Genomic DNA, 57,671 nt, shown 5'->3' with positions numbered 1-57,671 from the left:
CACCGCCACCCATGCTTGGGTCGACGCCGGCGTGACCATACTGGTCGAACGCTGCACGCTTGCTGGCGTCAGACAGCACTTCGTAGGCCTCGTTGGCCTCCTTGAACTTGTCTTCCGACTCTTTATCACCGGGGTTGCGGTCCGGGTGGAACTTCATCGCCAGACGACGATAGGCCTTCTTCAGGTCTGCTTCACTGGCGCCGCGCTCGACACCCAGGACCTCATAATAATCACGCTTGGACATAGGTCATTTGCACCTTGTTGGGCGTCAGGCATCCGCGCCGCGCCATCAGCACCTGCCTGCACACCACGAATGGCCCAGACAAATACTGTAAAAATTCTCGAATTCCAGATACGCCAACGCGGGAGCAAGCCCCCGCGCGGCGACATCCTACCAGCTCACCGACAAAGGCCGGTGAGCTGGCCGACAACATGCAACGATTACTTCTTGTCGTCGCCTTTGACTTCTTCGAACTCGGCGTCAACCACGTCATCGTGCTTGGCTTCCGGCTCGGCTTGCTGAGCGCCGCCCTGAGGCTGTTCGGCCGACTGCTCGGCGTACATCTTCTGGGCTACCGGTGCGGAGACCTTGGACAGCTCTTCGACTTTGGCGTCGATAGCAGCCTTGTCGTCGCCTTTGACAGCGGCTTCCAGGGCAACCACGGCCGCTTCGATGGCGGTTTTCTCTTCGGCAGTGACCTTGTCACCTGCGTCGACAACCATCTTGCGGGTCGAGTGAACCAGCGCGTCACCCTGGTTACGGGCAGCGGCCAGCTCTTCGAACTTGCGGTCTTCCTCGGCATTGGCCTCGGCGTCACGCACCATGCGCTCGACTTCTTCGTCCGACAGGCCGGAGTTGGCCTTGATCACGATCGACTGAGCCTTACCGGTGGCCTTGTCTTTCGCGCCGACGTGCAAGATGCCGTTGGCGTCGATGTCGAAGGTCACTTCGATCTGCGGAACACCACGCGGTGCTGGCGGGATGTCAGCCAGGTCGAACTTGCCCAGCGACTTGTTCTGCGCAGCTTGCTTACGCTCGCCCTGCAGCACGTGGATGGTCACTGCGCCCTGGTTGTCGTCGGCAGTCGAGAACACCTGCGACTTCTTGGTCGGGATGGTGGTGTTTTTCTCGATCAGCGCGGTCATCACGCCACCCATGGTTTCGATACCCAGGGTCAGCGGGCTGACGTCCAGCAGCAGTACGTCTTTTACGTCACCGGCCAGAACGGCACCCTGGATGGCAGCACCCATGGCAACGGCTTCGTCCGGGTTGACGTCTTTACGCGCTTCTTTACCGAAGAAGTCGGCAACGGCTTTCTGCACCATCGGCATACGGGTCTGGCCACCGACCAGGATCACGTCGTCGATCTTGCTGGCATCGATGCCGGCATCTTTAAGTGCGATGCGGCAAGGCTCGATGGTACGGTTGACCAGGTCTTCGACCAGCGACTCCAGCTTGGCGCGGGAGATCTTCACGTTCAGGTGCTTAGGACCAGTGGCATCTGCAGTGATGTACGGCAGGTTGACGTCGGTCGACTGAGCGGACGACAGCTCGATCTTGGCTTTTTCAGCAGCTTCTTTCAGACGCTGCAGGGCCAGTGGATCGTTCTTCAGGTCCATGCCCGATTCTTTCTTGAACTCGTCGACGAGGTAGTCGATCAGGCGCATGTCGAAGTCTTCACCACCCAGGAAGGTGTCGCCGTTGGTGGCCAGTACTTCGAACTGGTGCTCACCGTCGACTTCGGCGATTTCGATGACCGAAACGTCGAAGGTACCGCCACCCAGGTCATAAACGATGACGGTGTGGTCGCCCTTGGCTTTGTCCATGCCGTACGCCAGTGCAGCGGCGGTCGGTTCGTTGATGATGCGTTTTACGTCCAGGCCAGCGATGCGGCCGGCGTCTTTGGTGGCCTGACGCTGGCTGTCGTTGAAGTAGGCCGGAACGGTGATGACCGCTTCGGTAACTGGCTCGCCGAGGTAGTCTTCGGCGGTCTTCTTCATTTTTTTCAGGACTTCGGCGCTGATTTGCGGCGGAGCCATTTCCTTGCCAGCAGCCTCGACCCAGGCGTCACCGTTGTTCGCCTTGACGATCTTGTACGGCACCAGCTTGATGTCTTTCTGCACGACGTCTTCTTCGAAGCGGCGGCCAATCAGGCGCTTCACTGCGAACAGGGTGTTGTGCGGGTTGGTCACAGCCTGGCGCTTGGCCGACTGACCTACCAGGATTTCGCCATCGTTGGCGTAGGCCACGATCGAAGGGGTAGTACGCGCGCCTTCGGCGTTTTCGATGACCTTGACGTTACCGTTTTCCAGAATGGAGACGCACGAGTTGGTGGTCCCCAGGTCGATACCGATGATTTTACCCATGTTAACTCTCCCGAAACTAGAATTTGGTAGCAGCGACTACTTTTGGCCAACTGCAGTAATACTTGAAGGCTTGACACCTAGATGGGGATGCCCCGGTGGATTTCAAGCCTTCTCATCGATCGAAGGTTGCGCCGCGCTCGGCGCCTTGCTGACCACCACCATGGCGGGGCGCAGCAGGCGGCCGTTGAGCAGGTAGCCCTTCTGGAACACGTTGAGCACGCTGTTCGGCTCCACTTCGGCGCTTTCCTGCATGGCCATGGCCTGGTGATGATCGGCGTTGAACGGCTGGCCGTGCGGGTCGATGGCTTCGAGGTTGTAGCGCTTGAGGGTGTCCTGGAACATCTTCAGGGTCAGCTCGACACCTTCGCGAGTGTTCTTGACCTGTTCGTCAGCAGGGTCGAGATGGGTCAGGGCCATCTCAAGGCTGTCGATCACCGGCAGCAGGTCGCCCGAGAACTTCTCGAGGGCGAACTTGCGGGCCTTGTCGACTTCCTGCTCAGCGCGACGAATGCTGTTCTGCGCGTCAGCGGCGACACGCAGGGCTTGATCCTTGGCGGCGGCCAGCTGCTCCTCGAGCTCCTGAACGCGGGCGCCGTTATCCACTGCACCGGCCTCTTCGGGGTTAAGGTCTTGGTCTTTCAGCTGTTCGTCAGCCATGGGTCTCTCCTCCGCAATTTCTGTTGTACGAGCAAAGCTCGCCGTGTCTGCGGGCTATATGGGGCCGGAAAAACCAGCTTCAAGGGGCAAGGCGCTTTTCAGGGTGCAGGCAAATTCCACCAGCAGGCATTGGCAGGGCAGAAAAAAGTACTGTATAAATAACCAGACCCAACCCTCGGGAGCGGCCCCCATGCTGGTGCACCTGTCCATTCATAACTACGCCATCGTCGAACACCTCGACCTCGAACTCGCCCGCGGCATGTCCGTCATTACCGGCGAGACCGGCGCTGGCAAATCGATCATGCTCGACGCCCTCGGCCTTACCCTCGGCGACCGGGCCGACAGCGGCGTGGTGCGCCCTGGCGCCGACAAGGCCGACATCCTGGCCACTTTCGACCTGGTGGACATCCCCGAAGCTCACACCTGGCTGGCCGAGCGCGACCTGGCCAACGAAGGCCTGTGCATCCTGCGCCGGGTCATCACCGCCGAGGGCCGCAGCCGGGGCTATATCAATGGCACGCCCTGCCCGCTGGGCGACCTGAAGGCACTGGGCGAGCTGCTGATCGATATCCACAGCCAGCACGAACACCAGTCGCTGCTCAAAACCGACACCCACCGCCGCCTGCTCGACGAGTACGCCGGCGCCATCGACCTGGCCCGCCAGGTGCAACTGGCGGCCAAGCGCTGGAACCAGACCCGCCTTGAGCTGGAGCGCCTGACCAACTCCGGTGACGAGCAACGCGCCCGCCACCAGCTGCTCAGCTATCAACTGGAAGAGCTGGACAACCTGGGCCTGGGTGAAAACGAACTGGAGCAGTTGGAGCAGGAACACAAGAACCTGACCAACGCCGAAGCCCTGTTCGGGATCTGCCGCCAGGTCATCGACCAGTGCAGCGAGAGCGACTCGGGCAATGTGCTCGCCGCCCTCACTACCAGCCTCAACCGCCTGGGCGCCGCCAGCAACACGCCCAAGGCGCTGGGCGAGGCGTCCAACCTGATCGCCAGCGCGCAGATACAGATAGAAGAAGCGGTCGGCGAACTGAATCGCTTCCTAGATAACTTCGATGCCGACCCCATGCGCCTGCAGGTCCTGGAAGAGCGCCTCGACACCATCTATACCCTGGCGCGCAAACACCGCGTACACCCGACCGAACTGCCCCACCTGCAGCAGCAGTTGATGGAGGAGATCGAAGGGCTGAACGCCAGCGACGAGTCGATTGAGCGCCTGGGCGAAGAACTGGCCGCCTTTGCGCAGCATTACAAGGAACGGGCTATCGAGCTGAGCGCGTTGCGCCAGCAGGCTGCACAGCAGCTGGCGATTGCGGTCGAGCAGGAGATTCAGCGCCTGGGCATGCCCGGGGGGCGCTTCTGCATCGAACTCACGCCGAATGAAGGCAACGACCTCTCGCCACACGGGCTGGAGCAGATCGAGCTACTGGTCAGCGCCAACCCAGGGCAGCCGCTCAAGGGCTTGGCCAAAGTGGCCTCGGGCGGCGAGCTGTCACGCATCAGCCTGGCCATCCAGGTCATTACCGCGCAAACCTCGCGTATTCCTACGCTGGTATTCGACGAAGTCGATGTGGGTATTGGCGGCCCTACCGCCGAAATCGTCGGCCAGCTGCTGCGCCGGCTGGGTGAGCGCGGCCAGGTGCTGACCGTGACCCACCTGCCGCAGGTTGCGGCGCAGGGCCATCACCACTTGTTCGTGCACAAGGTGCGCAACAGCGACACCACCCACACTGCCGTGGCCAACCTGGGCAAGCGCGAGCGCGTCGAAGAAGTGGCGCGCATGCTGGGCGGCATCGACCTGACCAAAGAATCGTTGGCGCATGCGCGCAAGATGGTGGTCAGCGGCAAGGCCTGATGCTGCCCTCTCAGGCCTCATCGCCGGCAAGCCGGCTCCCACAGGTACCCCCACAGGGACTGAAACCTGCACAGGACCTGTAGGAGCGGGCTTGCCCGCGATGAGGCCGGCACAGCCCCACAACATTTTCTGCCCAAACAGAAAGCACAAAGGCGACCCCAGGGTCGCCTTTGCTATTCATAACGATCGAAATCGTTACTTTTTCTTGCGCACATAGAGGACCAGATTGTGGTCCACAAGCTCGTAGCCATGCTCGGCCACGATTTCCTTTTGGCGCCGCTCGATTTCGGAGTCCATGAACTCGATGACTTCGTTAGTCTCCATGTCGACCATATGGTCGTGGTGACCGCCGTCTGCCAGCTCGAACACCGCGTGACCGCCGTCGAAGTTGTGGCGTACCACCAGACCAGCAGCCTCGAACTGGGTCAGTACGCGATAGACGGTTGCCAGACCGACGTCCTCGCCAGCCTCCATCAGCGCCTTGTAGACATCCTCGGCGCTCATGTGACGTTGCTCGGTCGAATCGAGCATCTGAAGGATCTTGACTCGAGGCAGTGTCACCTTGAGACCGGCTTTGCGCAATTCGCTATTTTCAACCATGGTCAGCTTTCTCGCCGATGCTGCTTCGCAGCTTCTCTTAATACGGGTATGATCGGGGTTTACGTTGTCCAGCCAAGATAGTGGAAGTCGCCCACCGATGCAAAACAACACCAAGCACTTGCTAACCAGCCTCACCTTCGTGGGACTGCTCGCACTCGCCGGTTGCTCGTTTCCCGGGGTTTACAAAATCGACATCCAGCAGGGCAATGTCGTTACGCAAGACATGATAGACCAATTACGCCCCGGAATGACCCGTCGGCAAGTAAGGTTTATCATGGGCAACCCGCTGCTCCAGGATACGTTCAACACCAATCGCTGGGATTACCTGTACAGCTTGCAGCCTGGTGGCGGCAAACGCCAGCAGGAGCGCATGAGCATCTTCTTCAATGACAGCGACCAGCTGGTCAGCCTGTCCGGGGACTTCATGCCAGGCGTCAGCCGCGACCAGGAAATCCTCGGTGGCAGCAGCGACACCACGGTCAGCCCAGGCACGCAGCCAGAGCAGCAAGCGCCGCAGCCGGCAGAGAAGCCTGCCAAGCCGGGCTCGGTGGAAGAATCCATCCAGCGCGAGATCGACACCATCGAGACGACACCGGTGCCAACCCCCGCTCCACTGGATACTTCGCCGCAGTAAATGCAGGCGGCATGAAAAAGCCCGGGCGATGGTCCGGGCTTTTTTGTGGGCGCGGGGTAAACAGCAATCAGCTGTAGAGCTGTTTGGCTCGCTGGCAGAAGGCGTCCACCAGGGTATTGGCTGCCTGGTTGAACAGCGGCCCCAAGGTGGCCCGCACGATCGGCCCGGCATAGTCGAAGGACAGGTCCAGGCTGATCTTGCAGGCCTTCTCACCCAGCGGCTTGAAAACCCACACACCATGCAGCTGGGTAAACGGCCCTTCTTCCAGGTTCATCTCGATCGACTGCCCCGGCACAAGCACATTGCTGGTCACAAAATGCTGGCTCATGCCGCCTTTGGCCACTTCCAGCTTGGCGCGCATGTGCGTGTCACTGGCCTCGATCACGGTCGAAGCCGAGCACCAGGGCAGGAATTTCGGGTAGCTGGCCACATCGTTGACCAGATCGTAGAGCGCCTGGGCAGGGTACGGCAGCAGGGCGGAGCGTTGAATATGGGTAGTCATCCAGGCGTCACTTCCAAGGCTGGGTGGCGGTGCTTCGCAGCATGCCGAAAACAAGTTCTGTGCGTAAGACAGGGCCTGTATTGTCCGGTATTCATTGCAGTGGCTCAAGCTCGCCTAAATCCCGTAGCCGATCACGCGGTGAGTTGCCTATAATGCCGCCCCTATGGCTAAACAAAAGAAACATCCGACCGGGACCATCGCGCAAAACAAGAAGGCGCGACACGATTACTTCATCGAACACAAGTTCGAGGCCGGGCTGGTCCTGTCCGGTTGGGAAGTAAAAAGCCTGCGGGCCGGCAAGGCGCACCTGACCGACAGCTACGTGCTGCTCAAGGATGGCGAAGCCTGGCTGTTCGGCAGCCACATCACCCCGCTGACGACCGCCAGCACCCACGTCATCGCCGACCCCATCCGCTCGCGCAAGCTGCTGCTGAACAAGCGCGAGCTCGAGCGGGTGGAAGCGGCGGTGGCGCAGAAGGGCTACACCTGTGTGGCCCTGGCGCTGTACTGGAGCAAGCACCTGATCAAGTGCGAGATCGCGCTTGGCAAGGGCAAGAAGGAATTCGACAAGCGCGATACCGTGCGCGAACGCGATTCCAACCGCGAGCTGCAGCGGGCCGTGCGCAACAAGGGCAAGGAAGACTAAGGCTTTCTGTTGCTCATGCGGGCCTCTTCGCGGGGCAAGCCCGCTCCCACAGTGGCCGGGTCGAGCTCGAACATTGTGGGAGCGGGCTTGCCCCGCGAAGAGGCCGGTACTGCCACAACGATTCTCAGCGCCCGCTGCGCCGCTCTGCCCGCGCCACGCGCTGTGCTTCGTGCTGCGCCTCTTCCAGCACCTCCTGCACATACAGAATGTGCCGGCTGGACACCTCCCGCGCCGCCTCTGCCCTGCCCTCGACAATCGCCTGGTACAACTCGCGGTGCTGGCTGATCAGCATGTCCCGCGTTTCGGTACGCTGCTGGTACATGCCGCCGATGTTGGTTACCACGTTGCGCTTGAGCAGGTCGAACAACCCGCGAATGGTGTGCAGCAGCACGGCATTGTGGCTGGCTTCGGCAATCGCCAGGTGGAACCGCGCATCCGCTGCGCCCTCCTCCGCACGGGTGACCTCATCAGCCCGCGCATAGCAATCCTGCAACGTATCGAACGCGGCCTTCAGGCGTGCACGATCAGGCTCGGTGGCACGCTGCGCCGCGTAGTAGGCGCATGAAGCCTCCAGGGTATGGCGGAACTCCAGCAGGTCGCGCTGCGCCTCTGCACTGTGCTCAAGCAACTGCAGCAACGGGTCACTGAAGGTCGACCCAAGCGATTCGGCCACATAATTGCCGCCACCCTGACGGCTGACCAGCAGCCCCTTGGCCACCAGTTTCTGGATCGCCTCGCGCAGTGACGGGCGCGACACGCCGAACTGTTCGGCCAGGGCGCGCTCAGCCGGCAGCCGCTGGCCAGAGGTCAGCGTGCCTTCGAGAATCATCCCTTCCAACCGATCGACGATGTCGTCGGACAGGCGCCGTTGGCGGACCTGATCAAAAACCATCACACACTCTCCACAAACCCCCGGCAGTTTCAGGGGCCTCTATTCTCGCCGATCCAGGTCACGCCAGCACCCATCAGCCGACGATTTTCCCACGCCATCACACGCCCGCTCATCGGCACACGACCAAAGTTTTGCACGGGACAAATTGACACACCCGTAACCGCGCTTTTAACCTAGCGTCCAGACATTGTAAATTGGTATTACCAATTATCCAATGCCAGTGCTGACCAACAACAATTAGGGGTTACCCCATATGCAAACCTGGCAACAACTCTATTCCCCGCTTGGTAGTCTTGGCCTGTCCGCACTGGCGGCGGTCATCCCCATCGTGTTCTTCTTCCTCGCCCTCGCCGTGTTCCGCCTCAAAGGCCACGTCGCTGGCAGCATCACCCTTGGCCTGTCGATCCTGGTGGCGATCTTCGCCTTCCAGATGCCTGTCGACATGGCCCTCGCCGCTGCAGGTTACGGCTTCCTCTACGGCCTCTGGCCAATCGCATGGATCATCGTTGCCGCGGTGTTCCTGTACAAACTCACGGTCAAGAGCGGCCAGTTCGAAGTGATCCGCAGCTCGGTGCTGTCGATTACCGACGACCAGCGCCTGCAAGTGCTGCTGATCGGCTTCTGCTTCGGTGCCTTCCTCGAAGGTGCGGCAGGCTTCGGCGCCCCGGTAGCCATCACTGCCGCACTGCTGGTGGGCCTGGGCTTCAACCCCCTGTACGCAGCCGGCCTGTGCCTGATCGCCAACACCGCACCGGTCGCCTTCGGCGCCCTGGGCATCCCGATCATCGTCGCCGGCCAGGTGACTGGCATCGACGCCTTCCACATCGGCGCCATGACTGGCCGCCAGCTGCCGTTGCTGTCGCTGTTCGTGCCGTTCTGGCTGGTATTCATGATGGATGGCCTGCGCGGCGTGAAAGAAACCTGGCCCGCCGCCCTGGTCGCCGGCCTGAGCTTCGCCGTTACCCAGTACTTCACATCCAACTTCATCGGCCCGGAACTGCCAGACATCACCTCGGCCCTGGCCAGCCTGATCTGCCTCACCCTGTTCCTGAAAGTCTGGCAGCCAAAGCGCTCGTTCGCAGAAGCCAAGGCCAGCGTCGGCGCCGCCGTCGTGCAACCAACTGGCAGCCAGCCGAGCCCGTACAGCTTCGGTGAGATCTTCAAAGCCTGGTCGCCGTTCCTGATCCTCACCGTGCTGGTCACCATCTGGACGCTGAAACCGTTCAAGGCGGCCTTCGCCCCGGGCGGCGCGATGTACAACTTTGTGTTCAACTTCGCCATTCCGCACCTCGACCAGCTGGTGGTCAAGACCGCACCGATCGTCACCGCACCCACCGCGATGCCAGCGGTGTTCAAGCTCGACCCGATCTCCGCCACCGGCACCGCCATCTTCCTGTCTGCGCTGATCTCCATGGCGGTACTCAAGATCAACTTCAAAACTGGTCTGACCACTTTCAAGGAGACCTTCTGGGAGCTGCGCTGGCCGATCCTGTCGATCGGCATGGTGCTGGCGTTCGCTTTCGTCACCAACTACTCGGGCATGTCGTCGACCATGGCCCTGGTACTGGCCGGCACCGGCGCCGCGTTCCCGTTCTTCTCGCCGTTCCTCGGCTGGCTGGGCGTGTTCCTGACCGGCTCGGACACCTCGTCCAACGCCCTGTTCAGCTCGCTGCAAGCTACCACCGCACACCAGATCGGGGTCAACGACACCCTGCTGGTGGCCGCCAACACCAGCGGCGGCGTAACCGGCAAGATGATCTCGCCACAGTCGATCGCCGTGGCCTGCGCCGCCACCGGCCTGGTCGGCAAGGAATCCGACCTGTTCCGCTTCACCGTGAAGCACAGCCTGTTCTTCGCCACCATCGTCGGCCTGATCACCTTGGTGCAGGCCTATTGGCTGACCGGCATGCTGGTTCATCACTAAAGTGAAAGGGGCCGGGCGCCCATGCGCCCGGCATCTCCTTCAACCCACGCTGCGAGAATCCATGATCATTTCCGCCTCCACCGACTATCGCGCCGCGGCCCAACGCAAGCTGCCTCCGTTCCTCTTCCACTATGCCGACGGCGGTGCGTACGCCGAGCACACCCTGCGCCACAACGTCTCGGACCTGGCCGGCATCGCCCTGCGCCAGCGGGTGCTGAAGAACATGTCCGAACTCAGCCTCGAGACCCGGCTGTTCGACGAAACCCTGAGCATGCCCGTGGCCCTGGCCCCGGTCGGCCTCACTGGCATGTACGCCCGCCGCGGCGAAGTGCAGGCGGCCCGCGCGGCAGCCGCACATGGCATCCCGTTCACCATGTCCACCGTGTCGGTATGCCCGATCGAAGAAGTCGCCCCGGCCATCAACCGGCCGATGTGGTTCCAGCTGTACGTGCTCAAGGACCGCGGTTTCATGCGCAACGCCCTGGAGCGGGCCAAGGCCGCCGGGGTAAAAACCCTGGTGTTCACCGTGGATATGCCGGTGCCCGGCGCACGCTACCGCGACGCCCACTCCGGCATGAGCGGCGCCAACGGGCCGATGCGCCGTGTGCTGCAAGCCATGACCCACCCCGAGTGGGCCTGGGACGTTGGCGTGATGGGCCGCCCGCACGACCTGGGCAACATCTCCAAGTACCGCGGCAACCCCACTGGCCTGGCCGACTACATCGGCTGGCTGGGCAACAACTTCGACCCGTCGATCTCGTGGAAGGACCTGGAATGGATCCGCGAATTCTGGGACGGCCCGATGATCATCAAGGGCATCCTCGACGCCGACGACGCCCGTGACGCGGTCAAGTTCGGCGCCGACGGCATCGTCGTCTCCAACCATGGCGGGCGCCAGCTCGACGGCGTGCTGTCCAGCGCACGCGCCCTGCCGGCGATTGCCGACGCGGTGAAGGGCGACCTGAAGATCCTCGCCGACTCGGGCATCCGCAGCGGCCTCGACGTGGTGCGCATGATCGCCCTGGGCGCCGACACCGTGCTGATCGGCCGCGCCTTCCTCTGGGCCCTGGCCGTGCATGGCCAGGCCGGGGTGAAAAACCTGCTTGAACTGTTCGAGAAAGAGATGCGCGTGGCCATGGTGCTGACCGGCGCCAAGTCGATCAGCGAAATCAGCCGCGATTCGCTGGTCCGCGAACTGGGCGCCTGAGCACCAGCCAGTGCCGACACCTACAACAGCTGCCTGAATGACCGGGGCACACGGCGCGCCAGACGCCGTGGCCCCGCGAGGAGATTGCATGAGCCTGCCCGCCGCATTCCTGCGTGATGCCGAGCGCCTGATACCCGCCGAACGCCGTTTCGACGACCCTACCTCCACCCTGGCCTTCGGCACCGACGCCAGCTTTTATCGGCTGATCCCCAAGCTGGTGGTGCGCGTGGAGTCCGAGGACGAAGTGGTCGGGTTGCTGCACCTGGCCCAGCGCGAGCGCGTGCCGGTCACCTTCCGCGCCGCCGGCACCAGCTTGTCTGGCCAGGCCATCAGCGACTCGGTGCTGATCGTGCTGGGCGACAACTGGGGCGGCAAGGAAATCCGTGGCCAGGGCGAGCAGATCCGCCTGCAGCCCGGCGTCATCGGTGCCCAGGCCAACGCCTGGCTGGCCCCGTTCGGTCGCAAGATCGGCCCAGACCCGGCCTCGATCAACGCCTGCAAGATCGGCGGCATCGTCGCCAACAACGCCAGCGGCATGTGCTGCGGCACCGCGCAGAACACCTACCACACCCTGGCCGGCCTGCGCCTGGTGCTGGCTGACGGCACCCGCCTGGACAGCGAAGACCCGGCCAGCGTGGCGGCCTTCGAAAGCAGCCATGCCGACCTGCTCGCCGCCCTCGCCCGGCTGGGCCGCGAAACCCGCGCCAACACCGAACTGGCCGACCGCATTCGGCATAAATACCGGCTGAAGAACACCACCGGCCTGTCACTCAATGCACTGGTGGACTACGACCAGCCGCTGGATATCCTGCAGCACCTGCTGGTCGGTTCCGAAGGCACCTTGGGCTTTATCAGCGCGGTCACCTACGACACCGTGCCCGACCACCCGTACAAAGCCAGTGCGCTGCTGGTATTCCCCAGCGTCGAAAGCTGCTGCCGCGCGGTCACCGTGCTCAAGCGCCAGCCGGTTTCTGCCGTTGAACTGCTCGACCGCCGCAGCCTGCGCTCGGTGCAGAACATGCCCGGCATGCCGCTGTGGGTAAAAGGCTTGTCGGCCAACGCCTGCGCCCTGCTGATCGAGTCCCGCGCGGCCAGCCAGTCGCTGCTGCACGAACAGTTGCAACAGGTCATGGCATCCATCGGCGATTATCCCCTGGAGCAGAAGGTCGAATTCAGCGAAGACCCAGCGGTGTACAACCAGCTGTGGAAAATCCGCAAGGACACCTTCCCCGCCGTCGGCGCCGTGCGCCAGACCGGCACCACCGTCATCATCGAAGACGTGACCTTCCCCGTTGAACAATTGGCCGAAGGCGTCAACCGCCTGCTCCAGCTGTTCGACAAGCACCGCTACGACGAGGCGATCATTTTCGGCCACGCGCTGGAAGGCAACCTGCACTTCGTCTTCACCCAGGGCTTCAACAGTGCCGAAGAAGTCGCGCGCTACCAGGCCTTCATGGACGACGTGGCGCAGCTGGTGGCGGTGGAATTCGGCGGCTCGCTCAAGGCTGAACACGGCACCGGCCGCAACATGGCGCCGTTCGTGGAGCTGGAGTGGGGCCATGATGCCTACCAGCTGATGTGGGCGCTCAAGCGCCTGCTCGACCCCAACGGCATCCTCAACCCCGACGTGGTGCTGAGCGAAGACCCAACCATTCACCTCAAGCACCTGAAGCCGCTGCCAGCCGCCGATGAAATCGTCGACAAATGCATCGAGTGCGGCTTCTGCGAACCGGTGTGCCCGTCCAAGGGCCTGACCCTCAGCCCCCGCCAGCGCATCGTCATGTGGCGAGACATCCAGGCAAAAAAACGCGCCGGCATCGACACCCGCGAACTGCTGCAAACCTACCAGTACCAAGGCATCGACACCTGCGCCGCCACCGGCCTGTGCGCCCAGCGCTGCCCGGTCGGCATCAACACCGGCGAGCTGGTGAAGAAGTTGCGCGCCCAGGCGGCCGATCACGCAAAAACGGCCGACTGGCTGGCCGACCACTTCGCCACCGCGCTGGGTGGTGCCCGCCTGACCCTGACGGCCGCCAACACCGCCCGCAAGCTGCTGGGCGCCCCGCGCCTGGGCCGCCTGAGCGCGGCCTTGAGCAAGGCGAGTAAAGGCCACCTGCCGCAGTGGACCCCGGCCATGCCGCAACCGCTGCGCAGTATTGACTTCGGCCCCGCGAGCAACGACGCCCGCCCCCGCGTGGTGTACCTGGCCGCCTGCGTATCGCGGGTAATGGGCCCGGCCTTCGCCGACCGCGAACAAAGCTCACTGCTCGACAAGACCCGCGCCCTGCTGGAAAAAGCCGGTTACCAGGTGGTGTTCCCCGACAACGCCGACAGCCTCTGTTGCGGCCAGCCGTTCGCCTCCAAAGGTTACCCCGAGCAAGCCGAGCACAAGCGCCAGGAGTTGATCAACGCCCTGCTGCACGCCAGCCGCGGCGGCCTCGACCCGATCTACTGCGACACCAGCCCCTGCACCCTGCGCCTGGTACAGGACCTGGGCGACACCCGCCTCGACCTGTACGACCCGGTACGCTTCATCCGCACCCACCTGCTGGACAAACTGGAGTTCACCCCGCAGGAAGAGCCGGTAGCCGTGCACGTAACCTGCAGCACCCAGCACCTGGGCGAAAGCCAGGCCCTGATCGACCTGGCCCGCCGCTGCAGCAAGCAAGTGGTGATACCGGAAGGTATTCATTGCTGCGGGTTTGCCGGTGACAAAGGCTTTACCACCCCGGAGCTCAACGCCCACTCGCTGCGCACCCTCAAAGATGCGGTGCAATATTGCAACGAAGGCATATCCACCAGCCGCACCTGCGAGATCGGGCTATCCACCCACAGCGGCATCGACTATCACGGCCTCGTCTACCTGGTAGACCGCGTCACCCGCCCACGCACTATCTAACGTCTGCCGAGGTCCATTGTGGGAGCGGGCTCGCCCCGCGAATCGAGGGCAAAGCCCTCGCCCACGCCCTCCAGCCGTAAGACATCCCCTAACCCGGCCACCCGCCCGCACACCATCCAACGCCTGGCATGGTCCATTGTGGGAGCTGGCTTGCCTGCGATCGAGGGCAAAGCCCTCGCCTACGCCCTCCAGCCGTAAGACATCCCCTAACCCGGTCACCGGCCCGCGCACTACCCAACGTCTGGCATGGTCCATTGTAGGAGCTGGCTTGCCTGCGATCGAGGGCAAAGCCCTCGCCCACGCCCTCCAGCCGTAAGACATTCCCAAACCCAGTCACCCGCCCGCGCACTATCCAACGTCTGGCGAGGTCCATTTGTGGGAGCGGGCTTGCCCCGCGAATCGAGGGCAAAGCCCTCGCCCACGCCCTCCAGCCGTAAGACATTCCCAAACCCGGTCACCCGCCCGCGCACTATCCAACGTCTGGCATGGTCCATTGTGGGAGCTGGCTTGCCTGCGATCGAGGGCAAAGCCCTCGCCTACGCCCTCAAGCCGTAAAACATCCCCTAGCCTGGTCACCCGCCGGCCCATTATCCAACGTCTGGCATGGTCCATTGTGGGAGCTGGCTTGCCTGCGATCGAGGGCAAAGCCCTCGCCTACGCCCTCCAGCCGTAAGACATCCCCTAACCCGGTCACCCGCCCGCGCACTATCCAACGTCTGGCATGGTCCATTGTGGGAGCTGGCTTGCCTGCGATCGAGGGCAAAGCCCTCGCCTACGCCCTCCAGCCGTAAGACATTTCCTAACCTGCAACCAAATGCTTCTGAATGGAATGCTTTGGGAATTATCCTACGACCGCCGCTGCCGTTTCACTGTTGTTGCTCACAACCATCAGGGCTAATTTCCCTGAGTCGTTTTCGAACGATGGGGTGTGAGAACCCCGTAAACATGACAGCAGCCTCGTAATGGCGGCCCTGCGCGGGCAGACCTCGGTCTGGCCGGATTTCCCATGTTTACCGGTTTCTCACCCCGCGCATGGCTGCCACCCTAACCCTGTGAGAAGGTTCAAGCTGGCGGCCCCCGTTGAGCAACAAACTGGGAACTGACCATGAAGAAAATCGTACCCGACCCACCCCGCCTGCGCGTCATCGCAAACCCCTACTTCTCCATCCACAGCGACATGCCCACACCCGATGCACTCGCTCACGCCAGCGAACTGCTACGCGGCGTTGCCGAAACCATCGACGAACACTGCCGCACCCACGCCGGCGAACCCGGCCTGAACATGCTCAGCAACGCCGCCCACGCCTCCGAAACCTCCCGAGCGCTGATCGAGCACGCCTTGACCGACCTCTACAACGCGCAAAGGCAAAGGTGATCCCATGTATGACGAACTGAAAAAGATCACCACCGCAGGCAAGGAATCATTCGACCTGTTCCGCCTGCAACCCGGCGTCCCCTTCGACCACGCCTTCAGCCAGCTCTCAGTCCTGCTCGGTTGCATCCGCCACCTCACCACCGAAGCCGAAATGGAAAACGACCGCCAGGCCGGCAGCGCGGCGCGCATCCTCAGCGAAATGGCCAAGGCACTCATCGACGACATGGAACGCGGCCTGACCAAACCTCACTAAACGCCACCCCGCCCCCACAGGCCCAGCGCAATCCAGCCTGTGGGGGCAGGCTGGCCCCGCGAATCGAGGGCAAAACCCTCGCCCGCAACATCCCGCCACACACAGTCATGTCCCCTAGCCAGCACGCCGATTGAACCCACGCCAAACCCCAGCAGTCCACCCTTACAGGCCCACCTTCCAGAGGCCTTCAAGGAGACACCCATGAAAGGTACCGCGCTTTCGGCCCTCTTCGCGGCCGCTACCCTCCTGGCTTCCCCGGTGTTCGCTGCCGACGACCTCTGCACCAGCAACCTGCAGAAGATCGACGACAGCATGGCCACCGCCGGCGCCACATCAGAAGGCCTGGACAAGGCCCTGACCGAACAAGTCGACAAAGCCAAGGCCGCCCAGGCCTCCGGCGACACCAAAGAATGCATTGCCATCACCAGCAAAGTGCTCGAACGCCTCGAAAAAACCGAGAAAGGCAGCGGCTCTGCCGGCGGCAGCGGTGCCTGAACTGAAGCGGGCGGCGACCTGCTGTCGACGCCGCCCGCTTTAGCGCGTATACTCAGCCCACGTGCCGAAAGGTACGGTCAGCTAGAGCTGAGTGTGGGGCCGATTAGGATTCGACGCCGGTAGCGAAACTCTAGGTGCATGCCGAGTTGGTAACAGAACTCGTAAATCCACTGTTGCAACTTTCTATAGTTGCCAATGACGAAAACTACGAGGGTTACGCTCTCGCTGCGTAAGCAGCTGAGCCCGCTCTCCTGGTAGCTTCGGCTCCAGCAATCATCAGGGGATGCCTGTAAACCCGAAATGATTGTCATACAGAACAGGATCGTCGTGCAGCACGTTGGGGGCAAAGCGACTAAAACTTACCCAACTCATCCAAAGCACCCTGCCCGTCGGGCGGCTGCGGATTAAATCAGTAGACACGGCTAAGCATGTAGTACCGACAGCGGAGTACTGGCGGACGGGGGTTCAAATCCCCCCGGCTCCACCAAATCCTAAGAAGAAGACGCCCTCGGGCGTCTTTTTTTGTGTCTGCGATTCAGTGACCACGGGGCTTTTAGCGCTTTTGCGGGCTTTTAGATTCTCGCGAACGCCAGTATCAAACGCGTGCCGCTAACCCGGTGGTTCATCCCAAAGTGCGATTCGCGCCCGGAGGCTCGCACGGTCATTCGCCAGAATGATGGACGCCCTCTAAACAATCCGCCTAGTGCGGCTGCCCGCTAACTCTTTAGCCCTGCAGCAACGAACCTGCTCGGCCAACGTTTTGCGCCAACCGTTCGCCCGTCTCTTTTTCCAGAAAAGAGACGGGCGCTTCTAACACTGCTGCAGCCCTGATCGCACAAGGCTTTGCGGCAATCCCCCTCGTGACAATCGGCGTGACAAACGCCGATGTCACCAGCAACAGCACTGTAGATGATGGTGCCGCAGACCAGGGAATGGACTGCACCTGACTGACAGTCAGGCATGCCCCGGTCATCGCAGTACTGCTTGCACCTGGCTCAGGATCTCGCGGCGCTGGTCTCGTCAGCCAGTGCAGCCTCCACCCGCCCACCGCTATCGGTGCTTAGGAGGCCAGATCATGAGATGCCCTTGCTCCTGGTCGTGAGGAGCCGCCAGTCCCGCGTCAGTGGACACCCTCACAGGTCGCAGGGGCCTTGATCCCTGATAACACTCAGCATTCTTGGCGGGATGACGTGGGGGAGAGATCGGTAATTAATGGAGGACGGCTATGCAACTGCGCGAAGTACAAGGGCCACCACGCCCCTTGTTGGAACAGCAGATTACGCCCCTACCCTACCCGGTCGCGGCGCTGGGCGATCTTTTGGGGCCGGCCGTAGAACGCATGGCCGATGTGATCGGCGTGCCCTGCGCCATGGCCGCGCAATCTGTTTTAGCCACGGCAGCTTTGGCGAGCCAAGCGCACGGCAATGTCCACCTCGACGGCCGAATCTATCCGTTGTCGCTGTACTTGCTGACAGTGACTTGCTCGGGTGATCGCAAGAGCGCGGTGGACCAGATTGCGCTGCAAGCAGTACGCGACTGGGAGAGACAGCAGTGGATCGCCTACGGCGAACAACTCAAGGCGCACCGAGCTGCAATGAGCCTCACCGCGAAATCGCCAACCTCGAAAAAGTCAGCACAGCTAGCGCTGGACGCCCAACCTGAACCCGTCCAACCGAGACTCCTCAGTGCTGAGCCGACCATTGAAGGCCTGGTCAAAAGCCTCTGCCATGGTTTGCCGAGCATGGGGCTGTTCAGCGATGAAGGCGGGCAGTTTTTGGGCGGCAGTACCATGAACAAGGACAACATGATCAAGGCCATCACTCACTTGTCGACGTTATGGGACGGCAGCCCGATTGATCGGTCGCGCGCGATGGCTGGGGAAAATCTGCGTGCCTATGACCGCCGTCTTAGCATGCACTTGATGCTGCAACCCCGCCTGGCCGACCGCTTGCTGCAGGACGCTGATATCAAAGACCAAGGCATCTTGGGACGTTGCCTGATCAGTTGGCCCGAGCGTCTGGTTGGACAACGGCTGTACAAAGCCATCGACCTGACCCGAGATCCAAAGGTGCACCTGTACCAGCAGCGCATTGCCGCGCTGATGCAGAAGCCTTGGTCACGCCATAAAGACGGCGGCCTCAACCCTGCGGCCCTGGAGTTGAGCCCCCGCGCCCGTGAGGCCTGGATTGCCATTCACGACACCATTGAATGCGAGTCAGGGGAGTTCGGCGAGTTGGTCAACGTGCAAGCTGCTGCGGGCAAAGCCGCCGCGAACGTTCTACGCATGGCTGGTGTGATGGCGGTGGTTGAAGAATCGACTGTCTTGGAAGAAATGCACATTCAGCGCGCCTCTACGCTGATGGATTACTACTTGGCCGAGAACCAACGACTGACTGAACAGGAGCCTCTGAATAAACTTCGCGCAGAGGCCGACTGCCTGCTGCGCTGGTTGATAAAGAAGAACTGGCCACCGTTTCGCCTCCGCGACATCACACGCAACGGCCCTCGCTTTGCCCGTAAAAGCATGCGGCACACCTTCGAGTTATTGCTGCAGCTGGTTGCCCATAACTGGCTGGACAATGACGGGGACATATTCGAGGTGCGCCATGTTCCGACTCAATGACGCCGTGCGCCGCTATCGAGCGCAACATCGCTCGCCGACCGAGCTACGGTGTGTCGCCGCCACTGCCACCACTTTGTCGCCACATGCCAATCCCGATGCGGCGGGGGTTGTCGCCAGTGTCGCCGCTGTCGCCGTCCAACATCTGAGTCAACTGACCTCGCTCGGCTTATCGAGCAGTTGCAAGAAGAAGGGGCTTTGCTGCAACGCAGCGAAAATGCCGTCCTCATCCGCCCAGCGCACTGGGGACAGTTGGACACCATCGGCCCGCACTGGAAAGCCCTGTTGCTGCTCCTACAAACCAACGATCAAGGTGAAGATAATGGCGCTGGTCGGTCGGCGTGATGGTCGCAATTTTGGCTACGGTCGCCAACTGAGCTACGCCGGTCGGCAGGCTCTGGAAGATCTGTTTGCCGGAGGCCACTTCGCCACCGTCAAAGCACACGGTGATCGCTGGCAAGCTTTCGTGCGCTGGTGCCGATCGGAGGAAGGCCCCGGTTACAACGATGCACGCCAGATTGATCGACAGACGCTGGAGGACTACGTCGCATACCTGCGCCAGCAGATCCAGCGAGGCGAACTGTGCATCGCCACCGCGCAAAACCGCCTGAGCAGCGTTAACCGAACCCTCGCCGCGCTGCGCGGTGATCAGGACGTGAAAGTCATCAGCCCGAGCCAGACGCTGGGAAAGCACCGCTCCAACGTACGCACCCGTGCGCCGGACGGCCTAGATTATCAAGAAGTACAGCGAGTGGCGCTGTCACTGGTGGAACACCAGTACGAACGGGTGGCCGCTATCATTATGTTGGCCCGGACTACCGGTATGCGCCTGCGCGAAGCGATGCTGGCGGACCTGCCACGCTTGCACCGCGAAGCCGAGTCGCTTGTTCGGATCAATATCCAGGACGGTACCAAAGGTGGCCGCTCGGGAGCATCAGCACCGCGATGGATCATAGCCAATGAAGCGGTGAAGGCGGCGCTGCAGTTTTCTTTTCATGCGGCACCGACCGGCAGCCGCAACTTGCTGACCCAAAACGAAAGCTACGCCGCACTCCTGCGACAGACCGTGCTCCCCACCCGCGAAACACTGCATACACACGGGCTGAAGGGTTTTCATGAACTGCGCGCAGCCTACGCCTGCGAACGTTACGAGCAGCTCACGGGCCACGCCGCACCGGTCAATGGCGGCCACTGCTATCGCATTAACCATGACCTCGATCAACAGGCGCACCAACAAATCAGCCTAGAGCTCGGGCATAACCGGATCGACGTGGTGTCGGCCTACATTGGCGGGAGAACATGAGCAAACCCTTCGATATGACGCTGTTCCTGAGCGGCGTACTGACCGGTTCGAAGGCCACGCAGAAACGTTACCTACTCCAAGCACGAGTCATGCAAGCAGCCATTCAGCAAAGATGGAACCAAGATGATCCCTGGATGTGGCAAGCTAAATATTTACGCTGGTTCCTTACTCAGCACCTGAAGGGTCACTCGGACGCGACACGGTATTACTATCTACTTACTTCAAAACTGATATGGAGGAGGCTAGGAAAAAAATGACATGGCGCAGCTGCCCGTTTACAAGCAGAAGTCAAAATGACATCATTCAAAATTCTGGCCCTGAAAAATAGTGACATGAGACACCTGTTCAACTCCCATTTCACTCCCAAAGTATCGACATCATCGCGACTGCATTCATCCATTTCTACGACGCTGATCACCTCAGGCAAGGCCGATCCGCACTCTCTTTGAAAATTTCGCCTTCTGGCCGTCACAGAAAATTGGGTAACGAGAATGAATACAATTAAGAAAGCACTCAAGGCATAATGCAGTTGAAAACATCCAAAGACAAGTTAATCAAGTGGATTCACATAGTAGAAGCCGAAACACATTTACGTTTAGCTGCAATAATCACAGAATTATATTTCTCCAAGAAGCTATACGACGCACTTACCCTTGGACATTTCTCCGGAATTTCGGAGGGGTGGATTTACACGACACAACAAAGCACAAATAACGTTAGATATTGGATCAAATTAAGCAATGATATCAGCCCATCCAAGACTGACATTCGCTTTATAAACCACCTAGGAACGGCGGGGCACAGATTCTTTTATCTATCGTACGAAGTTTTCAACCCAGTCACTCCCGACAAACCACCTACTATCAAAGTTATTACAAGAGAAGCTTACTGCGATAAAAGCAATATCAATCTTGAGATGACCCCCGAATCTATAAAATTACAATCCCTAATAAGCAATCTAATAGAAAACTATCTATCAGGCCTGACTTTTACTATAGAAAAACCACTCAGCGCATCTGACTGGCTAGTAAATGTAGGCGAGGAAAAGCTTTTAAATATATTTGTTCAGCGCTGCTTGCTGAACTCCCTAGGGAAGCTTAAGCCGCTAGATCTTGATGCGATCGCCCTAGATGAGGGCGGCGAAAACCTAATATTCCTAGAATTCAAAAAGAAATATCCCACAGCAGGAAGCAACAGACCTAAAAGCCCGAAAAAAAAACCGGACGACTACTACGCATTCGCAAACACCATACTTACAGATGCTCTTTCCATAAAGAACCTGAACACCAAAGAAAAATTCTCCAAAGCATTTAACAATAGAGGATTTTCATATAGGCGGATTGCGGGCTACGGCTTGGACTTGCCGCACTTTGAAACAATTCTCTTATGTGAACGAGCGCACATTGAATATCGGTATGTCATTTGGAATGAAGGTAATATTGAAAATAAACAGGATAGGCGTTTGGAGGAAAGCCTCTCAGAACTTAGAGAAGTGCTGGGATACGATTTGCACCCCAAATCAAAACCTAAATGGTGGATTCGATCACTGAAGCCAGCTGATGTGGATGGACTGACTTACACGTTCGGATATGACTCAGGATCTTATTCCAAAAAAGCTCGTATGCAGGTTGTTTTTGATGCAGAAAAAAAACAATAATAAATCGAAATTACCCCTAAAAAAGCTCTATGCAACCTGTTACTTTAACAGAATCATTTAATAGAGCTGATATCCTCTCTAGAAGCGGGCTTAATTTACTACTGAGCGGCTTAAGCCCGCACTCCCACACGATAATCACGCACCACCCCATCTCTAACAACCGGTTTGTATCGCGCGCATCTCGGAGCTGATTCACACTTATTTTTTCGGCCCAGAAGTCTGTGCGAGTGGCAGGCAGCTTGAAATACTTGCATGAATGTCCGTGCCAAAAGCAGCCATGGACAAAAATTACAGTTTTATATTTTGGAAGGACTAAATCTGGACGACCCGGAAGTCCACATCCGCCAAGTCTGTAGCGGAAACCAGAAGCATGCAGTCCCCTGCGGATCAGCAGCTCTGGTTTCGTGTCTTTACTCCGAATAGCCCGCATATTTCGCGCGCGGACTTCCGGAGTATGTACATCGGCCATTACGCGTCCATGGCCTGCTTAGCTTTCATAATTCTTGACTTCATCAACTTAGCAACAGAAGCGAAAACAGGAACAACAACTGAGTTTCCAAATTGTTTATATGCTTGAGTGTCGGACACAGGGATACGGAAGCCATGCTCACCGGGTTTGTCATAACCCATCAACCGAGCGCATTCTCGCGGAGTAAGCCTGCGGGGGCGATTTGCCATATTTTCCAGGTCGAAAAAATCAACTTCATGGTTAAATCCACGATCCACTAGAATCTCAGAGCCATCTTTGTAGTACCGGGCAGAAAGCGTCCTGGTTACTGCATCCCTGTTAACCAGACCATAGCCAAAGCCGTTCCCTTTTGCTTTGTGCTTAATGGAGTAATTGAAAAGGTACTCCCACAGTTTAGGAGTCAAAATGTATTTATCCTCAACTGTGTCGTCCAAAATATCTCCAAGAGTGGGGCGAGTCTTAGGATATAGTTTTTCAACATCCTTCAGAGTGAAGTTGTCATGGACATTGAGATCTTTTCTGAACCCCGCCAGGACAATCCGCTCACGGTGCTGAGGGGTAAAATGCTGACCATCGACGATTTTCGGATCTCGGGTGCCGTCATACTCTGCATCGGCAACCCTGTATCCAAGCTCATCAAGTGCTTCTATGATTATACGAAAAGTACGACCTTTATCATGGCTTTTCAGATTTTTTACATTCTCGAGCACGAAGGCCGCGGGGCGCTTTACTTCAAGTATTTTTGCCACATCGAAGAACAGCGTGCCCTGCGTCTTGCACTCAAATCCATGGGCACGTCCCAACGAATTTTTCTTTGAAACTCCTGCAATCGAAAAAGGTTGGCAAGGGAAACCAGCCAGCAGTACGTCGTGATCGGGAATGTGCTGCTGAATGCTAATAATTACTTCCTGCTCAGTCGCGAGTGGATTGTCGCTGAGAGTAACCTTCCGGATGTCATCGTTAAATGAATGCGTTCTTGGGTCGGAGTAATGGTTGGCCTTATAGGTACGTACAGCCTGATCATTCCATTCACTGGTAAAGACACAGCGACCACCGGCTTGTTCAAAGCCGCGGCGAATACCGCCAATCCCCGCGAAGAGATCAATGAAATCAAAATCGTAATTGGGGTGGTTCGGTGGAGGAGATGGTAGCAGCTGCCGAAGCGCCTCAAACTCACGATGGCTAAGGCTGGGAGAAGCCTTGCCATTGAGCCAGCGATTGATTGTCTCCCGGCACCAATTTCCGGGGCTGACTTGGTTCAAAAACTCGGCAATTGCTTTTTGATCGTAGCTTTCGAGGAGAATTCGGATTAGCCCGAGGTCTTCGTTTTCATGGTTCATTGGCCGAATCTCTGGGTCAAATGAGTGACGATTTGTCACGCATTATGCCCAAAACCGAGTTGGGAAGCTACCAAAGGATCTCACAAAGCCCAATCGCTTCGGTATGGCCCACTTCCAAGCAGCTCCCCCCTAGGTGCGCTGGATTGCAGCGCTTGGAAGCTCACGCTTTCCGACCTGTAGCCATTGCTGTCGGGATCAACGTTTGACTGTGTCCCTGACGAAGCCTATGTACTCAGATAAATTCATTATCCATCCTTGCTGTGCTGCTGTGTAGCTGCCCCTAACGGCCTCAGGCACTACTAGCTGGACATGGTGATGCTGCATCTCGTCGGTTTGGTGGCTGCTGATTGCTGGCTCTAGGGTAAAGAGGTGCTTTCTGAGTATACGATCTGCTTCCGCCAGTACCTGTCTCCATCGATCTTTGCAGGTTGATTTTGATGCAAGCATGACCAGGCTTTCATCCGGGTAGGCCGGATTGTGATATGCCTGCCCCCCAGGGAACAAGAAGTCCGCAGTTGATTTTTTCTCTGTTACAACTTGCCTACCAAAGAGCAACTTGTTACCGCTGAAAACCGCCGCAAGATGATGTTCCAGTGCGTATCCCACTCTGGATTTACGCCTGTTCTGCACACTCAAGGAAACGCTGATAAAGTGGTCAACATCTCTGAAGCCAGAATCGAGTTGCTGCTGAACGATGCTGCGCTCGAATGTCCTGAACAGCATCTCTTCATGCACCATCCATCCCATCAGCGCCGCGTCTGAATCCTGAGCCAAGTCAAACTGCTCCGGACAAGTCTCTCTCGCAAAATGACTAAACTCGGCAGTGGTCGGAAAGGTTTCACCGAAGCGACCAATAATACTGTCAAGCCAGTTGTCATTGTCTTGGCGAGACTCGACTCCCAGTTCCGCTAGTATCAATTCTTCAATGAGGCTAACTTGACGCTGCGCCCCGACATCATGAACCTTGAAGCGCGAATCATTGACCACGTCGATGTCAAAAAGCCACCTTAGCTGTCTCTCAGCAGTGGAGCCTGCAGACGCAACGATGACCATGACCGACCGATCAGGCTTGACTGCCACTATGCAGAAGTCGCCCTCGGTCATACGGGCGGTGACAATATTTTCCGGGTAGTAAAGGCGCAGCTCAGCACTGCGATTAGGATTGTGCCGTCGAGCGTCGTACCAAGAAAGGGTTCCCAAGGCACGAAGAGGCTCTTCCGAATCGTCGCAGAAGTAGAAAAAGGAACCCGCAAGCACCATAGTATTGTGGCCCGGGTGTCCTAAAATCTGACTAAAAGCATTAGAGCCGATCTCATGCTGATTTGAGTTACGGGTAGCATCCACCTTGGAAAAGTACTTTGCGGCAACACCCGTGAAATGCTGGTTTAAACGCTCCATGAGATTCCTTTCTAGATTACAAAATGCCAGCAGCATACCAAGCTGCGTCGCAGCGCGCAGGCACCTGAGGCAAAACTGAGTAGCTAAAGTCGCAATTTGAGTGCAGAGCAAACTCAGCTAATGCTGAGGGAAGAAGTGCCCCCCTTATTCACCTCGACAATCCAGACAAAACGCGGATACTGAGCGCGCGGAAGCGGCATGGTCTCAACGCTCCTGAAACTCCTCCCTGACAGGGGATAGAAGGGAAAGTCAGGGCCTGTCCAGGGTCCTGACTTTCCAAGATAAATCAGAATAAATACCCTTTCATCAGATCGGACATAAATCCGTGATGTGGCGCCTCCGGAGTTCCGATAACCATGGCGCGATCCAGCCCGCTGTTGACAGTTTCGCAGGCGGTTTCCGGCAACAGCAAACAAGCATGACAGGCTGCTTTGTTGACCCGCCGCGAGCCCGTACCGCCTAGATTCTCCGAGCATACAGGGTCGGCGGAACACCAAGACGCCTTTGAAAGGGCTCTGAGCACCATAGGCTCGAAGAGCTCAGGCCGCCCGATGCGAACCAATCCGCCAAGACTCCCCTCCGAGTCCCCAGCTGCCGTGTAGATGAGGAAGGCAGCCATCGGTGCTCCTGGATCGGTTGAAACGAAGATGCGTTCTTTCAGTGCAGCTGACGAGTATCCACACTCGAACACCATCTGATTGATCAGGATGTGCGCCAAGGAATGAACCAGAAGGTATCTGGCTGCCCATTTCGGCCCCAAGTTGTTTCTCTGCAGCGGCGGCATTAGATTCGTTTCATTCGCCATGCGCTCTACAAACGTTTGGTCCAGTCGGTCTGTCAGCCATTTTTCGTTATTCGCGAGCCATTCGAGGACGGCATCCTCATTCAGCTCGACAAAGATACCCTCACCATAGTTCTTGATAGCTGGCAGCCACTGAGAAGACGGCTCTGGCGGACTCAGGAAAAGCTGATTCATGGCCGTTAACGGCATGTCCCTGAGCGGCTCTCTCTCCCGTATCAGTCGTTCAAAACCACAGAAAACCCGGGTTTCGCGTAGTCGCTCGACCAGATTGATCCGCCCAAACCAAGGTTGCAGTCCATCTGGGATCTTGCTGGGGATTACTCTTAGTTCGTCGTCAATTCCTGGTCCAACTTCATTCCGCAAAACGTTGTACTCGGCCCGACGAAATGTCAGCGACTCAGACTCTGACATAACCGGCCGGGGACCTTCTCCTGCCAGTGAAGTGCCCTGACAGAGAGAGTCCATAGCCTTCATAATCAGCTCGTCATCCGGGAGGCGAGAGTAATGAGGCCTCAGAATGTTGTGTAGCATGTCCAAGGCTTGCGATAGATGACTCAGATTGAGTAGGACCTTGATGCCGCTGAGATCCGCTTCGTTTTTACGCAGGATCTTCTGAATCTCGGAAACATTTTGCTCGCTGGTCATGTCAGGCAGGTAGATCGAGGACAGGATCTTGCCAAAATAGATGTTCGACTGGTTGATCAGCACTGCCACCGGAGGCTCATCGCAGGGTTGCGGTGCCCTGCCCAACCACGGTCGCTCTCCGCTGCAGCCAATTCCGGCAGACTTAAGCCCGGACTCTTTGATTTTCCCGCTTTCCTGGTGTCGTTCCATACTCATCGAGCCGGCCAGCGTTTTCCATTTTTTACAGACCGAGCAGGAAACCTTTACGGACCGCAGGTCCGGCCCCCCGGAATCACTAAGAACCAGTCCGGTATCCCCCAGGCAGGTACATCCGCACCAAGCTTTCCATGGAAAATCCGAAATATGCCCATGGCTGCAGACACTGATGAAGCGTACCGGCCGCCATTGAGCTTTTTCGCCTTTTTCGAGCGGGGCAAGTTTCCGGGTGTCAAGGTTGAAACGCCGCATCTTTCGACTAAGGCGGTCGACATACCAAGTAGGAAAACGGTGAGTCTGGACCTCCAAACCGGAGATACCAGGATTCTGCTCGTCAAAACAAAACTCCGGCGGCTGGCGGAATTGAGGGACCTGGAGAAGAGCGGAAAGCCTGGGTTCGTCAATCACATGCTTACGCATGGCGGCCTCATCAACCTTCCAGTTACCTCGCTCGTCCCTCTGTTTGTGCCAGAAATCCAAACCACAGAAGATGTTCGGAATGCCATTCTTGTCGGTATAAATGCTTCCCGGACCAAAAGGGGCAATCAGTTGTCCCAGCCGAATCTCACTGGCCATGTTCTGTCTGCTCCTCCACGAAATAGTTGTTGCTGATCGCTGCCCGGGCCGTACCATCGACATTGCGCATACTACTGAGAACCCGTACTCCTTTGCGTTTCTGTTCTTGAGTCGCAAACTCACCAGACCACAGCATCAGGTACTCCCCGTCCTTTCTTTGCGGGTACGACCACCACTCCTGTGGATTGGTCTGCCATTTTTTACGAAGATCAAGGTGAACCTTACGCATGGCGCCGCACACACGGTCCAATTCATCTGGCTGTCCATGCATGATCGTCTCGCAACGGTCAAGCAGCAGTTCAAGGGCCTCATCCAAATAACCGGCATAGTCACCAAAAGCCTCGCCAGGTGATTTGGCGTCATGACACTGCCTAGCCCACAACAGAAGAACACCTGCTAGGGCTCGCTCTACTGCCTCAACCGAAAATGGTGTGGCAGAGGTCGGTTCGACCCGCTCATAAAGACGGCGGTGATAACTGTGAAACTGCTCGAAATGCGAACGATCACGGCTCTTCCCCGGATTGAACATGCTCAGAATCAGACCGGGCCGATCCATCCAGCGCCGGCCGACACGCCCAGTCACCTGAATGTACTGGGCGGTTGACTTAGGCTGACCGACGACGGCCATCAATGCCAGCCGGTCGATATCAACCCCAACCTCAATGATGTTGGACGCCAAGCAGACATCAAGACAGCCCTTAGCATTCCAGTCCAATGCCAGCCGATCCATCAACTCCACCAGTTGTGCCTGGCTTTGTCGACTCGTCAACTCCTCAACGGTATTAAGGTAGCGTTGCGGGCTGCCCTTGAGCCCATAACGCTTCGAGTAGTCCTTAATGCGGGCTGCGATATCTGAGTGGAAAAGCGTCTGCGCGCCACCCAGCTCACGAAGGCTGTTGTAAAAAGCCAGCAAGGTCCACCACGCATCTTTCTTACCGTCCTCAAACATCCAGGCGCGAAACAACACTGCCGAAAACGCCCGGACCTGCGCAGTCAAGAAGGAGCGGTAACCGCTGGCATGAATACCAAGGTAGAGGCGCCCTTGCTTCAGCTGCCCGTCGCTGTCCTTAGCGTAACGTCCGAAAAAGGAGTCTCCCATCTCTAGTCCGGGGTTGGGGAACAGCTGCAGTTTCTCACGTGCATAGACAGAACGTACCTGCCCCGTTGCGCCGCGAATAGTAGCCGTCGAAGCAATGATCTTGGGCCTGATCAAATGCCGACCTTCCTCCGCGGTACAATGCTGCTCGATCACACCCTCATACAGGCCGTAGATCGTACCCAGCGGCCCGGAAATCAGGTGAAATTCATCTTGGATGATTAACCCTGGGGGGTGTCTTAGACGGGTAACCTGTCCCTCCCCTTCATGATGGAAGCCAAAGAGCGCACCGGTTTCCGGCTTCCAAGCCATCATTGCGAACTTGTCTGCCGTACCGATGAACATGGACGGCGGATCCTTATAGATGGATTCGTCTACTACCTCGACGGGAAGCCTGTCACGCTCCCCACCATATTCACAGCCAACGTCGGAGCATTTCAGATACGGCTGCTTTCCGGAAACTGCCAGCCCCGCCAGATTGCTGCCGGTGGCTTTGTTTCGACGGCCGGTTGCGACCTGCCCCAATCGACCGATTGCGCTACGGCACCAGGGACATTCGGTCAGGACTAGCGGGTTCCCTGTCACATCACCGCGATCATACTTACGAATGGCTGCACTGGCGTCGGCCCAAGTATTAGGCGAGCCGCTACCTCCAATCCATAACCCCAGTGAGAAGCTTTTTTCACCTAGCTGGCGGCGGGTTGAATCCATTTTCCGGCGAACTCTGATTTGCTCCATCGCGCAAATCAGGCTGGCAGCACGCTGAAATTGCTGGGTGGTCAGCATGCGCAAGGTATAGCGCATGAATACATTGGTACCGTCACGACGAAGTTTCTCTTCGTCGTGTGAATTCAAGCGCTGATGAAACATGTAGAAAGCTGCGACAGCGAGATATGCCTCGGTCTTACCTCCCCCCGTGGGAAACCAGATCAAATCTACGATGTCTCGGTCGTCAGAACGACGATCAACTAGACCGGCGATACTCATCAACAAAAAGGCGGACTGAAATGCACGCCATTTGCCAATATGAGACTTCTCGGAGCCCTCATTCCACACCTCCCACGGAGTGCGCGGTTGTCCTTCCGGGACATTCTCGGCGACCACAAAATCGTCGCAGCGGATCAGGGCGCGGCGAGCGATCTGTTTGGTAGCTACCTGCTGAAGCAGCATTGCCTGATTGGTCAGACGGAACGCCTCGAGGGCAGTTTGGTCACGCTTCAAGATGGCAATGCCATTTCTGATGCGCTCGAGACACTGCCGACAGCCATCAAGATGGCATATGGCCGCATCTTGCACTTGGGGAGGCAGCTCCATGCTGTCCGCCTGGCGGGCATCAATCCAGGCGGCGTACTCATCCGCGAGACTGTCCAGCGTTTTCCAGCCCTGACTGCCTTGAGAAAAGGGGGTGAGCTCAGCCAGTTCGCGCATTGACAGGGTGACAGGATTTCCTTCCCTGTCCGTGATCTCGGGCGTCATGCTTGGTAATTCCACGGCTGGCATCACATCAGCGAAAACTGCCTCCGGTGTATCCCCATCAACACATTCCCATCCCGCCGCACATCCATGTCCGATAGCCCACGTCGCTTGGTCACGATAGAGCAAAGCAAGTGTCTGCTCATCGTCATCAAGCTGCGTAAACGGCCTGACACCTTCAGGGTAACGGCTGAAAGCAGCCCCACTCTGTACGCGCACCTCAAAGTACGCCTGAAACAGCACGCTCCGGATCTGCTCTGCTTTACCTTGAGTTACTTGGGCATCCATCTGATTGCGCAGCACGCAGGTGATGATCCACTTGCCATGCATGCGGCGTGGAAACACCTGAATCTGCAGTGCCAGCCCACCTGTTAAGACAAGGTTTCTGGTTTCGGACTGCCCGGATTTAAGGCTGGCCAGTATAAAACATTCGCGCGTGTCCTCTGTCGTAGCCGGCACACGTCGCCAAGCCTCGGTCCGGAGCTCAACGCCCTCATTAGTGGTGACTTTGGTACAGGGCTCGTACTGCCCGTTGACGGGGAATGCGTCCGCCTCTGGCAACTGCCATAAGAGTTTTTTCATCGGCGGCAGCGACACTACAAATTCGCCCTCTCCTTCCTCGAGGCAAAAGCTGATACCCATGACCGACGGCTGGGACATATCGTCGCTACCGACCTCGAAATCATCGTCATCCGCCTCGGCGCCGCTGCCTTCAGCAGCCGCATCGCCAGTCGCGAACACAGCGGACAACGTAGACTCTTCCGAATCGGAGACCACTGCCTGCACAGTTTCGTCAGATGCGTCCTCGTCCAGTTCACCGTCGTTCTTTTGCCCGGTGGATGCCCCAGCCCCCATAGGTTCGTCAATCACCATCCCACGCACACAGTTACGCGGGTGCAATAGACCCGCGCCATAACGCTGCATGGGCGTTTCGCCATGGTAGTGAACAATTTCCTGCAGAACGTCGGTACCCTTGCATTGGTAGTGCAAGGTCCCATCGGTATCCCCAGTCAGCCGGAAGCAGCCCTGTGCATCAAGGGCAACCGTAGTGTTAGTTCGACTCGCGTCCAGGGAACGTGCAGGCCCCACCAGCTCACCGCGCAGAAATTCAATTTCCGCTGATCGTTCTTTATTCATTTTTTTTCTCAGCACGGGTGATCCATTCTGCTAGCTGTGAGGCGCCAGAAGCATGGCAAAAAAGATGGAGCCGCTCTTGGGCCCGGGTAATTCCCGTATAGAAGAGGCTCCGATCGAAGCCACTATTGGAAGGAATTACATCGGTAATGATGATGACTTTGTTCTCAAGCCCCTTGTAGGCGGGAACAGTAGACCAGCGGATACCCTTCACGCCTGTACTCCCGGCAATTGCGAAGGAGCGGCTGCACGTATTTCGAAGCAGTGGCAACACCGATTGCTGTTCTGCCCCGAAAGAGAGCACCGTGATGTCTTCCTCGCGAAATCCGCTGTTCAAAGCCGAATCCAAGCACATCATGATTTTGCGGACCTGATCATCTGCGTCCTGATACAGCTCCAGGTTCCATGTATGCAGACCACCGCCCTGACGCAGGTACCCTGAATATGTACTCTGGTCAGCCTTGGAAAGCTTCATCGCGATCTGAGCAATGTCCTTGTAGTTCCGGCAATTTTCCGTAAGTACCCAGCGGGCTGAAGAACGCCGCACGGCAGCAAGGGGAGCCTCAAGCTCTCTGGCACCAGTCATGACTTGGTTGCGAAAATCGCCCAGCATCAGGAAGCTACCGCCATCTAGGCCACCGTCTAATAGCAAACAGATACAGTCCAGCAGGTCCGGACGCCCAAGTATGTCCTGCGCCTCGTCGATAACGAGATAATCAAACCGCGCATCATGCGCACACGAGGGGTCAGTAAGGCGATCTTGAATCTCCAGTGGCACGCCGGACCAGAAATTATTGCTTGTATCGTTCGGCACACTAATACCAGTGAGGGATATCAGCACGCTCAGGGCAGAACCTCCGACCAAAAGCGGGTTCTGGTCGTCCTCAAACTGCCTAGCGGCCCATTGACCGATCAACCTATTGAAGCAGAGGTAGCCCACACGGAGACCTTGGGCGGCTTTGATCCGGGCAACGCCGAGACCAATCAGCGACTTACCGGTTCCTGCTCCACCTTCTACAAGCACCCGACGGTTGTAACCTGTCAAACGAAGCACCGGTTGCTGCTGCTCGCGCAGCAGTTTCTCGAGCTCCTCCTCGCGGTGACGAATTTCAGCGCTCTTTTCCGGCCGGCGTGTACGGATGGGAAAACAAAACCTGACGAAATCCTCAACTTGCTGCCCCGATAACGGCGCCTTAAGCGGGGTAATCGTCGGATCTGCATCAATAATCCGCTGGACCATATTTTTCAGCGACTCACATAGCGAATCCCCTGTTTTACAGGCCTCAAACAGCACGCGGTCCATCACTTCGTAGGGCTTAACAGACATGTTTGGCGACATAGCAAAATCCGCCTGAGGGAAAATACAGCAGTGAACCACTGGAACTTGAGAAAAGATCGTTAAGCGATCTACCAGACGGCGGCGCAAGGCATAACGCGCATCTTGTGCCTGGCGGAATGGTGATTTGGTGATGGTCTCGGGGTACCAGCGGTCGCCGTCGAAGCCTATCTCCCGATGCGACTTAACCTCTACACAAAGAATGCCGACGTCAGGCATCAGAATCACAAAGTCGAGCTCGGTGCGCCTGTTATGGTTACTCGGTGCTAAGTCCAGCGAGTGGATGACGGTCCAGCCATACTGGGCACTTTCGAGTTTGCGATACAGCGTCACCTCGCCGGGCGGGGAGGACTCATCGATAAATCTAGGAATCATGCGCACAGATAATCGTCTCCATAACCTGTACGGTACTGTTCAGCAATCGGCAACCTCAGCAGTTTTCCCAGCTGCTCTGCCGGCGCTGAAAAATCTGATGAGATACTGAGTACAGGTTTAAATGCCACGCTGCCAGTCAGTCCGCTTTCCGGCTGAAGCAGGTGACGATAGACATCGTCCAGTGAAATCATGCCGCGGATTGATGCCAATTCCTTGCTCAGCTCCGCGACCAGTTGTTCGTTTACTATGGCGTTTTCCAAGGCTCCGTGTTGTATCGCAGAAACCCGTGTGGCCTCGATCTCCGCCCATGCCCGACGCCAGCCCAAAACAGTCCTGCCATCAACAGACATTGACGGAATCAGCTCCGGATCAAGCACCTTGGTAAGCAGTGCCTCGAAATGCTTCTTGCGCAGTGGCGCACGAATCACCGTACCATTCATTACTGTCCACTTTTGTACCGCACGGGACAGATCCCGAAGGTTAATGCCAGCTTGCTGCATTTTCTGAATACACACGCGGGGGTGTCGCCTCCATAGGTCAGACAGCGCATTTTTCCAGAGGGCAGCCAGCGGCGCCTTGGCGGCATCGACGCTCACCTCACCGAGATCAGCATCAGCATCGTGGACCAGCAGGTAATCGCCGGCTGCTACGTCGCTGACGTGTCGGTAGCCAATGATCTCAGTGTCGGCGTCGGTGCAACTAGGACTGAACACCAGCAAGCGGGAACCGGAACGCAGCAGCACACCATACTCATCGGGGAACTCAACAAGCACACATCCATACAGGGCTTTTTTCACAAGAACCTTCTGATCAATGATCGCAAGATCGTCCACCGGCTCTTTTCCTGTCAGACCATCCCATTCTCCAAGACTTCCGGTAACCGTGGTCCGGACCGAGCGCATGGTGGTCAGATAATTGTAAGTAGGCAGTACCGGATCATCGGCAAACCCTTCCTCATCCGACAGCCCAGCCCATACAAGGCGAACTAGCCGGCGATATGACGGCGAAGTGATCAGTGCCTCCGGCGCATTGCCGAAGCCACGTGTCCGCAACGGTCCAAAACGGATCAATACTTCAGCAGGCGGACTATTTCGATACTCTGCTAATGTGCTGACGAATACTCCATCCTCAAGATCGCTCAGCCCCTCGAGAAGCTCGCGAAAAAGATCACGTTCCTTTGGGTGGCACCAGATCCTGATACCGCCCTCCGAGTATTCACAGGCAAGTTCTACGAATAGCCGGACGAACTCCGTGTTAAGCACGGACCCCTCCTCGGTGTAGCGAGCGATCAGATCTTTCAGCAACTCGATGGTTTGCGCGACCTGCGCCCCCCATAGCCGGCGGTTCCGCTCCTCATCGGCAAGGCCGCAGCGCAGGAACAAGCCAATATCTGGTACCAAAGGTGATGTCAGCCATTTCAACATCTCGAATCGGAGCATCAGCGCCGACTCGTTCTGGTACTCATCTCCTTCCGGTTGATAAATCGCGATATACAGTGCCTGCATATGGTGGCGGATTTTAGAAAAAAGCGGAGAGTTTCCGATGTAGACTTCCTGAAGCGGTGGATTTTTTTCGATGAATTGCAAGCATGCAGTTGTCGATACAGGCATACTCACAGCCTCTGTTGAAATACGCGCAGCAGCATTCCGGCTGGCATCTCGCCCAACAGGAAATTGCTGCTGTCGATGTCGGCGTAGTAGCGAATCATATTGTTCAGCCACTCCTTTAATTGGAAGATGGCCGCGACAGAAGCGTCGCGGTTGCAAACGCCGATGATGTCACTGGCAGGAAACAATTTTTCCGCGCAGAGCAGCGCCGATATACCATCGGCCACCACTAGCCAAGCTGCGTGTTCGGCTTCGTCCTCATGTGCACGTTCATTGAGGAAGCGCAAACGCCGAATATAATTCCGTTCGCCATGGTGGAGAGTCAGTAAATCTCCCAGCGGAAGCAAGCGGTTTGCTGACGCGAAACCCGACGCATAAAACTTCTGCATATAATTGGAGTCACGTGCGGCTCCTTGGCCAACCAAGACCAGACCGTCATAGGACCGGTGCAGGTTTTCACCCAAGATAGGCCCGGAGCAATTTGGGAGATCGATATACTCAAAGTGCTCCAACGCTTTACCGTCCGGAGGCAACTGCGGCAAGGCGCAATTGCGCAACTGCCAGTCAATCGCCTGCCCCCGCATAATGTAGCGGCTGCAAGCCCCGTGTGGGTTAGGGATTTTTCTACCCTTTTGCCTGACGACAGTCCGGTGCTTTGCCTGTTCAAGAACAATAGCATCCGAGTCACTATTGTAGGCAGCAAAACGCCAGAGGGTGTCGTCAAGGACGTTACGCACATCCCACGCGGGCACGTCGGAAGAGCTCTCGTAACGCAGTCGGGCAGCAACACGCTCCCGACATACCCGTAGCAACAGATCGAAGTGCGTATCTATGTGATTTGCTGCTGTTCGCTCAAGATCGCTCCGTAAGGCGCCGAGAGCGATGATACCAGCAGCCTCCGACTCGCACGGCATCGACAACAGGCCGATGCGTCGCGCCTTACTGTCTCCTGATCGCCACCGGTAACCCAAGCCAAGTGCAGCAGCTACCCATGCAGGCACCGCGTCATAAAACGTACCCATTTCAAAGTATTGCATCCAAGCAATCCTAACCGCTCACAAGCATCCAAAGCCGCAGCGTATTCATAAGCACTATCCAACCATGTGCTGCGAGAGTACATCAGCCTGCATGAGCCTGACTAGCCAACCCTGAACGCCGGCGGGAAAGTCGGGAAGGCGTATTGACCGGACAGATACGATTGACCTCCTCGACAAGATGGCGACTGCACAGCATAAAACGACCAAAGCCCCTAAATTTTTTGGCGTGGCAAGAGTCCGAATGAAGGCTAACGGGGTAAGGTATCGGCCCCCGCCACCAATCTCTGCCTCCCTGCTCAAACCGACCCCGCAGTATTCCAAGTGGTATTCCAAAAAGATTTATTACTCATAATTTTGTATCTTTTACAATAAGATAGGTAGCCATTTCAGCCTCCCCCGGCCCACCAAACACGTTAAAGGCACCTGGTAACCCAGGTGCCTTTTTTATCCCCGAGCGCTTTGCAATGCCGCCGTCCCCTGCTCCGGGATCGGCCGCCCCAGCAGTACTCCCACCACCACCGCAAACACCAGCGCCACCACCCCCGCCGTCACCAACACCGCCTCAAATCCCCCAGCAAACGCTTCCCGCGCCAACGGCGCCACCACCTCGCGTAACCCCGGCTCAAGCAACGACAACGCAGCCTGCAAATCCCCCGCCGCAACCCGAGTAGCCATCCCACTGACCTTCCCCAACTGCTCCGGCGCCACCCCTGCCAAGGCGTCCCGCAACAACTGCCCACTGCGCGCCGCCAGCACCCCACCCAACACGCCTATAGCAATCACGATCACCCCAAACCGGGTAGTCGTACTCAACCCCGAAGCCATCCCGGTCCGCTCGCGCGGCACACACGCCATGATGTTCTTCTGCGTATCGCCATTCAGCAACCCAGCCCCCGCCCCCAGCACGATGCTGGCGAGTGCGAAGGCCAGGTAGCCGCCCTGCCCCACCGCCCAGGCACACAACAGATTCCCCACTCCCACCAACACCAGCCCCAGGGCAAACACCTGCGCCGGGCTCCAGCGGCCTGCCAGGCGCATGCCGACCCGGGGCATCAGCAGCATGGCGACTGCAAACGGCAACATGCCCGCCCCTGCCGCCAGCGCGGACAATTGCAGCCCGTTCTGCAGGTACAGCGGCAACAGCGTCATCATCACCTGCGCGCAGGCGGCGTAGGCGAACATGCCGAGCAGGGCGCCGATGAAGCGGGCGCTGCGCATCAGTTGCAGGTCGATCATGGGCCGTGGCTGGCTGCGTTCGACCATGATGAACAGGCTGAACAGGAACGCGCTGATCAGCAAGCGGCCGAGGGTGTCTACGCTGGTCCAACCGACTTGGTTGGCATCGATCATCGCCCAGATCAGGCAGCCGAGGCTGCCGGCGAAGGTCAGGCTGCCCATGGGGTCGAGCCGGGCGGCGTCGCTGTCGCGGGATTCTTCGACGCTGCGTAGCACCATGAGGGCGAGCACGGCCACCAGCGGCAGGTTGATGTAGAAGATCCAGCGCCAGCCGAGGGTGCTGGCGATTACGCCGCCGAGCAGTGGCGCGAAGGTGATGGTCGCGCCCATGCAGGCGCCCCAGAAGGCCCAGGCGCGCATGCGTGCTTGGGGTTCGTGGAAGCGGTGGCCGATGGCGGCCAGTGCTGCGGTCAGCAGCATGGCGGCGCCGATGCCTTTGGCGGCACGGGCGAGGTCGAGGAACAGCAGGCTTGGGGCGGCGCCGCAGGCAAGGGAGGCGGCACCGAACACGGCCAGGCCGAGCAGCAGCATGCGCTGGCGGCCGAAGCGGTCGGCCAGGCTGCCCGCGGGCAGCAGGCAAGCGGCGAAGGCCAGTAGGTAGGCACTGACGACCCATTCGATATCGGCGAACGAACCGGACAGGTCGCGGGCGATGCTGGGCAGGCTGACGGCGACGATGTTGGTGTCGAGGATGATCAGGGCGCAGACCAGGGAGGCGGTCAGTAGCGTGAAACGCGCAGAGGGCATGGTGGGGCTCCAAAAGGCAGGGCGGGTTGCCTTGGGGAACGGTTGTCGCCTTTGAGATCGCCGGGGCCGCTACGCGCCCCATCGCCGGCAAGCCAGCTCCCACAGTAATGCGCCGATCTTCCACACGCTGCTGTAAAGGTAGGCGCTGGCTTGCCGGCGATGGGGCACGCAGCGGCCCCCGGCAATCTCAAAGGCAAGCTATGCCGCCAAGACACCCGCCTTTTGATGATGGCTTCACCTTAACGCCGCCACCCCAAAAGATTGTTAGCTCCAGCGGCCGGCATCATTAGCTTGCAGGTAACAGCACGAGTGAAACCGCTAACGCCGCCAGCCAGTTCCCTTGTGGTGCACAGCCCTGTACAAGTGTTTCAAGAAGCGAACTCACAGGTCATCCGCCCCATGGAAATCCGTCATTTCCGCTACTTCCTCTGCGTCGCCCGGCACGGCCATTTCACCCGTGCCGCCGAGCAGCTGGGCATCGCCCCGCCGACCCTCAGCCGGCAGATCCAGGACATGGAACGCGAGCTGGGTGTGCGGCTGTTCGAGCGCAATCAGCGCGAGGTCAACCTGACGGCGGCCGGGCAGGCGCTGTTGATTGAGGCCGACCAGGCGGTGCGGCAGTTCGATGCCGCGCAATTGGGGGCGCAACGTGCGGGGCGGGGTGAAAGTGGCAGCATCGAATTGGGTTACGTTGCGTCGGCGGCCTACTCCGGCATGCTGCAGCGTCAGGTAACCGGCTTCAGCGCTGCCCACCCCGGCGTGCGCCTGAACATTCGGGAACTGCCCATGGCCGAGCTACCGGGCATGGTGCGTGATGGGCTGCTCGACCTGGCCTACGTGCGCTCACCGATGGAGTTGCCAGAAGAACTCGAAGCCATCGCCTTGCATCAGGAAGGTTTCGTGCTCGCCCTGCCTGCCAGTTCGCGGATCAACGAACTGCCGCAGATTCCGGCGGCGCGCCTGGCCAACGAGACCTTCATTTTGCCAGAGCAGATTTCCGGCACGCTGGAGGCCGCGGCGCAGGGTGGCTTCGTCCCAAGGCTGGGGCCGCAACCTGGCAGCCTGGTGGCGGTGATTACCTTGGTCTCGCTGGGGCAAGGGATTGCGGTGGTGCCAGAGTCGGTGGTGCAGCGCATCAGCCTGCCACAGGTGAACTACCGGCGGATCGCTGACAGTGCGGCCAGCTCGTGGTTGAGCCTGCTCCACCGGCGCTTCGAGAAAGCGCCAGCGGTGAACAGGTACATCGAGATTATGAGTCTGGGCATTTGAGCGGCAACTTCACGGGCCATCTACCGTGGCTGCGCCCAGCGTGTAGAACTCATGCAGTTTGGCTTGCAGCAAAGCCTTGTCCGGCAAACGCGTCTGGTACTCAGCAATCAATGCCGGCGACAAGCTGCGGTTGAGTGAGTACTCAACCACCTCATCCTCCTTGCTGGCACACAGCAGTACACCGATAGCCGGGTTTTCGTGAGGCTTGCGCTCGTTGCGGTCCAAGGCCTCCAGATAGAAATCGAGCTTGCCCAGGTACTCGGGTTCGAAACGACCGACTTTGAGCTCAATGGCGACAAGGCAGTTAAGGCCCCGGTGGAAAAACAGTAGGTCCAAGGCGAAATCGCGGCTGCCGACCTGCAAAGGATACTGGGAGCCGACGAAGCAGAAATCCCGGCCCAGCTCGACCAGAAATTCTTTGAGACGTTGCATCAGCCCGCGATGCAGGTCAGCTTCGGCGTGGTCTCCTGGCAACCCGAGGAACTCAACCATGTAGGTATCACGGAAAACATCCATGGCCGCTGGATAATTCTGTCTCAACGGCGCCGAGACTTTTACTGGACTCGAAACGCTACGCTCGAATCGCGAGGCCTTCAGCTGCCGCTCCAGCTCTCGGCTAGACCATTTTTCATGAATGGCCATGGTTAGATAAAACTCACGCTCACGTGGGAGCTTGCACTGGCTGAGAATGATCACATTGTGCGTCCACGGCAATTGTCTCAGCAGTGCCGAGACTTTTTCGTCGTGCCGATAAGCCTCATAGAATTGACGCATCCGGAACAAGTTCGCCCGAGTGAAGCCCCTCAACCCCGGCTGCGTCCGAGCCAAGTGTTGCGCCAACTGGTTCACAACTGAATCCCCCCATTCAGCCAGCTCCAGCTTGTGACTGATATAGCTACCCACCTGCCAATACAGGTCTATCAATTGGGTGTTCACCGCTTGTACTGCACGCTGCCTGGCACTCTGGATCAACGTCAGTATTTCTTCGAAGCGGTCTTCCTCTGCCGCATGAGGGGACATTGGCGCTTGTAGGTTTTGATTGTTTGCGCGCATGAATCGATTCCCTGTACAAAAATCAGGGTGAAGTCTAACGCCCGCAGGCCATGCTCCAGGGGCCAATAGCCCTAGTGAACTGTTTCAAAAAGCAAAGGGCACCCATCCTAGGTGCCCTGCCCTTATTACCAGGTAAACCAATCACCCCACCGACCGCGCCGCCACGGCCTGCGCATGCCCCCGCGAGGTCACGATGCCGAGGAACGAGATCACGATCGCCAGCCCAAGCGTCGAACTCACCTCCGCCCGGTGCTCTGGCGTGTACATCATCACCGCCAGCGCGCCAGCGATGAAAATGATCACCGCCCAGGTCAGCCACGGGAACAGCCACATGCGGAATTTCAGCTGGGCGTTCTCGCGCTCCAGGCGGCGGCGCATGCGCAGCTGGGAGATGGCGATGACCATGTACACCAGCAAGGCGATGGCGCCGGAGCTTGCCAGCAGGAACTCGAACACGCCCTTGGGTGCGAAGTAGTTGAGCACTGCGATGGCAGCGCCGATCAGCGTGCTGCCGAACACCGCAGCGCGTGGCACGCCGACCTTGGAGGTGTGCTTCAGGAAGGCCGGGGCGTCGCCGCGCTTGGCCAGCGAATACATCATGCGCGAGGCGATGTAGATCGATGAGTTCATGCAGCTGGTCACCGCCACCAGCACCACCAGGTCGACCAGGAAGCCGGCGTTGGGGATGTTCATGATTTCCAGTGCACGCTGGTACGAGCCCACCACTGCCAGCTGCGGGTCGTTCCACGGCACGATCGAGATGATCACGAAGATCGACAGGATGTAGAAGGTGCTGATGCGCCAGATCACCGAGCGGGTAGCCTTGGCGATGTTGCGCGAGGGGTCGCTGGATTCCGATGCGGCAATGGTCACGGCCTCGGTGCCGATGAAGCTGAACATCACGGTGATGAACGCACCGATCACGGCAGACCAGCCGTTCGGCGCAAAGCCGCCGTACTCCTTCATCAACCCGCTCAGGCCGCTGACCTCGCGGTCGGGCAGCCAGCCCATCAGGGCGGCGAAGCCGGCGCCGATGAAGCAGAGAATGGCCGTGACCTTGAGGATGGCGAACCAGAACTCGAACTCACCGTACTTGGCCACGCTGAACAGGTTGGTGCCGGCCAGCAGCAATACCGACGCCAGGGCGAAGATCCAGCTGTCCACCTGCGGGAACCAGGCGTTAAGCACATGCCCTGCGGCCAGCGCTTCGATCGGGATCACCAGCACCCAGAACCACCAGTACAGCCAGCCGATGGTGTAGCCGGCCCAGCGGCCAATGGCCTGGTCGGCGTAGGTGGAGAACGAGCCGGTGTCGGGATGCGCCACGGCCATTTCGCCGAGCATGCGCATCACCAGCACTACCAAGGTGCCGGCCACGAAGTAAGAAACAATGGTGGCTGGCCCGGCCGCCGCAATGGCGTGCCCGGAGCCGACGAATAGTCCGGCACCGATGATGCCCGCGATGGACAGCATCGTTACATGACGTGGCTTGAAACCTTGTGCAAGGTTGCCATCAGATCCCACGGTGTTCATTGATGTTGTTCTCTTTTTGCTGACACAAGGAAGGACGGGCAGGCGTAGGCGAAAATATCTCCTTTGAAATCAATAAGTCGACACCTTGTATGCGCACTGTTGTTGATCTCTGGCACGCGTCACAGCACAGGGTGTCCGTGCAGTTCGGGTTTCATTTAAGCCCCGTGAGGCTGTGGGAAATTACACGAGAACGCCTCGGAACTGTTCGATCACGACAGCGCATTTCCATAAACGCCAGATGTCGTGAATGGCGTATCCAAATGCGCCTGCTGGCCAATTGAAGGTTCCGTTTTTCATCTGGATATGCGTTGTGCCGGCTGGCCTCTTCGCGGGGCAAGCCCGCTCCCACATAGGTATTGCACTGCTTCCAAGGGCAGTGGTGTACCTGTGATCCCACAGGTACTGCACTGCTCTCAGGGGCAGTGGTGTACCTGTGATCCCACAGGTACTGCACTGCTCTCAGGGGCAGTGGTGTACCTGTGATCCCACAGGTACTGCACTGCTCTCAGGGGCAGTGGTGTACCTGTAATCCCACAGGTACTGCACTGCTCTCAGGGGCAGTGGTGTAACTGTGGGAGCGGGCTTGCCCCGCGAAAGGGCCGGCACTGTCAAAAGCGATTTCCAGCCCCCACAAAAAAGCCCCGGTCTCCCGGGGCCTCTGTTGCCAAGGCGTCTGCCTACGCCTGCCCGGTACGCTCGAAGCGCCTGGCCAGCAACAGGTAAGCGAGGATCCCCAGCACGCCATGGGCGGCCACGAACCAGAGTGCGTTGTGGAACGAGCCGGTGCTGGCCACCACGTAGCCGATCACCAGCGGGGTGATGATGCCGGCGATGTTGCCGATGCCGTTGAACACGCCCCCGCACAGGCCGACCATTTTCTTCGGCGCCACGTCCGAGAGCACCGCCCAGCCCACCGCCGCCAGGCCTTTGCCGAAGAAGGCCAGGGTCATCATGGCGATCACGGCGGCGTTGCTGTCGACATAGTTGGCCAGCACCAGGGTGGTGGATAACGCCATGCCGATCACGAAGGGGGTCTTGCGCGCCCTGGACGGGTGCACGCCACGGCGGATCAACCAGTCGGAGACGAAGCCGCCGAGAATGCCACCAGTAAAGCCGCAGATGGCGGGCAGCGCCGCGACCCAGCCGGCTTCCATGATGGTCATGCCACGGCCCTTGATCAGGTAGATCGGGAACCAGGTGATGAAGAAGTAGGTGAGCGCGGTGATGCAGTACTGGCCCAGGTACACCGCCCATAGGTTGCGGCTGGTGAACAGCAGCGCGAGTTCGGCGCGGGTCGGCTTGCTCTTGGCCGTCTTGCGTTCTTTTTCCAGGTCGACCAGTGCGCCGCCCTCGCGCATGTAGTCGAGTTCTTCACGGCTCAGCCCGGGTGCACTGTGCGGTTCGTGGTAAAGGCGGAACCACACCACGCTCAACACTAACCCAAGCACGCCCATCCAGATGAACACCTGCTCCCAGCTCAGGGTGTGGGTCATCCACGCCATCAGCGGCGCGAACACGACCACCGCCATGTACTGCGCCGAGTTGAACATCGCCGACGCGGTGCCGCGCTCGCGGGTGGGGAACCAGCAGCTGACGATGCGCGAGTTGGCCGGGAAGGCAGGCGACTCCACCAGGCCGAGCATGAAGCGCATGGAGAACAGCGCAACCGCCGCCGACACGCCTGCCAGGCCCATCCAGCCGACCGTGCCCTGCAGCAACGTGAACAATGACCAGAGGATCAGGCTGATGCCGTACACGCGCCGCGCACCGAAGCGGTCCAGCAGCCAGCCACCTGGCACCTGGCCGAGGGCGTAGGCCCAGGCGAACGCGGAGAAGATCATGCCTAGCATGACCGGGTCGAGGCCGAGGTCGTTGAGTACCTCGGTGCCGGTGATCGACAGGGTGGCGCGGTCGGCGTAGTTGATCACGGTGATGACGAAGATCAGCGCCAGCACCAGGAAGCGATGGCGGCCGATCGCGGCCACCGCCTGCGGTGCGGCTACGGCGGATTTGCTGTTCATGTGAACCCTCTTGCTTCTCGGTGGAAGCGATTGTTCTTGTGGAAAGAAGGTGTGGCCTTGGGGTGTCGCAACTGGCCCTATCGCCGGCAAGCCGGCTCCCACAGTAGTTGCAGCGCCCTGGGGTACAGCGCGGTGCCTGTGCCAGGCGTTACGCGCAGTTAGGTGGCACCTCGCCGCGGAAACAGGCCGCCAGGTTGGCCAGCACCATGCGGCCCATTTCCAGCCGGGTCTGCAGGGTGGCGCTGCCACGGTGCGGCTGCAGGCTCACGTTGTTGAGGTCACGCAAAGCTGGCGGCACATGCGGCTCATCGACAAACACATCCAGCCCGGCACCGGCAATCCGCTGTTCGCGCAACGCCTCCACCAGCGCGTGCTCATCCACCAACTTGCCGCGCGCCACGTTGATCAGGTAACCCTCCGGGCCCAGCGCATCGAGCACCTCAGCGGTCACCAGCACCTTGCCGCCATCGGCAGAGGCCGCCACCACCAGCACATCCACCGAGCGCGCCAGCTCGACCAGGTCGGCGACAAAGCGGTAGCCGCAGCCTGGCTGTTCACGGCGCCCGTTGTAGGCAATGCGCATGTCGAAGGCGGCCGCGCGGCGGGCAATGGCCTGGCCCACCTGCCCCAGGCCGACGATACCCAGTTCGATGCCGCTGGCCTTGCGCGCCAGCGGCAGGTTGACCGTGCCCCACAGGCCGTCGCGCACCAGCCGTTCGCCCTCGCCCAGGCGGCGCAAGGTGCTGAGGATCAAGCCCATCGCCATATCGGCCACATCGGCGGTGAGCACACCGGGGGTGGTGGTCACGTGAATGCCGCGTTTCGCCGCGTGCTGCAGGTCGACAGCGTCGGTGCCGATGCCACTGATGGCGATGATTTCCAGCGCGGGCAGTTGATCCATCAAGGCATTGGCCAGGCCCTTGGCGCCGCCGGTAACGACCCCACGAATGCGCGGCCCGCACTCCTCCAGCAGCTGTTGCGGGTTGTCATGCTGGTACAGGCGATGCACTTGATAGGCGCTGACCAACTGCGCATCGATGGCATCGGGGACGGGTTGAGTCAGCAACAGTTCGACGGTGTGCTCGTTCATCGTTCGCATCCGGCAGTTCAAGGTCATGAGTCGATCCTAGGCCGGCATTCGATACAGGTCTAATATAGATCCTGGATCGAATAATTCAGGAATTGAATCATGGAGCTGCACCAGTTGCGCTGTTTCGTGGCCGTCGCCGAGGAGCTGCACTTCGGCCGCGCCGCTACCCGCCTGCACATGACCCAGCCACCGCTGAGCCGGCAGATCCAGTTGCTGGAGCATTCGCTCGGGGTGCTGCTGCTTGAACGCAACAACCGCCAGGCGCGGCTCACCCTGGCCGGGCAGAACTTTCTGGAAGACGCGCGGCGTATTCTGCAAATCGCCGAGTCGGCCAGCCAGTCGGCGCGGCGCATTGCCCATGGCGAGGCCGGCCGGCTGACGCTGGGCTTCACCGCGGTCGGTGCGTACAGCATGATCCCGCGCCTGCTGGTGCACGCGGGCCAGACTGTGCCCGACATCGAATTGGTGCTCAGCGAGCGGATCTCCGCCACCCAGGTGCATGACCTGGAGGCAGGCCTGATCGATGTCGGCCTGGTGCGCCAGGTGCTGCCCAGCGGGCGTGTGGAATACCTGCCGATCTATCGCGAGCCCTTCGTCGCCGCCCTGCCCGCCCAGCATCCGCTGGCGACGCGCGAGCGCCTCAGGCCGAGCGACTTCGATGGGCAGCCATTCGTGATGTATAGCGCTAGCGAAGGGCGTTACTTCCATGACCGCCTTGCTAATCTGTTTGCCCGGCACGAGGTGCAGCCGCGTTACCTGCATCAACTTGGACAGACGCATTCGATTCTGGGGTTGGTGAATGTCGGGCTGGGGTGTGCGGTGGTGCCTGCTTCGGCGCAGGCGTTGCGGTTGGAGCAGGTGGTGTTCAGGCCGCTGGTGGGGACGGACCAGCAGGCGGAGATTTTTTTGGCGTATTGCCGGGATAATCCGAACCCGGTGTTGGGAGCGTTTGTGGCAATGGCGCGGGCGTTTTTCGAGGCAGGGTGAAGGGGGCTGCTGTGCAGCCCAATCGCCGGCAAGCCGGCTCCTACAGGTCCCTCGCAGCCTTCAGAGCTGTGGTGTGCCCCATCGCCGGCAAGCCGGCTCCTACAGGTACCTCGCAGCCCGCTGAGCTGTGGTGTGCCCAATCGCCGGCAAGCCGGCTTCTACAGGTACAACACTGCTCTCAGAGCGGCGGCGGACTTGTGGGAGCCGGCTTGCCGGCGATGAGGCCTTGAGCCTCACCGCACCAGGCAAGGCCGTTTGTTATCGAACGTCCACCCAGGGATCAAGAACTGCATCGCCACGCCATCATCCCGCGCCCCCAGCCCCATGCTGCGGTAGCACTCATGGGCCTTGGCCAGTTGGTCTTCATCCAGTTCCACACCCAGCCCCGGGCGCTCGGGCACGCGCACATGGCCGTCGAGGATGCGCAGCGGGTCACGGGTCAGGCGCTGGCCGTCCTGCCAGATCCAGTGGGTGTCGATGGCAGTGATCTCGCCCGGCGCCGCCGCTGCCACCTGGGTGAACATCGCCAGGGAAATATCGAAGTGGTTGTTCGAGTGCGAACCCCAGGTCAGCCCCCAGTCGTTGCACATCTGCGCCACCCGCACCGAGCCCTGCAAGGTCCAGAAGTGTGGGTCGGCCAGGGGGATGTCCACCGACTGCAGCTGGATCGCATGCCCCATCTGCCGCCAGTCGGTGGCAATCATGTTGGTGGCGGTCGGCAGCCCGGTGGCGCGGCGGAACTCGGCCATCACCTCGCGCCCGGAATAGCCGTTCTCGGCGCCGCATGGGTCTTCTGCGTAAGCCAGCACATCGTGCTTGTCGCGGCACAGCGCGATGGCCTCTTTCAATGACCAGGCGCCATTGGGGTCGAGGGTGATGCGCGCTTCAGGGAAGCGTTCGGCCAGGGCCGTCACGGCTTCCATCTCCTCTTCGCCACGCAGCACGCCACCCTTGAGCTTGAAGTCGCTGAAGCCGTAACGCTGCTTGGCCGCCTCAGCCAGGCGCACCACCGCTTCTGGGGTCAGGGCCTTTTCGTGGCGCACACGGAACCAGTCGTCATCGGCATCGGCCTCGTTGCGGTAGGCCAGGTCGGTCTGCTGGCGGTCGCCGATGTAGAACAGGTAGCCGAGCATCTTCACCGCATCGCGTTGCTGCCCTTCGCCGAGCAGCGCCGCCATCGGCACGTTGAGGTGCTGGCCGAGCAGGTCCAGCAGCGCTGATTCGATGGCGGTCACCGCGTGCACGGTGATCCGCAGGTCGAAGGTCTGCAGGCCACGGCCACCCGCATCGCGGTTGGCGAAGGCCTGGCGCATGGCATTGAGCACGCGCTGGTAGTGGCCGATCGGCTGGCCGACCACCAGGCTGCGGGCGTCTTCGAGGGTCTGGCGGATCTTCTCGCCACCGGGCACTTCACCCAGGCCGGTATTGCCGGCGCTGTCGCGCAGCACCACGATGTTGCGGGTGAAGAATGGGCCATGGGCACCACTGAGGTTGAGCAGCATGCTGTCATGGCCGGCCACCGGGATCACGCGCAGGTCGGTGACCACAGGGGTGCTGGTGTGAAGGGCGGGCGTGGTCTGCATATTCATGGTTGTCATCTCGCAGTCATCAGTGGGTCTGGCCCAGGGCCGAGGGCGCCTTGAGCTCATTGGAAGGGGCGCCCTTGGGGCGAAGGCGGACGAAGAACACTGCAATGGCCGCCAGCACCGAGGTCACGGCCAGGCCGTACAGCCCGCCCTGGATCGACCCGGTCTGCTGCTCCAGCAGGCCGAAGGTAGTGGGGGCGACGAAGCCGCCAAGGTTGCCGACCGAGTTGATCAGGGCGATTACCGCCGCGGCGATGCGCGCATCCAGGTAGCCCTGGGGGATCGGCCAGAACAGCGACGAGGCCGACTTGAAGCCGATGGCGGCAAAACACACCGCAACAAAAGCGAACACCGGCCCGCCCGTGGTCGACATGAACATGCCGATGGCCGCGATCACCAGCGCACCGGCCACCCATGCCTGCTGGAACTTCCAGCGTGCCGAGCCGGCGGCGAAGGCGTACATGGCCAGGATCGAGATCAACCAGGGGATCGAGTTGAAGAACCCGACCTGCAAATCGCTCAGGTCGCCCATGCGCTTGATGATGCTCGGCAGCCAGAAGGTCGCGGCGTAGATGGTCAGCTGGATGCAGAAGTAGATCAGGCAGAACAGCACGATCTGGCGGTCCTTGAGCAGGCTCCAGGACGACACCTTGAGCGTACCAACCGCCTCGCGCTCACGCTGCTCGCGGTCGATGGTTGCCACCAGCGCATCTTGCTCGGCCTTGCTCAGCCACTTGGCGTCATGCGGTTTGGAGTCCAGCCAGAAGAACACGAAGAAGCACAGGGTGACCGACGCCATGCCTTCGATGAACAGCATCCACTGCCAACCGTGCATGCCCAGGCCCTGGATCTGCATCAGCGCGCCAGCCAAGGGGCCGGAGATCAGCGAAGCCAGCGCCGAGCCGCTGAGGAAGATGGCAATCGCCTTGCCCCGCTCGGCCGCAGGCAGCCAGCGGGTGAAGTAGTAGATCACCCCAGGGAAGAAGCCGGCTTCGGCAACGCCGAGCAGAAAGCGCAGAACGTAGAACTGGGTTTCGGTCTGCACAAAGGCCATGGCCGTGGCCACCAGCCCCCAGGTGAACATGATGCGGGTAAGCCACAGGCGCGCACCGACGCGTTGCAACAGCATGTTGGAGGGCACTTCGAACAGCGCGTAGCCGATGAAGAACAGCCCGGCGCCAAACCCATAGGCCGCGGCACTGATGCCCAGGTCGCTTTCCAGGTGCGGGCGGACGAAGCCGATGTTGACGCGGTCAAGGTAGTTGACGATGAACATGATGACGAACAGCGGCAGGACGTGGCGCTTGACCTTGGCCACGGCGCTGGCCAGCACGTCGCCGCCAGCCCGGGCAGACGGATCGAGGGTGTCGTTCACAGGTGGATCTCCCACTAATTGTTTTTGTGCGGGTCGAGGGGTCTTGCATGACAGTGGGCCAGAGCATAGGCGTGCGGCGGTTGTACGACAAGATGCCAGTTAGCGCTCAAAAGGCAAAATACAAGCTGATAAAACGCATAAATGCTGCGAATTAGCACCGAAATCGTTTGTTGCCTTTACGCCATGCAACGAAAAAAGCAGCAGAAATTATTTTTATCCGCTAGCTTGTCGTACAAGTTGAATCACCTGTCGGATGAAGTCTCATGTCCCAGCCGCCACGCAAATACGGCCACAGCCGCGCCCACGACCTGGTCTCCAGCCTGACCCAGCAAATCCTGCTGGGGACCTTCAAACCAGGCGACAAACTGCCGTCGGAAAACACCCTCGTGCGCGAACACGGCGTCAGCCGCACCGTGGTGCGCGAAGCCTTGTCGAAGTTGCAGGCCTCAGGCCTGGTGGAGCCGCGCCACGGTATCGGCACGTTCGTGATGGCGCGCCCAGCGCAGGCCGGCCTGCGGGTAGGTGTGGAGAATGCCGCCAGCGTGCGCGACCTGCTGGAGCTGCGCATCGGCCTGGAAGGCCAGGCCGCGGCCCTGGCCGCCACCCGGCGCAATGACGAGCAACTGCTGCGTATGCGCCGGGCATTGGACGATTACCAGGACCTGGCCGCCGCGGGTGACAGTTGCATCGAAGCGGACCGGCGCTTCCACCTGCTGATCGCCGAGGCCACGGGCAATTTGTATTTCAGCGAGATGATGGCGCAGTTGGGCAATGGCCTGATCCCGCGCAACCGCATGGCCATCGCCGAACGAGCCGGGGCTAAGCTTGCCCGGCATGCGTACCTGGCCAACCTCGAGCATGAGGCAATCCTCAACGCCATCCGCCGGCAAGACCCGGATGCAGCCCGGGCGGCGATCTGCTTGCACCTGTCCAACAGCCGGGACCGGCTGCTGCCGGATTAGGCCGCTGGCAAGCGGCTGTCTTGTGTTGCCTGGGCGGGCCTCATCGCTGGCAAGCCAGCTCCCACAGGTAGTGCATAGGGCTTGAGCCGATGCGGTCTTCTGTGGGAGCGGCCTCGCCGGGGCGCCGGACCGGTCGGATAGGGCTGCAAAGCAGCCCCAACAATGCCGGGCCGCTTCAATGACCGTGTCAACACAAGCCCATCACCAGGTCAGGCAGATCTTGCCGAAATGCCGGTTGCTCTCTTGATAACGGAACGCTTCGACGATCTGCTCCAGCTCGAAGTGTTTATCCACCACCGGCCGCAGCCCGTTGGCATCGATTGCCCGGACCATCGCCTGCTGCTGCGCACGGCTGCCCACCAGCACCCCTTGCAGGCGGATCTGCCGCACCAGTGCCTGCACCAACGGCAGCTGCCCCGCAACGCCGGTGAGGATGCCGATCAACGACAAATGCCCACCGATTTTTGCTGCGATCATCGACTGCTCCAACGTCGCCGGCCCGCCTACTTCGATCACATGATCGACGCCACGGTTGCCGGTGAGCTCACGCACCTTATCGCCCCAGGCCGGGGTGGTCTTGTAGTTGATCAGGTGGTCGGCACCCAGGGCCTTCAGCCGTTCGAGCTTGGCGTCGCTGGACGAGGTGGCGATGACCGTGGCGCCCGCCAGCTTGGCGAACTGCAGGGCAAAGATCGACACGCCGCCGGTGCCTTGCACCAGCACGGTGTCACCGGGTTTGAGGTGGTCGTCGCTCATCAGCGCGCGCCAGGCAGTAAGGCCGGCGGTGGTGAGTGTAGCGGCCTCGGCATGGCTGTAGCCTTTGGGCGCCAAGGTAAAAGAGGTGGCGCGGGCGGTCACTTGCTCACGGGCATAGCCATCGATGCCATCGCCCGGCACGCTGGCGAAGCCTTCGACCAGCGCCTGGCCGTCGAGCCAGTCAGGGAAGAAGGTGCTGACCACGTTGTCGCCGACCTTGAACTCGCTCACGCCGGCGCCGACCGCAGTTACTTCGCCAGCGCCATCGGCCATGGGAATACGCCGCTCGCTCGGGCCCCACATGCCGCTGACCACGGCGAAGTCATGGTAGTTGAGGGAGCTGGCGTGCAAGCGCACGGTGATCTCGCCGGCCTGGGGCGCGGCGGCGTCGTGGGTGCCGACTTCGACCTTGTCGTAGCCGCCGCCGGGTTGGACGTAGATGGCTTTATGGGTCATGGCGGGTTCTCCATTTGGGAAAAGACTGGGGTTGAGCATAGACAGTGCGGGCCTCATCGCGGGCAAGCCCGCTCCTACAGATGCTGCGTTGCCCGCGATGAGGCCCGCACTGACTCAAGAAAATTCAGCCCAACAACGCCCGCAAAGCCCGGCAATCTGCGGCATGCCAGTCCACAAGCTCCGGCCACGGGTTGTCCGGCAGGTTCACCAGCACCGTACGCGCCCCCGCCGCTCGCCCGCAATCCAGATCAAAACGGTAGTCGCCCACCATCACCAGTTCGCTCGGCGCCACGCCCCAGGAGCTGGCGATCTTCAGCAAGCCGTCCGGGTTGGGCTTTGGCGCTGCCTCGTCACGGCCAAGGATATGCTCGACGGCGAAGCAGTCCGCCAGGCCGATCGCTTCCAGCGTGACATGCGCCAGCTCACGCGCGTTGCGGGTGAGAATGCCCAGCCGGCAACCCCGCCCCGCCAGCTCGCGCACCAACTCCACCGCACCTGTGGCGGCGGTCGAAGCAACCGCCAGGTCGCGCTCGTGCTCCAGCAGCCAGGCATGCTTGGCTGCAGCCTCCGCCGCCGACAGCGCTGCCAGGTGGGTGAGGATGTCGTCCTCGGGCGGAATCTCCAGCGCCTCGCGGATGGCGGCAAAATCGTGCACCGCCACGGTGAGGGTGCCGTCCATGTCGAACACCCAGTTACGGATATCGGCCAGGCTCATGCCCAGTCCTTGCGGTGGCGGATCAGGCCTTCCTGGGCGGACGAGGCCACCAGTTGCCCGGCGCGGTTGTAGATGCTGCCCCGGCAGAAGCCACGGGCGTTGCCAGCCCAGGGGCTGTCGGTGGCGTACAGCAGCCAGTCATCGGCGCGCAGGTTGCCGTGGAACCACAGCGAATGGTCGAGGCTGGCGATCTGCATATCGCGCTGCCATACCGACCTGCCATGGGGCTGCAGCGAAGTGGTCAGCAGGCCGAAGTCCGAGGCGTAGGCCAGCAGGTACTTGTGCAGCGCCGGGATGTCCGGCAGGTTGCCGTCCGCGCGGAACCAGGCGTACTTCACCGGGTCGCCGGGCTTGGGGTTGAACGGGTCGCGCTCGGTGACCGGGCGAATCTCGATCGGCTTGGCGCACAGCACCTTGTCACGGATGCGCTCAGGCAACTGGTCGGCCATGGCGCGGGCCAGTTCGACCTCGCTGGGCAGGTTCTCCGGCCCGACCACATCAGGCATCTGCGCCTGGTGCTCGAAGCCCTGCTCGTCGTACTGGAACGACGCGCTGCAGGTGAAGATAGGCTGGCCCTTCTGGATGGCCGTTACCCGGCGGGTGCTGAAACTGCCGCCATCACGCACCCGGTCGACCGAGTACACCACCGGCAAGCTGGCGTCGCCCGGGCGCAGGAAGTAGCCGTGCAGCGAATGCACGTGGCGCGCGTCCTCGACCGTCTGGCTGGCCGCCGACAGTGACTGGCCCAGCACCTGGCCGCCGTACAGCTGGCGGAAGCCCAGGTCTTGGCTGCGCCCACGGAACAGGTTCTCCTCGATCGACTCGAGGCTCAACAGGTCGACCAGGTCGTCCAACACATGACTCATCGGGGGTTCTCCTAGCAAGGCATCACAGCTCTACAGCGCTTTCATGAAGGCGAATGATACAGGGTTTGTCATGGGTACTCCGCATGGCGGCTCATTCAGTGCGCAGGGTCTGCTCCCAACGGGCACGGTCGATGCGGTACAGCACGTGAGGGCGCAAGGGGTGGCCACTGGGCAGGCGCGGGTGCTCGAAACTGCCCTGCAGGTCCTGCACCATGCCGATGGCCTGCATGACCTTCTGCGACGGCAAATTGCTCTCGCTAGTGAACGACACCACTTCCTCCAGGCGCAATTGGGCGAAGGCACAACGCAGGCAGGTCCACGCCGCCTCGCTGGCAAAACCCAGGCCCCAATGGCGCCGGGCCAGGCGCCAGCCGATCTCCACCGCCGGTGCAAAGGGCGCCTCGAAGTTGACATTGAGCAGGCCGGTCATGCCGATGAAGGCACCGCTGTCCTTGCGCTCCAGCGCCCACAGACCGAAACCGTACTCGCTGAAATGCCCGCGAATCCTGCCGATAAGCGCCGCCGCCTCCAGCCGCGTCAGGGGTGCAGGGAAGTAGCGCATGACGTGCGGGTCGGCGCACATGGCAGCGAACTCGCGCAAGTCGTCGTCCTGCCATTGGCGCAACACCAGGCGTGCGCTGTCCAGTTCGAGGATGGGGGTCATGGGCGTGCTCCGGTTTTACTGTCCTGCAGTTTACAGCGTAGGCGCGGCGCACGCTTTTACCCACCCGCCAACAACTGGCAAGATCAGCGTTGGCCCCGATTGCGAACCCACCATGCCGTTGCCGCTGATCTACCACGATGACTACAGCCCGGAGTTCCCGCCCGAGCATCGCTTCCCGATGGACAAGTTCCGCCTGTTGCGCGACCACCTTGTCGACAGCGGGCTGACCACCGACCAGGCCCTGCTGCGCCCGGAAATCTGCCCCAACGACATCCTCGCCCTGGCCCACGACCGCGGCTACATCGAACGCTACATGAACGGCGAGCTGTCACGCGAGGACCAGCGCCGCCTGGGCCTGCCGTGGAGCGAGGCCTTGGCCCGGCGCACCGTGCGCGCAGTGGGTGGCTCGCTGCTGACCGCCGAGATGGCCCTGCAGCACGGCCTTGCCTGCCACCTGGCAGGCGGCACTCACCACGCCCACTACGACCACCCGGCAGGTTTCTGCATCTTCAACGACCTGGCGGTAATCAGCCGTTACCTGCTGGAAGCCGGCCGCGTGCACCGGGTGCTGATCTTCGATTGCGACGTGCATCAGGGCGACGGCACGGCGCGCATCCTGCAGGACACGCCTGACGCCATCACTGTATCGCTGCACTGCGAACAGAACTTCCCGGCACGCAAGGCCCACAGCGACTGGGACATCCCCTTGCCTCGCGGCATGGGCGATGCGGCCTACCTGAAGGTGGTGGAGGATGCGCTCAACTACCTGTTGCCGCTGTACCAGCCCGACCTGGTGCTGTACGACGCGGGGGTGGACGTGCACAAGGACGATGCCCTCGGCTACCTGCAGCTCACCGATGCCGGCCTGGCCGCGCGCGACGAGCTGGTCATGCGCCATTGCCTGGGGCGGGATATTCCAGTGGTCGGCGTAATCGGCGGCGGCTACAGCAAGGACCGCGAAGCGCTGGCCAGGCGCCACGGCATCCTTCACCACAGCGCGGCAAAGGTCATCAGTTGTTCACAATGACTGTGGAACCGCTTGTGGATAACCTGAGTGAAAGGGGCTGCAGCCCAAAGCCAGCGTGGCCTGCAGCAGGCTGATCATTTTTTGTTCAGTGCTTCCATAGGCGCGGCTGCGCTAGAATGCGTAACTTTTCCACAGCCTGTCGCCCACCATGTCCGATTTACGCCCCGCATCCCCTCCCCTCGCCGTCGTCATCGGCGGGGGCCCTGCCGGTTTGATGGCCGCCGAAGCGCTGGCCCAGCAAGGCCTGGCCGTGCAGGTGTTCGACGCCATGCCATCGGTGGGTCGCAAGTTTCTGCTGGCAGGTGTCGGCGGCATGAACATCACCCATTCGGAACCTTATCCACAGTTCGTTGCGCGCTATGCCGAGCGCCAGGACGCGATTGGCCGGCTGCTGCAGGGCTTCGATGCCGATGCCCTGCGCCAGTGGATCCACGGCCTGGGTATCGAAACCTTCGTCGGCACCTCTGGCCGCGTGTTCCCCACCGACATGAAAGCCGCGCCGCTGCTGCGCGCCTGGCTCAAGCGCCTGCGCGACAGTAGAGTAGTTATCCACACCCGTCACCGCTGGCTGGGGTGGAATGCCGACGGCAGCTTGCGGCTGGCTTATCCACAGGGTGAGTTGAGCGTAAAGGCCGATGTGCTGGTACTGGCGTTGGGTGGAGGCAGCTGGGCAAGGCTTGGCTCGGACGGCGCCTGGCAGCCACTGCTGGCCGAGCGGGCTGTGGATATCTCACCGCTGCAGGCGAGCAACTGCGGTTTTGAAGTGGCGGGCTGGAGTGAGCTGCTGAAAGGCAAATTCGCCGGCGCACCGCTGAAGAACATTGCCCTGAGCGTACCCGGCAAGGCGCCGCGCAAAGGCGAGTTCATCCTTACCGCACAGGGTGTCGAAGGCAGCCTGGTGTATGCCTGGTCGGCGCCGCTGCGCGAAGCCATCAACCACAAGGGCCAGGCCACGCTGCTGCTCGACCTGCTACCGGACAAGCCTGTGGACAAGATTGCCCAGGCCCTTGCCAAACCACGTGGCTCACGGTCGATGGCCAAGCACCTGCACAGTCAGTTGGGCATCGATGGCGTGAAGGCGGCGCTATTACGTGAGCTGACTGATCAAGCGACGTTTGCCGATATGGCTGCACTGGCACGGGCAATCAAGGCGTTGCCGATTACGCTGTTGCGCACGCGGCCACTGGACGAGGCCATCAGCAGTGCCGGTGGCGTGCGCTTCGAGGGGTTGGATGAGGGATTGATGGTGAAGGGGATGCCTGGGGTGTTCTGTGCCGGTGAGATGCTGGACTGGGAAGCGCCGACTGGGGGGTATCTGTTGACCGCGTGCTTTGCCAGTGGGTTGCGGGCCGGGCGGGCGGCGGCGGATTGGCTGGCGCGGTCTGCCTGACACAAAGCCGGGGCCGCTTTTGCGGCCCCAACATCCTCAAGGCTTGCGCTTTTTCGGCCCGGTGTTGAAGCTCGGCACTTTACGCACCGCCTTGACCGGTGCCTCGTCGCCGCTGTCCATCCACCGCCCCAAACCGCGCTTGGCGCTGTTTTCTTTCGGCTTCTTCGGTTTCTTCGGCTTCTTGATCACCTGGCCACTGGCATCGGTCATCGGCACCCGGTGATCCGGGATGAAGTCCGGCTCTTCATGGCGCGGCAACGTCTGGCGGATCAGCGTTTCGATCGCTGCCAGTTGCTGCACTTCATCGGCGCACACCAGCGAGATCGCCTCACCCTTGTTGCCGGCACGGCCCGTGCGGCCGATACGGTGCACGTAATCTTCGGCAACGATCGGCAAGTCGAGGTTGACCACCAGCGGCAGGTCGTCGATGTCCAGGCCACGTGCGGCCACGTCAGTGGCGACCAGCACCTGAATTTCACGGGCCTTGAAGCTGTCCAGCGCACGTTGGCGGGTGGCTTGCGGGCGGTCGCCGTGAATACCGTCGGCGTTCACCCCCTCGGCCAGCAGGCGCTCGACCAGTTGGTCCACGCCGTTGCGGGTCTTGGCGAACACCAGCACCTGTGTCCAGCGCTGCTTGCGCAGCAGGTGGCAGAACAGGTCAGCCTTGCGTTTCTTGTCCACCGGTACCAACCACTGCTTGACCGTGGTGGCGGCAGCGTTGCGTGGGCTGACTTCGATGCTCAGCGGGTCATTCAGCGCCAGCCCGGCCAGCACGCGGATCTGGTCGGAGAAGGTGGCAGAGAACAACAGCGTCTGGCGTTTGCGCGGCAGTGCTGCGTACACCGATTGCAGCTCTTCGGCAAAGCCCAGGTCGAGCATGCGGTCGGCTTCGTCGAGCACCAGGGTCTGAACCTGGTTGAACTTCACTGCATTCTGGCGGAACAGGTCGAGCAGGCGGCCCGGGGTGGCCACCAACAGGTCGACACCGCGGCGCAGGCGCATCATCTGCGGGTTGATGCTGACCCCGCCGTACACGGCGTAGGTGCTCAGCGGCAGGTTTTCGGCATATTCACGCACATTGTTGTGCACCTGCTCGGCCAATTCGCGAGTAGGCACCAGCACCAGCGCGCGGATCGAGTTGCTGGCCACCTTCTCCCCTTCCAGGGCCAGGCGCTGCAGCACCGGCAGGGCAAAGCCGGCGGTCTTGCCGGTGCCGGTCTGGGCTGCGGCCATCAGGTCGCGGCCGGCCAGCACCGCGGGAATGGCCTGGGCCTGGACTGGGGTCGGGGTGGTGTAGGCCAGTTGCTGCAAGGTGCGCAGCAACGGTTCGATCAGGCCGAGTTTGGCGAAATTCATGGCAATACCGTCAGGGGGTTCAGCGAAGGTGGCAAGTTTACCGCAACACCCCGGCTTACTTGCAGATTTCGCCTTCCAGCGGTTGCTCGGGCGCTGCCGGCTTGCGCCACTGCGGCAGGCCGATCAGCACCACGGCGCCGATGATCACCGCCATTGCCAGGCATTCCTCGGCACCAATCTGCTCACCGGCAAAGACGATGCCCAGCAACACCGCGACCGCCGGGTTAACGTAGGCATAACTGGTGGCCGCAGCGGGCCGCACATTCTTCAGCAGGTACATGTAGGCACTGAAGGCCAGGATCGAGCCGAACAACACCAGGTAGGCCAACGCGCCCCACCCGGCCGCCGTCGGCATCTGGGTCATGCGCTCGCCCGAGAGTGCGCTGCCGAGCAGCAGCGCCGCACCACCCACCAGCATTTCTGCAGCGCTGGCCATCGGGCCCTGGGGTAATGGCAGGCTTTTGCTCCAGACCGAACCAAACGCCCAGGAGGCGGCAGCGAACACAATCAGCGCTGCGCCGATGGGGCTGGCCTGCAGGTTGGAACCCAGGTTGAGCAAGCCGATGCCGAGCAGGCCAAGCAGGATGCCGGCCCATTCCAGGCGCGAATTGCGGTGGCCGAACAACAGGCCGAACAACAGCGTGAACAGTGGCACCGTGGCCACCGCCAGCGCCGCCACACCCGAGGCAACACCCGCGTGTTCGGCCACGGTTACCCCGCCATTACCGCAGCTAAGCAGCAGAAAGCCAACCGCCCCAGCCGCCCGCCATTGCGGCCAGGTCGGCGCCGGCACACCCCGCCAGCGCAAGAACCCGTAAAGCAGGCCACCGGCGATAACAAAGCGCACCCCTGCCATGAGCATGGGTGGCCAGGATTCGACGCCGATGCGGATGAACAGGTAGGTAGAACCCCAGACCAGGTACAAGGCCAGGAAGGCGCCGATGAGCAATAACGGGAAGCGGCGGGAGGCAGGCATGGTGGAAGACTCGAAAAAATCCGTTTACGGGTGGCCTAGTTTAGGAAGTCGTTTAGGCGAACTTAAGTTACAAAACGGGATTAATTGAGCGGCACACATCGGGGGTGCATGGCTGAGGGTTTTTGGGGAGTTCGAGATCGAGCGCCGCCCGCGCGGCGCTTCGCGAAGCGCTTGCCTTGGGATCTTCAGCGCCTTTGAGATCGAGCGCCGCCCGCGCGGCGCTTCGCG

Annotated in this window: 45 protein-coding genes and 1 other RNA gene (1 of these 46 running past the window's edge); 19 read left to right on the top strand and 27 right to left on the bottom strand. The window is 60.2% G+C overall.

What is annotated here, in order from left to right; genetic code table 11:
• The 3 genes from dnaJ to grpE all read right to left on the bottom strand — a co-directional run.
• On the bottom strand, positions 1-244 hold the 5' end (the start) of the coding sequence (gene dnaJ, locus ACFY68_RS22300; RefSeq protein WP_387531823.1) for a molecular chaperone DnaJ. It extends 881 nt beyond the left edge of the window; only the first 244 of its 1,125 coding nucleotides appear in the window; the start codon lies at positions 242-244; its stop codon lies off the left edge, out of view.
• A 197-nt stretch (positions 245-441) separates the two neighbouring features.
• Complete coding sequence (gene dnaK / locus ACFY68_RS22295) at positions 442-2,367, bottom strand: molecular chaperone DnaK (RefSeq protein WP_387531820.1); 1,926 nt, start codon at positions 2,365-2,367, stop codon at positions 442-444.
• Positions 2,368-2,469: 102 nt separating this feature from the next.
• On the bottom strand, positions 2,470-3,042 hold the full coding sequence (grpE, locus tag ACFY68_RS22290) for a nucleotide exchange factor GrpE (RefSeq protein WP_346615359.1): 573 nt from the start codon (positions 3,040-3,042) through the stop codon (positions 2,470-2,472).
• A 172-nt stretch (positions 3,043-3,214) separates the two neighbouring features.
• Here grpE and recN point away from each other — a divergent pair, with 172 nt between their 5' ends.
• On the top strand, positions 3,215-4,888 hold the full coding sequence (gene recN / locus ACFY68_RS22285; RefSeq protein WP_387531818.1) for a DNA repair protein RecN: 1,674 nt from the start codon (positions 3,215-3,217) through the stop codon (positions 4,886-4,888).
• Positions 4,889-5,083: 195 nt separating this feature from the next.
• Here the strand turns inward: recN and fur are convergent, their stop codons facing one another.
• Positions 5,084-5,488 (bottom strand): ferric iron uptake transcriptional regulator, encoded by a 405-nt coding sequence (gene fur / locus ACFY68_RS22280; RefSeq protein ID WP_346615319.1) that lies wholly within the window; start codon positions 5,486-5,488, stop codon positions 5,084-5,086.
• Between the two features lie 97 nt (positions 5,489-5,585).
• Here fur and ACFY68_RS22275 point away from each other — a divergent pair, with 97 nt between their 5' ends.
• Positions 5,586-6,122, top strand: coding sequence for an outer membrane protein assembly factor BamE (locus ACFY68_RS22275; protein ID WP_346615318.1), 537 nt, complete (start codon positions 5,586-5,588; stop codon positions 6,120-6,122).
• A 67-nt stretch (positions 6,123-6,189) separates the two neighbouring features.
• Here ACFY68_RS22275 and ACFY68_RS22270 read toward each other — a convergent pair whose 3' ends face one another.
• The gene (locus ACFY68_RS22270; RefSeq protein WP_346615317.1) at positions 6,190-6,624 is read right to left on the bottom strand and encodes a type II toxin-antitoxin system RatA family toxin; all 435 of its coding nucleotides are present in this window, start codon (positions 6,622-6,624) and stop codon (positions 6,190-6,192) included.
• 163 nt (positions 6,625-6,787) lie between these two features.
• On the opposite strand from ACFY68_RS22270, the gene smpB reads away from it, so the two are divergent.
• A complete protein-coding gene (smpB, locus tag ACFY68_RS22265) occupies positions 6,788-7,270 on the top strand; it encodes an SsrA-binding protein SmpB (protein WP_012312633.1) in 483 nt (160 codons plus the stop codon).
• 124 nt (positions 7,271-7,394) lie between these two features.
• On the opposite strand, the gene ACFY68_RS22260 is transcribed toward smpB, so the two are convergent.
• Positions 7,395-8,162, bottom strand: a complete 768-nt coding sequence (locus ACFY68_RS22260) for an FCD domain-containing protein (RefSeq protein WP_346615316.1) — start codon at positions 8,160-8,162, stop codon at positions 7,395-7,397.
• 253 nt (positions 8,163-8,415) lie between these two features.
• Here ACFY68_RS22260 and ACFY68_RS22255 point away from each other — a divergent pair, with 253 nt between their 5' ends.
• From ACFY68_RS22255 to ACFY68_RS22205, 11 genes are all read left to right on the top strand, one after another.
• Complete coding sequence (locus ACFY68_RS22255) at positions 8,416-10,086, top strand: lactate permease LctP family transporter (RefSeq protein ID WP_387531812.1); 1,671 nt, start codon at positions 8,416-8,418, stop codon at positions 10,084-10,086.
• Positions 10,087-10,147: 61 nt separating this feature from the next.
• Positions 10,148-11,293 carry an FMN-dependent L-lactate dehydrogenase LldD gene (gene lldD, locus ACFY68_RS22250; protein ID WP_346615314.1) on the top strand — a complete coding sequence of 382 codons (1,146 nt, stop codon included), beginning with the start codon at positions 10,148-10,150 and terminating at the stop codon, positions 11,291-11,293.
• 88 nt (positions 11,294-11,381) lie between these two features.
• On the top strand, positions 11,382-14,192 hold the full coding sequence (locus tag ACFY68_RS22245; RefSeq protein WP_387531809.1) for an FAD-binding and (Fe-S)-binding domain-containing protein: 2,811 nt from the start codon (positions 11,382-11,384) through the stop codon (positions 14,190-14,192).
• Positions 14,193-15,297: 1,105 nt separating this feature from the next.
• Complete coding sequence (locus ACFY68_RS22240; protein ID WP_387531806.1) at positions 15,298-15,567, top strand: hypothetical protein; 270 nt, start codon at positions 15,298-15,300, stop codon at positions 15,565-15,567.
• A gap of 4 nt (positions 15,568-15,571) precedes the next feature.
• Positions 15,572-15,820, top strand: a complete 249-nt coding sequence (locus tag ACFY68_RS22235; RefSeq protein ID WP_387531803.1) for a DUF3077 domain-containing protein — start codon at positions 15,572-15,574, stop codon at positions 15,818-15,820.
• Positions 15,821-16,021: 201 nt separating this feature from the next.
• Complete coding sequence (locus ACFY68_RS22230) at positions 16,022-16,315, top strand: hypothetical protein (RefSeq protein WP_346615310.1); 294 nt, start codon at positions 16,022-16,024, stop codon at positions 16,313-16,315.
• Positions 16,316-16,410: 95 nt separating this feature from the next.
• Positions 16,411-16,802: a transfer-messenger RNA gene (gene ssrA / locus ACFY68_RS22225) on the top strand.
• 738 nt (positions 16,803-17,540) lie between these two features.
• On the top strand, positions 17,541-18,938 hold the full coding sequence (locus ACFY68_RS22220) for a YfjI family protein (RefSeq protein ID WP_387531800.1): 1,398 nt from the start codon (positions 17,541-17,543) through the stop codon (positions 18,936-18,938).
• A gap of 319 nt (positions 18,939-19,257) precedes the next feature.
• Positions 19,258-20,238 carry an integrase domain-containing protein gene (locus tag ACFY68_RS22215; RefSeq protein ID WP_387531925.1) on the top strand — a complete coding sequence of 327 codons (981 nt, stop codon included), beginning with the start codon at positions 19,258-19,260 and terminating at the stop codon, positions 20,236-20,238.
• Positions 20,235-20,495 (top strand): hypothetical protein, encoded by a 261-nt coding sequence (locus tag ACFY68_RS22210; RefSeq protein WP_387531797.1) that lies wholly within the window; start codon positions 20,235-20,237, stop codon positions 20,493-20,495. The genes ACFY68_RS22215 and ACFY68_RS22210 overlap by 4 nt, the downstream gene beginning before the upstream one ends.
• Before the next feature lie 272 nt (positions 20,496-20,767).
• Positions 20,768-21,895: a hypothetical protein gene (locus ACFY68_RS22205; protein ID WP_387531795.1), complete on the top strand. Its 1,128-nt coding sequence runs from the start codon at positions 20,768-20,770 to the stop codon at positions 21,893-21,895.
• A 16-nt stretch (positions 21,896-21,911) separates the two neighbouring features.
• On the opposite strand, the gene ACFY68_RS22200 is transcribed toward ACFY68_RS22205, so the two are convergent.
• The 9 genes from ACFY68_RS22200 to ACFY68_RS22160 all read right to left on the bottom strand — a co-directional run bounded on the left by ACFY68_RS22200 (position 21,912) and on the right by ACFY68_RS22160 (position 37,361).
• Complete coding sequence (locus ACFY68_RS22200) at positions 21,912-22,364, bottom strand: very short patch repair endonuclease (protein ID WP_387531792.1); 453 nt, start codon at positions 22,362-22,364, stop codon at positions 21,912-21,914.
• A complete protein-coding gene (gene dcm, locus ACFY68_RS22195; protein WP_387531790.1) occupies positions 22,364-23,704 on the bottom strand; it encodes a DNA (cytosine-5-)-methyltransferase in 1,341 nt (446 codons plus the stop codon). Before dcm ends, ACFY68_RS22200 begins: the two co-directional genes overlap by 1 nt.
• 195 nt (positions 23,705-23,899) lie before the next feature.
• Entirely contained in the window at positions 23,900-25,102 is a 1,203-nt protein-coding gene (locus ACFY68_RS22190; protein WP_387531787.1) for a type II restriction endonuclease, read from the bottom strand.
• A gap of 286 nt (positions 25,103-25,388) precedes the next feature.
• Positions 25,389-27,320, bottom strand: coding sequence for a DrmB family protein (gene drmB, locus ACFY68_RS22185; protein ID WP_387531784.1), 1,932 nt, complete (start codon positions 27,318-27,320; stop codon positions 25,389-25,391).
• Positions 27,310-31,026: a helicase-related protein gene (locus ACFY68_RS22180; protein WP_387531782.1), complete on the bottom strand. Its 3,717-nt coding sequence runs from the start codon at positions 31,024-31,026 to the stop codon at positions 27,310-27,312. Before ACFY68_RS22180 ends, drmB begins: the two co-directional genes overlap by 11 nt.
• The gene (locus ACFY68_RS22175; protein ID WP_387531922.1) at positions 31,019-32,734 is read right to left on the bottom strand and encodes an NERD domain-containing protein; all 1,716 of its coding nucleotides are present in this window, start codon (positions 32,732-32,734) and stop codon (positions 31,019-31,021) included. Before ACFY68_RS22175 ends, ACFY68_RS22180 begins: the two co-directional genes overlap by 8 nt.
• Positions 32,731-34,320 carry a hypothetical protein gene (locus tag ACFY68_RS22170; RefSeq protein ID WP_387531779.1) on the bottom strand — a complete coding sequence of 530 codons (1,590 nt, stop codon included), beginning with the start codon at positions 34,318-34,320 and terminating at the stop codon, positions 32,731-32,733. Before ACFY68_RS22170 ends, ACFY68_RS22175 begins: the two co-directional genes overlap by 4 nt.
• A 26-nt stretch (positions 34,321-34,346) precedes the next feature.
• A complete protein-coding gene (locus ACFY68_RS22165) occupies positions 34,347-35,378 on the bottom strand; it encodes a hypothetical protein (protein WP_387531776.1) in 1,032 nt (343 codons plus the stop codon).
• Between the two features lie 444 nt (positions 35,379-35,822).
• Entirely contained in the window at positions 35,823-37,361 is a 1,539-nt protein-coding gene (locus ACFY68_RS22160; RefSeq protein ID WP_387531773.1) for an MFS transporter, read from the bottom strand.
• Between the two features lie 399 nt (positions 37,362-37,760).
• Here ACFY68_RS22160 and ACFY68_RS22155 point away from each other — a divergent pair, with 399 nt between their 5' ends.
• Complete coding sequence (locus ACFY68_RS22155; protein WP_387531770.1) at positions 37,761-38,630, top strand: LysR family transcriptional regulator; 870 nt, start codon at positions 37,761-37,763, stop codon at positions 38,628-38,630.
• Between the two features lie 9 nt (positions 38,631-38,639).
• Here the strand turns inward: ACFY68_RS22155 and ACFY68_RS22150 are convergent, their stop codons facing one another.
• The 4 genes from ACFY68_RS22150 to ACFY68_RS22135 all read right to left on the bottom strand — a co-directional run bounded on the left by ACFY68_RS22150 (position 38,640) and on the right by ACFY68_RS22135 (position 44,327).
• Positions 38,640-39,683 carry a YhcG family protein gene (locus ACFY68_RS22150; RefSeq protein WP_387531767.1) on the bottom strand — a complete coding sequence of 348 codons (1,044 nt, stop codon included), beginning with the start codon at positions 39,681-39,683 and terminating at the stop codon, positions 38,640-38,642.
• Positions 39,684-39,824: 141 nt separating this feature from the next.
• Positions 39,825-41,216: an amino acid permease gene (locus tag ACFY68_RS22145; protein WP_387531764.1), complete on the bottom strand. Its 1,392-nt coding sequence runs from the start codon at positions 41,214-41,216 to the stop codon at positions 39,825-39,827.
• A 677-nt stretch (positions 41,217-41,893) separates the two neighbouring features.
• Positions 41,894-43,237, bottom strand: a complete 1,344-nt coding sequence (locus ACFY68_RS22140) for an MFS transporter (protein ID WP_346614570.1) — start codon at positions 43,235-43,237, stop codon at positions 41,894-41,896.
• Positions 43,238-43,385: 148 nt separating this feature from the next.
• Positions 43,386-44,327 (bottom strand): 2-hydroxyacid dehydrogenase, encoded by a 942-nt coding sequence (locus tag ACFY68_RS22135; protein WP_387531761.1) that lies wholly within the window; start codon positions 44,325-44,327, stop codon positions 43,386-43,388.
• A gap of 99 nt (positions 44,328-44,426) precedes the next feature.
• On the opposite strand from ACFY68_RS22135, the gene ACFY68_RS22130 reads away from it, so the two are divergent.
• The gene (locus ACFY68_RS22130) at positions 44,427-45,314 is read left to right on the top strand and encodes a LysR substrate-binding domain-containing protein (protein WP_387531758.1); all 888 of its coding nucleotides are present in this window, start codon (positions 44,427-44,429) and stop codon (positions 45,312-45,314) included.
• A 233-nt stretch (positions 45,315-45,547) separates the two neighbouring features.
• Here ACFY68_RS22130 and gudD read toward each other — a convergent pair whose 3' ends face one another.
• Positions 45,548-46,903: a glucarate dehydratase gene (gudD, locus tag ACFY68_RS22125; protein ID WP_387531755.1), complete on the bottom strand. Its 1,356-nt coding sequence runs from the start codon at positions 46,901-46,903 to the stop codon at positions 45,548-45,550.
• Between the two features lie 19 nt (positions 46,904-46,922).
• Positions 46,923-48,275: an MFS transporter gene (locus ACFY68_RS22120; protein WP_346614573.1), complete on the bottom strand. Its 1,353-nt coding sequence runs from the start codon at positions 48,273-48,275 to the stop codon at positions 46,923-46,925.
• A 263-nt stretch (positions 48,276-48,538) separates the two neighbouring features.
• Between ACFY68_RS22120 and ACFY68_RS22115 the strand changes: the two genes are divergently transcribed.
• On the top strand, positions 48,539-49,237 hold the full coding sequence (locus tag ACFY68_RS22115) for a FadR/GntR family transcriptional regulator (protein ID WP_387531752.1): 699 nt from the start codon (positions 48,539-48,541) through the stop codon (positions 49,235-49,237).
• A 201-nt stretch (positions 49,238-49,438) separates the two neighbouring features.
• Here the strand turns inward: ACFY68_RS22115 and ACFY68_RS22110 are convergent, their stop codons facing one another.
• From ACFY68_RS22110 to ACFY68_RS22095, 4 genes are all read right to left on the bottom strand, one after another.
• Positions 49,439-50,449: an NAD(P)-dependent alcohol dehydrogenase gene (locus ACFY68_RS22110; RefSeq protein WP_387531749.1), complete on the bottom strand. Its 1,011-nt coding sequence runs from the start codon at positions 50,447-50,449 to the stop codon at positions 49,439-49,441.
• A 124-nt stretch (positions 50,450-50,573) separates the two neighbouring features.
• Complete coding sequence (locus ACFY68_RS22105; protein ID WP_387531746.1) at positions 50,574-51,164, bottom strand: HAD family hydrolase; 591 nt, start codon at positions 51,162-51,164, stop codon at positions 50,574-50,576.
• Positions 51,161-52,030: an acyl-CoA thioesterase II gene (gene tesB, locus ACFY68_RS22100; RefSeq protein ID WP_387531743.1), complete on the bottom strand. Its 870-nt coding sequence runs from the start codon at positions 52,028-52,030 to the stop codon at positions 51,161-51,163. Before tesB ends, ACFY68_RS22105 begins: the two co-directional genes overlap by 4 nt.
• A gap of 91 nt (positions 52,031-52,121) precedes the next feature.
• Positions 52,122-52,694 carry a GNAT family N-acetyltransferase gene (locus ACFY68_RS22095; RefSeq protein WP_387531740.1) on the bottom strand — a complete coding sequence of 191 codons (573 nt, stop codon included), beginning with the start codon at positions 52,692-52,694 and terminating at the stop codon, positions 52,122-52,124.
• A 112-nt stretch (positions 52,695-52,806) separates the two neighbouring features.
• On the opposite strand from ACFY68_RS22095, the gene ACFY68_RS22090 reads away from it, so the two are divergent.
• Together ACFY68_RS22090 and ACFY68_RS22085 are read left to right on the top strand one after the other, a co-directional pair.
• Positions 52,807-53,721 carry a histone deacetylase gene (locus tag ACFY68_RS22090; RefSeq protein ID WP_387531738.1) on the top strand — a complete coding sequence of 305 codons (915 nt, stop codon included), beginning with the start codon at positions 52,807-52,809 and terminating at the stop codon, positions 53,719-53,721.
• A 148-nt stretch (positions 53,722-53,869) separates the two neighbouring features.
• Positions 53,870-55,111, top strand: coding sequence for a TIGR03862 family flavoprotein (locus tag ACFY68_RS22085; RefSeq protein WP_387531735.1), 1,242 nt, complete (start codon positions 53,870-53,872; stop codon positions 55,109-55,111).
• 36 nt (positions 55,112-55,147) lie between these two features.
• On the opposite strand, the gene ACFY68_RS22080 is transcribed toward ACFY68_RS22085, so the two are convergent.
• Together ACFY68_RS22080 and yedA are read right to left on the bottom strand one after the other, a co-directional pair.
• The gene (locus ACFY68_RS22080; protein WP_387531732.1) at positions 55,148-56,467 is read right to left on the bottom strand and encodes a DEAD/DEAH box helicase; all 1,320 of its coding nucleotides are present in this window, start codon (positions 56,465-56,467) and stop codon (positions 55,148-55,150) included.
• A gap of 55 nt (positions 56,468-56,522) precedes the next feature.
• Positions 56,523-57,443 carry a drug/metabolite exporter YedA gene (gene yedA / locus ACFY68_RS22075; protein ID WP_387531729.1) on the bottom strand — a complete coding sequence of 307 codons (921 nt, stop codon included), beginning with the start codon at positions 57,441-57,443 and terminating at the stop codon, positions 56,523-56,525.
• Between the last annotated feature and the right edge of the window lie 228 nt (positions 57,444-57,671).

This window comes from Pseudomonas sp. NPDC012596 (genome assembly GCF_042902325.1).
Taxonomy (GTDB): Bacteria; Pseudomonadota; Gammaproteobacteria; order Pseudomonadales; family Pseudomonadaceae; genus Aquipseudomonas.
Note: the sequence above shows the minus strand (reverse complement) of the source record. Positions and strands in the feature narration are given on the sequence as shown.

Coding starts and splice junctions, on each gene's coding strand:
- dnaK (WP_387531820.1), bottom strand. CDS start 2,367: ATGGGTAAAATCATCGGTATCGACCTGGGGACCACCAACTCGTGCGTC.
- recN (WP_387531818.1), top strand. CDS start 3,215: ATGCTGGTGCACCTGTCCATTCATAACTACGCCATCGTCGAACACCTC.
- fur (WP_346615319.1), bottom strand. CDS start 5,488: ATGGTTGAAAATAGCGAATTGCGCAAAGCCGGTCTCAAGGTGACACTG.
- ACFY68_RS22275 (WP_346615318.1), top strand. CDS start 5,586: ATGCAAAACAACACCAAGCACTTGCTAACCAGCCTCACCTTCGTGGGA.
- ACFY68_RS22270 (WP_346615317.1), bottom strand. CDS start 6,624: ATGACTACCCATATTCAACGCTCCGCCCTGCTGCCGTACCCTGCCCAG.
- smpB (WP_012312633.1), top strand. CDS start 6,788: ATGGCTAAACAAAAGAAACATCCGACCGGGACCATCGCGCAAAACAAG.
- ACFY68_RS22260 (WP_346615316.1), bottom strand. CDS start 8,162: ATGGTTTTTGATCAGGTCCGCCAACGGCGCCTGTCCGACGACATCGTC.
- ACFY68_RS22255 (WP_387531812.1), top strand. CDS start 8,416: ATGCAAACCTGGCAACAACTCTATTCCCCGCTTGGTAGTCTTGGCCTG.
- lldD (WP_346615314.1), top strand. CDS start 10,148: ATGATCATTTCCGCCTCCACCGACTATCGCGCCGCGGCCCAACGCAAG.
- ACFY68_RS22245 (WP_387531809.1), top strand. CDS start 11,382: ATGAGCCTGCCCGCCGCATTCCTGCGTGATGCCGAGCGCCTGATACCC.
- ACFY68_RS22240 (WP_387531806.1), top strand. CDS start 15,298: ATGAAGAAAATCGTACCCGACCCACCCCGCCTGCGCGTCATCGCAAAC.
- ACFY68_RS22235 (WP_387531803.1), top strand. CDS start 15,572: ATGTATGACGAACTGAAAAAGATCACCACCGCAGGCAAGGAATCATTC.
- ACFY68_RS22230 (WP_346615310.1), top strand. CDS start 16,022: ATGAAAGGTACCGCGCTTTCGGCCCTCTTCGCGGCCGCTACCCTCCTG.
- ACFY68_RS22220 (WP_387531800.1), top strand. CDS start 17,541: ATGCAACTGCGCGAAGTACAAGGGCCACCACGCCCCTTGTTGGAACAG.
- ACFY68_RS22215 (WP_387531925.1), top strand. CDS start 19,258: ATGGCGCTGGTCGGTCGGCGTGATGGTCGCAATTTTGGCTACGGTCGC.
- ACFY68_RS22210 (WP_387531797.1), top strand. CDS start 20,235: ATGAGCAAACCCTTCGATATGACGCTGTTCCTGAGCGGCGTACTGACC.
- ACFY68_RS22200 (WP_387531792.1), bottom strand. CDS start 22,364: ATGGCCGATGTACATACTCCGGAAGTCCGCGCGCGAAATATGCGGGCT.
- dcm (WP_387531790.1), bottom strand. CDS start 23,704: ATGAACCATGAAAACGAAGACCTCGGGCTAATCCGAATTCTCCTCGAA.
- ACFY68_RS22190 (WP_387531787.1), bottom strand. CDS start 25,102: ATGGAGCGTTTAAACCAGCATTTCACGGGTGTTGCCGCAAAGTACTTT.
- drmB (WP_387531784.1), bottom strand. CDS start 27,320: ATGGCCAGTGAGATTCGGCTGGGACAACTGATTGCCCCTTTTGGTCCG.
- ACFY68_RS22180 (WP_387531782.1), bottom strand. CDS start 31,026: ATGAATAAAGAACGATCAGCGGAAATTGAATTTCTGCGCGGTGAGCTG.
- ACFY68_RS22175 (WP_387531922.1), bottom strand. CDS start 32,734: ATGATTCCTAGATTTATCGATGAGTCCTCCCCGCCCGGCGAGGTGACG.
- ACFY68_RS22165 (WP_387531776.1), bottom strand. CDS start 35,378: ATGCAATACTTTGAAATGGGTACGTTTTATGACGCGGTGCCTGCATGG.
- ACFY68_RS22160 (WP_387531773.1), bottom strand. CDS start 37,361: ATGCCCTCTGCGCGTTTCACGCTACTGACCGCCTCCCTGGTCTGCGCC.
- ACFY68_RS22155 (WP_387531770.1), top strand. CDS start 37,761: ATGGAAATCCGTCATTTCCGCTACTTCCTCTGCGTCGCCCGGCACGGC.
- ACFY68_RS22150 (WP_387531767.1), bottom strand. CDS start 39,683: ATGCGCGCAAACAATCAAAACCTACAAGCGCCAATGTCCCCTCATGCG.
- ACFY68_RS22145 (WP_387531764.1), bottom strand. CDS start 41,216: ATGAACACCGTGGGATCTGATGGCAACCTTGCACAAGGTTTCAAGCCA.
- ACFY68_RS22140 (WP_346614570.1), bottom strand. CDS start 43,237: ATGAACAGCAAATCCGCCGTAGCCGCACCGCAGGCGGTGGCCGCGATC.
- ACFY68_RS22135 (WP_387531761.1), bottom strand. CDS start 44,327: ATGAACGAGCACACCGTCGAACTGTTGCTGACTCAACCCGTCCCCGAT.
- ACFY68_RS22130 (WP_387531758.1), top strand. CDS start 44,427: ATGGAGCTGCACCAGTTGCGCTGTTTCGTGGCCGTCGCCGAGGAGCTG.
- gudD (WP_387531755.1), bottom strand. CDS start 46,903: ATGAATATGCAGACCACGCCCGCCCTTCACACCAGCACCCCTGTGGTC.
- ACFY68_RS22115 (WP_387531752.1), top strand. CDS start 48,539: ATGTCCCAGCCGCCACGCAAATACGGCCACAGCCGCGCCCACGACCTG.
- ACFY68_RS22110 (WP_387531749.1), bottom strand. CDS start 50,449: ATGACCCATAAAGCCATCTACGTCCAACCCGGCGGCGGCTACGACAAG.
- ACFY68_RS22105 (WP_387531746.1), bottom strand. CDS start 51,164: ATGAGCCTGGCCGATATCCGTAACTGGGTGTTCGACATGGACGGCACC.
- tesB (WP_387531743.1), bottom strand. CDS start 52,030: ATGAGTCATGTGTTGGACGACCTGGTCGACCTGTTGAGCCTCGAGTCG.
- ACFY68_RS22095 (WP_387531740.1), bottom strand. CDS start 52,694: ATGACCCCCATCCTCGAACTGGACAGCGCACGCCTGGTGTTGCGCCAA.
- ACFY68_RS22090 (WP_387531738.1), top strand. CDS start 52,807: ATGCCGTTGCCGCTGATCTACCACGATGACTACAGCCCGGAGTTCCCG.
- ACFY68_RS22085 (WP_387531735.1), top strand. CDS start 53,870: ATGTCCGATTTACGCCCCGCATCCCCTCCCCTCGCCGTCGTCATCGGC.
- ACFY68_RS22080 (WP_387531732.1), bottom strand. CDS start 56,467: ATGAATTTCGCCAAACTCGGCCTGATCGAACCGTTGCTGCGCACCTTG.
- yedA (WP_387531729.1), bottom strand. CDS start 57,443: ATGCCTGCCTCCCGCCGCTTCCCGTTATTGCTCATCGGCGCCTTCCTG.